This window comes from Leisingera sp. JC1 (assembly GCF_001679925.1).
GTDB lineage: Bacteria > Pseudomonadota > Alphaproteobacteria > Rhodobacterales > Rhodobacteraceae > Leisingera.
The window spans coordinates 1-53,986 of sequence record NZ_LYUZ01000147.1; the positions used below are offsets into that span (position 1 = coordinate 1).

At 62.5% G+C, this 53,986-nt stretch carries 58 protein-coding genes, 1 tRNA gene and 1 pseudogene (1 of these 60 cut by a window edge); 42 read left to right on the plus strand and 18 right to left on the minus strand.

The features are described 5' to 3' along the window. The 10 genes and pseudogenes from A9D60_RS23295 to A9D60_RS27300 form a co-directional block, all read left to right on the plus strand. On the plus strand, positions 1-211 hold a 211-nt coding region (locus A9D60_RS23295; protein WP_141117855.1), incomplete at its 5' end, for a transposase. A 36-nt stretch (positions 212-247) separates the two neighbouring features. Further along, positions 248-703: pseudogene (locus tag A9D60_RS23300) on the plus strand (ABC transporter permease); the annotation flags it as partial. A gap of 20 nt (positions 704-723) precedes the next feature. After that, positions 724-1,761 carry an extracellular solute-binding protein gene (locus A9D60_RS23305; RefSeq protein ID WP_065269795.1) on the plus strand — a complete coding sequence of 346 codons (1,038 nt, stop codon included), beginning with the start codon at positions 724-726 and terminating at the stop codon, positions 1,759-1,761. 210 nt (positions 1,762-1,971) lie between these two features. Next, positions 1,972-2,391, plus strand: coding sequence for a group III truncated hemoglobin (locus tag A9D60_RS23310; protein WP_065269796.1), 420 nt, complete (start codon positions 1,972-1,974; stop codon positions 2,389-2,391). Between the two features lie 73 nt (positions 2,392-2,464). Next, positions 2,465-3,211 (plus strand): DUF2189 domain-containing protein, encoded by a 747-nt coding sequence (locus tag A9D60_RS23315; RefSeq protein ID WP_065269797.1) that lies wholly within the window; start codon positions 2,465-2,467, stop codon positions 3,209-3,211. A gap of 53 nt (positions 3,212-3,264) precedes the next feature. Beyond that, positions 3,265-4,887, plus strand: a complete 1,623-nt coding sequence (gene ccoN, locus A9D60_RS23320) for a cytochrome-c oxidase, cbb3-type subunit I (protein ID WP_065269798.1) — start codon at positions 3,265-3,267, stop codon at positions 4,885-4,887. A 6-nt stretch (positions 4,888-4,893) separates the two neighbouring features. Further along, positions 4,894-5,625: a cytochrome-c oxidase, cbb3-type subunit II gene (gene ccoO, locus A9D60_RS23325; protein ID WP_065269799.1), complete on the plus strand. Its 732-nt coding sequence runs from the start codon at positions 4,894-4,896 to the stop codon at positions 5,623-5,625. Continuing rightward, entirely contained in the window at positions 5,622-5,789 is a 168-nt protein-coding gene (locus A9D60_RS23330; protein ID WP_039174659.1) for a cbb3-type cytochrome c oxidase subunit 3, read from the plus strand. Before ccoO ends, A9D60_RS23330 begins: the two co-directional genes overlap by 4 nt. Further along, a complete protein-coding gene (gene ccoP, locus A9D60_RS23335) occupies positions 5,780-6,652 on the plus strand; it encodes a cytochrome-c oxidase, cbb3-type subunit III (RefSeq protein WP_065269800.1) in 873 nt (290 codons plus the stop codon). The genes A9D60_RS23330 and ccoP overlap by 10 nt, the downstream gene beginning before the upstream one ends. Before the next feature lie 40 nt (positions 6,653-6,692). Then, entirely contained in the window at positions 6,693-6,818 is a 126-nt protein-coding gene (locus tag A9D60_RS27300; protein ID WP_302621863.1) for a hypothetical protein, read from the plus strand. Between the two features lie 41 nt (positions 6,819-6,859). Here the strand turns inward: A9D60_RS27300 and A9D60_RS23340 are convergent, their stop codons facing one another. After that, positions 6,860-7,315 (minus strand): RrF2 family transcriptional regulator, encoded by a 456-nt coding sequence (locus A9D60_RS23340; protein ID WP_065269801.1) that lies wholly within the window; start codon positions 7,313-7,315, stop codon positions 6,860-6,862. Between the two features lie 108 nt (positions 7,316-7,423). On the opposite strand from A9D60_RS23340, the gene A9D60_RS23345 reads away from it, so the two are divergent. Genes A9D60_RS23345 through A9D60_RS23365 form a run of 5 tightly spaced genes read left to right on the plus strand, consistent with a single transcriptional unit; the run spans position 7,424 to position 11,372 of the window. Continuing rightward, positions 7,424-7,933: a cytochrome C oxidase subunit I gene (locus A9D60_RS23345; RefSeq protein ID WP_065269802.1), complete on the plus strand. Its 510-nt coding sequence runs from the start codon at positions 7,424-7,426 to the stop codon at positions 7,931-7,933. After that, positions 7,934-9,394, plus strand: a complete 1,461-nt coding sequence (locus tag A9D60_RS23350; RefSeq protein WP_065269803.1) for a cbb3-type cytochrome c oxidase subunit I — start codon at positions 7,934-7,936, stop codon at positions 9,392-9,394. Then, positions 9,394-9,993, plus strand: coding sequence for an SCO family protein (locus tag A9D60_RS23355; protein ID WP_065269804.1), 600 nt, complete (start codon positions 9,394-9,396; stop codon positions 9,991-9,993). The genes A9D60_RS23350 and A9D60_RS23355 overlap by 1 nt, the downstream gene beginning before the upstream one ends. Beyond that, the gene (locus A9D60_RS23360) at positions 9,990-10,550 is read left to right on the plus strand and encodes a hypothetical protein (RefSeq protein ID WP_065269805.1); all 561 of its coding nucleotides are present in this window, start codon (positions 9,990-9,992) and stop codon (positions 10,548-10,550) included. The genes A9D60_RS23355 and A9D60_RS23360 overlap by 4 nt, the downstream gene beginning before the upstream one ends. A 6-nt stretch (positions 10,551-10,556) precedes the next feature. After that, positions 10,557-11,372, plus strand: coding sequence for a formate/nitrite transporter family protein (locus tag A9D60_RS23365; protein WP_065269806.1), 816 nt, complete (start codon positions 10,557-10,559; stop codon positions 11,370-11,372). Positions 11,373-11,538: 166 nt separating this feature from the next. Here A9D60_RS23365 and A9D60_RS23370 read toward each other — a convergent pair. From A9D60_RS23370 to A9D60_RS23390, 5 genes are all read right to left on the minus strand, one after another. After that, positions 11,539-11,613: transfer RNA gene (locus A9D60_RS23370), tRNA-Glu, on the minus strand. A 104-nt stretch (positions 11,614-11,717) separates the two neighbouring features. Then, positions 11,718-13,457, minus strand: coding sequence for a single-stranded-DNA-specific exonuclease RecJ (recJ, locus tag A9D60_RS23375; RefSeq protein WP_065269807.1), 1,740 nt, complete (start codon positions 13,455-13,457; stop codon positions 11,718-11,720). A 113-nt stretch (positions 13,458-13,570) separates the two neighbouring features. Further along, the gene (gene glpX / locus A9D60_RS23380) at positions 13,571-14,557 is read right to left on the minus strand and encodes a class II fructose-bisphosphatase (protein ID WP_065269808.1); all 987 of its coding nucleotides are present in this window, start codon (positions 14,555-14,557) and stop codon (positions 13,571-13,573) included. Between the two features lie 156 nt (positions 14,558-14,713). Further along, positions 14,714-16,000: a homoserine dehydrogenase gene (locus A9D60_RS23385; RefSeq protein ID WP_065269809.1), complete on the minus strand. Its 1,287-nt coding sequence runs from the start codon at positions 15,998-16,000 to the stop codon at positions 14,714-14,716. 115 nt (positions 16,001-16,115) lie between these two features. Further along, on the minus strand, positions 16,116-16,370 hold the full coding sequence (locus tag A9D60_RS23390; RefSeq protein ID WP_083194344.1) for a hypothetical protein: 255 nt from the start codon (positions 16,368-16,370) through the stop codon (positions 16,116-16,118). A 167-nt stretch (positions 16,371-16,537) separates the two neighbouring features. Between A9D60_RS23390 and A9D60_RS23395 the strand changes: the two genes are divergently transcribed. Then, the gene (locus A9D60_RS23395; RefSeq protein WP_065269810.1) at positions 16,538-17,125 is read left to right on the plus strand and encodes a TetR/AcrR family transcriptional regulator; all 588 of its coding nucleotides are present in this window, start codon (positions 16,538-16,540) and stop codon (positions 17,123-17,125) included. Further along, a complete protein-coding gene (locus A9D60_RS23400) occupies positions 17,122-17,601 on the plus strand; it encodes a GNAT family N-acetyltransferase (RefSeq protein ID WP_065269811.1) in 480 nt (159 codons plus the stop codon). The genes A9D60_RS23395 and A9D60_RS23400 overlap by 4 nt, the downstream gene beginning before the upstream one ends. Before the next feature lie 8 nt (positions 17,602-17,609). On the opposite strand, the gene A9D60_RS23405 is transcribed toward A9D60_RS23400, so the two are convergent. From A9D60_RS23405 to A9D60_RS23420, 4 genes are all read right to left on the minus strand, one after another. Beyond that, positions 17,610-17,912 carry an antibiotic biosynthesis monooxygenase family protein gene (locus tag A9D60_RS23405; RefSeq protein ID WP_065269916.1) on the minus strand — a complete coding sequence of 101 codons (303 nt, stop codon included), beginning with the start codon at positions 17,910-17,912 and terminating at the stop codon, positions 17,610-17,612. Positions 17,913-17,982: 70 nt separating this feature from the next. Then, complete coding sequence (locus A9D60_RS23410; RefSeq protein ID WP_065269812.1) at positions 17,983-18,894, minus strand: pirin family protein; 912 nt, start codon at positions 18,892-18,894, stop codon at positions 17,983-17,985. 183 nt (positions 18,895-19,077) lie between these two features. Next, a complete protein-coding gene (locus tag A9D60_RS23415) occupies positions 19,078-20,265 on the minus strand; it encodes a reductive dehalogenase (protein WP_065269813.1) in 1,188 nt (395 codons plus the stop codon). A 53-nt stretch (positions 20,266-20,318) separates the two neighbouring features. Next, on the minus strand, positions 20,319-21,194 hold the full coding sequence (locus A9D60_RS23420) for a LysR family transcriptional regulator (RefSeq protein ID WP_065269814.1): 876 nt from the start codon (positions 21,192-21,194) through the stop codon (positions 20,319-20,321). A gap of 120 nt (positions 21,195-21,314) precedes the next feature. Here A9D60_RS23420 and A9D60_RS23425 point away from each other — a divergent pair, with 120 nt between their 5' ends. Beyond that, positions 21,315-22,271 carry an NAD(P)-dependent oxidoreductase gene (locus tag A9D60_RS23425; RefSeq protein WP_065269917.1) on the plus strand — a complete coding sequence of 319 codons (957 nt, stop codon included), beginning with the start codon at positions 21,315-21,317 and terminating at the stop codon, positions 22,269-22,271. Between the two features lie 104 nt (positions 22,272-22,375). Next, on the plus strand, positions 22,376-22,849 hold the full coding sequence (locus tag A9D60_RS23430; RefSeq protein WP_065269918.1) for a hypothetical protein: 474 nt from the start codon (positions 22,376-22,378) through the stop codon (positions 22,847-22,849). A 29-nt stretch (positions 22,850-22,878) separates the two neighbouring features. Here the strand turns inward: A9D60_RS23430 and A9D60_RS23435 are convergent, their stop codons facing one another. The 3 genes from A9D60_RS23435 to A9D60_RS23445 are packed head-to-tail and all read right to left on the minus strand — an operon-like array spanning position 22,879 to position 25,656. Further along, entirely contained in the window at positions 22,879-23,499 is a 621-nt protein-coding gene (locus A9D60_RS23435) for a TadE/TadG family type IV pilus assembly protein (protein ID WP_065269815.1), read from the minus strand. A gap of 4 nt (positions 23,500-23,503) precedes the next feature. Beyond that, positions 23,504-24,040 carry a TadE/TadG family type IV pilus assembly protein gene (locus A9D60_RS23440; RefSeq protein WP_065269816.1) on the minus strand — a complete coding sequence of 179 codons (537 nt, stop codon included), beginning with the start codon at positions 24,038-24,040 and terminating at the stop codon, positions 23,504-23,506. After that, complete coding sequence (locus A9D60_RS23445) at positions 24,037-25,656, minus strand: TadE/TadG family type IV pilus assembly protein (protein WP_065269817.1); 1,620 nt, start codon at positions 25,654-25,656, stop codon at positions 24,037-24,039. Before A9D60_RS23445 ends, A9D60_RS23440 begins: the two co-directional genes overlap by 4 nt. 336 nt (positions 25,657-25,992) lie before the next feature. Here A9D60_RS23445 and A9D60_RS23450 point away from each other — a divergent pair, with 336 nt between their 5' ends. From A9D60_RS23450 to ribD, 17 genes are all read left to right on the plus strand, one after another. Next, the gene (locus A9D60_RS23450; RefSeq protein WP_039184146.1) at positions 25,993-27,423 is read left to right on the plus strand and encodes a Glu/Leu/Phe/Val family dehydrogenase; all 1,431 of its coding nucleotides are present in this window, start codon (positions 25,993-25,995) and stop codon (positions 27,421-27,423) included. A 267-nt stretch (positions 27,424-27,690) separates the two neighbouring features. After that, positions 27,691-28,944, plus strand: a complete 1,254-nt coding sequence (locus A9D60_RS23455; protein ID WP_065269818.1) for a sarcosine oxidase subunit beta family protein — start codon at positions 27,691-27,693, stop codon at positions 28,942-28,944. A 66-nt stretch (positions 28,945-29,010) separates the two neighbouring features. Further along, a complete protein-coding gene (locus tag A9D60_RS23460; RefSeq protein WP_019294741.1) occupies positions 29,011-29,280 on the plus strand; it encodes a sarcosine oxidase subunit delta in 270 nt (89 codons plus the stop codon). Further along, on the plus strand, positions 29,277-32,222 hold the full coding sequence (locus A9D60_RS23465) for a sarcosine oxidase subunit alpha family protein (protein WP_065269819.1): 2,946 nt from the start codon (positions 29,277-29,279) through the stop codon (positions 32,220-32,222). The genes A9D60_RS23460 and A9D60_RS23465 overlap by 4 nt, the downstream gene beginning before the upstream one ends. After that, positions 32,215-32,760 (plus strand): sarcosine oxidase subunit gamma, encoded by a 546-nt coding sequence (locus A9D60_RS23470; RefSeq protein ID WP_065269820.1) that lies wholly within the window; start codon positions 32,215-32,217, stop codon positions 32,758-32,760. Before A9D60_RS23465 ends, A9D60_RS23470 begins: the two co-directional genes overlap by 8 nt. A 37-nt stretch (positions 32,761-32,797) precedes the next feature. Continuing rightward, positions 32,798-33,136: a hypothetical protein gene (locus A9D60_RS23475; RefSeq protein WP_065269821.1), complete on the plus strand. Its 339-nt coding sequence runs from the start codon at positions 32,798-32,800 to the stop codon at positions 33,134-33,136. A 1-nt stretch (position 33,137) separates the two neighbouring features. Continuing rightward, positions 33,138-35,129: a DNA primase gene (dnaG, locus tag A9D60_RS23480; RefSeq protein ID WP_065269822.1), complete on the plus strand. Its 1,992-nt coding sequence runs from the start codon at positions 33,138-33,140 to the stop codon at positions 35,127-35,129. A 131-nt stretch (positions 35,130-35,260) separates the two neighbouring features. Continuing rightward, entirely contained in the window at positions 35,261-37,246 is a 1,986-nt protein-coding gene (gene rpoD, locus A9D60_RS23485) for an RNA polymerase sigma factor RpoD (RefSeq protein WP_065269823.1), read from the plus strand. A 48-nt stretch (positions 37,247-37,294) separates the two neighbouring features. Then, complete coding sequence (locus A9D60_RS23490) at positions 37,295-37,780, plus strand: hypothetical protein (protein ID WP_083194346.1); 486 nt, start codon at positions 37,295-37,297, stop codon at positions 37,778-37,780. Continuing rightward, positions 37,781-38,224 carry a thiol-disulfide oxidoreductase DCC family protein gene (locus tag A9D60_RS23495; RefSeq protein WP_254656788.1) on the plus strand — a complete coding sequence of 148 codons (444 nt, stop codon included), beginning with the start codon at positions 37,781-37,783 and terminating at the stop codon, positions 38,222-38,224. Beyond that, entirely contained in the window at positions 38,221-38,766 is a 546-nt protein-coding gene (locus A9D60_RS23500) for a DUF4166 domain-containing protein (protein ID WP_065269824.1), read from the plus strand. Before A9D60_RS23495 ends, A9D60_RS23500 begins: the two co-directional genes overlap by 4 nt. 83 nt (positions 38,767-38,849) lie before the next feature. Beyond that, positions 38,850-39,146: a hypothetical protein gene (locus tag A9D60_RS23505; protein WP_065269825.1), complete on the plus strand. Its 297-nt coding sequence runs from the start codon at positions 38,850-38,852 to the stop codon at positions 39,144-39,146. 106 nt (positions 39,147-39,252) lie between these two features. Then, on the plus strand, positions 39,253-39,654 hold the full coding sequence (locus A9D60_RS23510) for a hypothetical protein (RefSeq protein ID WP_065269826.1): 402 nt from the start codon (positions 39,253-39,255) through the stop codon (positions 39,652-39,654). Between the two features lie 777 nt (positions 39,655-40,431). Beyond that, a complete protein-coding gene (locus tag A9D60_RS23515; protein ID WP_065269827.1) occupies positions 40,432-40,857 on the plus strand; it encodes a hypothetical protein in 426 nt (141 codons plus the stop codon). 58 nt (positions 40,858-40,915) lie between these two features. Then, a complete protein-coding gene (locus A9D60_RS23520; protein WP_065269828.1) occupies positions 40,916-41,332 on the plus strand; it encodes a secondary thiamine-phosphate synthase enzyme YjbQ in 417 nt (138 codons plus the stop codon). 122 nt (positions 41,333-41,454) lie between these two features. Then, the gene (gene nrdR, locus A9D60_RS23525; RefSeq protein WP_019294728.1) at positions 41,455-41,922 is read left to right on the plus strand and encodes a transcriptional regulator NrdR; all 468 of its coding nucleotides are present in this window, start codon (positions 41,455-41,457) and stop codon (positions 41,920-41,922) included. Next, positions 41,922-43,019: a bifunctional diaminohydroxyphosphoribosylaminopyrimidine deaminase/5-amino-6-(5-phosphoribosylamino)uracil reductase RibD gene (gene ribD / locus A9D60_RS23530; RefSeq protein WP_083194347.1), complete on the plus strand. Its 1,098-nt coding sequence runs from the start codon at positions 41,922-41,924 to the stop codon at positions 43,017-43,019. Before nrdR ends, ribD begins: the two co-directional genes overlap by 1 nt. A gap of 73 nt (positions 43,020-43,092) precedes the next feature. On the opposite strand, the gene A9D60_RS23535 is transcribed toward ribD, so the two are convergent. From A9D60_RS23535 to A9D60_RS23545, 3 genes are all read right to left on the minus strand, one after another. Then, on the minus strand, positions 43,093-45,105 hold the full coding sequence (locus tag A9D60_RS23535; protein WP_065269829.1) for a capsular polysaccharide biosynthesis protein: 2,013 nt from the start codon (positions 45,103-45,105) through the stop codon (positions 43,093-43,095). A gap of 6 nt (positions 45,106-45,111) precedes the next feature. Beyond that, the gene (locus A9D60_RS23540) at positions 45,112-46,245 is read right to left on the minus strand and encodes a polysaccharide biosynthesis/export family protein (protein ID WP_065269830.1); all 1,134 of its coding nucleotides are present in this window, start codon (positions 46,243-46,245) and stop codon (positions 45,112-45,114) included. Positions 46,246-46,340: 95 nt separating this feature from the next. Next, on the minus strand, positions 46,341-47,633 hold the full coding sequence (locus A9D60_RS23545) for a capsule biosynthesis protein (RefSeq protein WP_065269831.1): 1,293 nt from the start codon (positions 47,631-47,633) through the stop codon (positions 46,341-46,343). A gap of 163 nt (positions 47,634-47,796) precedes the next feature. Here A9D60_RS23545 and A9D60_RS23550 point away from each other — a divergent pair, with 163 nt between their 5' ends. The 6 genes from A9D60_RS23550 to A9D60_RS23575 all read left to right on the plus strand — a co-directional run bounded on the left by A9D60_RS23550 (position 47,797) and on the right by A9D60_RS23575 (position 52,091). After that, positions 47,797-48,384 carry a riboflavin synthase gene (locus tag A9D60_RS23550; protein ID WP_065269832.1) on the plus strand — a complete coding sequence of 196 codons (588 nt, stop codon included), beginning with the start codon at positions 47,797-47,799 and terminating at the stop codon, positions 48,382-48,384. 215 nt (positions 48,385-48,599) lie between these two features. Next, positions 48,600-49,727 carry a 3,4-dihydroxy-2-butanone-4-phosphate synthase gene (ribB, locus tag A9D60_RS23555; RefSeq protein ID WP_065269833.1) on the plus strand — a complete coding sequence of 376 codons (1,128 nt, stop codon included), beginning with the start codon at positions 48,600-48,602 and terminating at the stop codon, positions 49,725-49,727. Position 49,728: 1 nt separating this feature from the next. Then, the gene (locus tag A9D60_RS23560; protein WP_065269834.1) at positions 49,729-50,280 is read left to right on the plus strand and encodes a 6,7-dimethyl-8-ribityllumazine synthase; all 552 of its coding nucleotides are present in this window, start codon (positions 49,729-49,731) and stop codon (positions 50,278-50,280) included. Further along, complete coding sequence (nusB, locus tag A9D60_RS23565; RefSeq protein ID WP_065269835.1) at positions 50,277-50,759, plus strand: transcription antitermination factor NusB; 483 nt, start codon at positions 50,277-50,279, stop codon at positions 50,757-50,759. Before A9D60_RS23560 ends, nusB begins: the two co-directional genes overlap by 4 nt. A 171-nt stretch (positions 50,760-50,930) precedes the next feature. Beyond that, the gene (locus A9D60_RS23570; protein WP_065269836.1) at positions 50,931-51,257 is read left to right on the plus strand and encodes a hypothetical protein; all 327 of its coding nucleotides are present in this window, start codon (positions 50,931-50,933) and stop codon (positions 51,255-51,257) included. A gap of 351 nt (positions 51,258-51,608) precedes the next feature. Beyond that, positions 51,609-52,091, plus strand: coding sequence for an MmcB family DNA repair protein (locus A9D60_RS23575; protein ID WP_065269922.1), 483 nt, complete (start codon positions 51,609-51,611; stop codon positions 52,089-52,091). Positions 52,092-52,197: 106 nt separating this feature from the next. Here A9D60_RS23575 and A9D60_RS23580 read toward each other — a convergent pair whose 3' ends face one another. Together A9D60_RS23580 and A9D60_RS23585 are read right to left on the minus strand one after the other, a co-directional pair. Next, positions 52,198-53,733 carry a hypothetical protein gene (locus A9D60_RS23580; protein WP_065269837.1) on the minus strand — a complete coding sequence of 512 codons (1,536 nt, stop codon included), beginning with the start codon at positions 53,731-53,733 and terminating at the stop codon, positions 52,198-52,200. Between the two features lie 125 nt (positions 53,734-53,858). Next, positions 53,859-53,986: the 3' portion of a DUF6324 family protein gene (locus A9D60_RS23585; RefSeq protein WP_065269838.1), read on the minus strand. Its footprint extends 58 nt past the window's final position; 128 of the gene's 186 nt are visible here — the last part of the coding sequence; the start codon falls outside the window, past its right edge; the stop codon is at positions 53,859-53,861.

A 53,986-nucleotide genomic window follows, 5' to 3' on the forward strand; every position in this document is an offset into this window, starting at 1 on the left:
TTACACGACCAATGCCATTGAAGCGCTGAACTCGAAAATCCGCCGCGCGGTCCGAACCCGCGGCCATTTCCCCAGCGATGAGGCGGCGGCCAAGTTGATCTATCTGGCGCTGAATGCTACCTCAGCGGAGTGGAAGCGGTCAGTGCGCGAATGGCATGCGGTGAAAAGCCAGCTCGCCATCATGTTCGAGGAACGCTTCCCATTGGCGTAAGAAATGGCGCCGGGGCACAAAATTCCGCACAGTCTCGAGATTGTAACGGCGGTTGCCACGCTGATCTTCTTCAACGCGATCGGCTTCACCCGCGGCTACATGACCATTCTGGTCGCCCACATCGCCTTCTGTATACCCTTTGCCTATCTGCCAATCTCGGCCCGGATGCAGGGGATCGAAGACAGCTATGAACAGGCGGCGATGGATCTTTACGCAACCCGCAGGCAGGCCTTCACCAAGATCCTGATGCCGCTGATGGCACCGGGCATCATCTCCGGCTTCCTGCTGGCCTTCATCGTCTCGCTCGACGACTTCATCATCACCAACTTCGTCAAGGGCGCGGGGGTCGAGACACTGCCAACTGCGATCTTCGGCTCGGTCAAACAGGGCATCAAACCCAATATCATGGCGATCTCGACCATGCTGCTGAGCATCTCAATCGTGATGGTCACCATCAGCTACTTCGTCAGCAAATCCGACAACACAAAATGATCCAACCTGGAGGGAAACACATGAAAAACCTGCTGAAATCCAGCGCTGCGGCACTCGCGCTGAGCGTTGCAGCCAATGCAGCGGCCGCCGAGGGGAAACTGGTGCTGTACCACTGGTTCGAATACATGCCGCAGGAAGTGCTGGACAAGTTCACCGCCGAGACCGGCATCGAGGTGACTATGGACACCTACGATTCCAATGAATCGATGCTGGCAACGCTGAAGGCCGGCGGCATGGGCACCTATGACCTCGCAGTGCCGGGCGACTACATGGTCAGCATCATGGCGGGTGAGGGCCTATTGGACACCATTGCCGATGGCGAGCTGGCGAACAAAGGCAACATTTCCCCGGAGTGGGCCGACCCCAGTTTTGATCCGGGCCGCGCTTCCTCGATCCCCTATCAGTGGGGGTCCACGTCCTTCGCCGTGAACCGCGATGCCTACAGCGGCGACATCCAGACCACCGATATCCTGTTCAATCCGCCGGCGGAGCTGTCGGGCAAGATCAATATGCTGGACAGCCAGGGGGAAGTGATGGCGATGGCCTCGCTGCATATGGGTATCCCGCAATGCTCCACCGACCGGGAACAACTGAAGGCGCTGAATGCGATGCTGCAGGATGCCAAGCAGCATTGGGCCTCCTTCAATTCCGACACTGCCAAGGAAGTGCTGGTGTCGGGAGATGCGGCGGTCGGGCAGATTTATGACGGTTTCGCTGCCAAGGCGCGGGAGGAAGGCGCTAATGTGGAATACGCCTATCCGACCCAGGGCTATGTTGCCTGGATGGACAATGTCGTGCTGCTGAAGGGCGCGCCGAACCGGGAAAACGCGCTGAAGTTCATGGACTTCCTGCTTATGCCGGAAAACATCGCCGCAGTCACCAACTACGCGCAGTATAATGCTGGGGTTACCGGCGTCGCAGAGCACCTTGATCCGGCACTGGCCGCGCAGCCGGAAAAGAACCCCCATGCAAATGCGGGTGAGGGCGTGTTCATCGAGGTTTGCAACCAGGAAACCCAAGCGGTTTATGACCAGATCTGGACCAACCTGAAGAAGTAGTGCCTCTGTTTCCTGGCAAAACTGACTGCCCCGGGCGAATTGCCCGGGGCATGAGCCGAAATTTCTGCCTTGAACAACCACTGTGAAAGAGTTTCCCAGACGCTTGGAAAGAGGCCGGAGCAATGTGCGGTCCTGTTTGCGATTTAAATACGACTTTACAATACCTATTTTTTAATACATGAATGCGGCGTGCATGTATGGAGGGTTGCCATGAAGGATTCGCCGCACAAGCAGCCTTGGATATTCGAGGTGTCAGCCGATGAGATTGCCTTGCTTGTAGCCCGTTTTTATTCCCGGGTTCGCGCGGATGCTGTGCTGGGGCCGGTGTTCAATGCCGCGGTCACCGACTGGCCGGAGCATGAGGCGCGCATTGCTGCCTTCTGGCGCGGGGCGATCCTGCGCGAACCGGGGTATGCAGGCAATCCGATGCAGGTTCATCTGGCCAATCCGGAGATCCGGCCGGAGCATTTCCCGGTCTGGCTGGCCTTGTTCCGCGACACCGCGGAGCGGGAGCTGAGTCCGGAGACGGCCCAGGCCTTTGCCGCCTTGGCCGACCGGATCGGCAAGGGGCTGTCCTACGGGCTGGAAAATTTCCAGCGCGAAGCGGATGTGCCGCCGGTGCTTTCGTGACTTGGATGGCAGAGGCGGTGTGTGGAGTGTGCTATGCTGGCGGCACAGGCCGCAAGTGCGGGGGATAGCAGACATGCCTGATCCACTTTACTCCAAGGCCCGGATCATTGCAGAGCCGCCCGTCCGTGTTGTGCGGCGCTGGCTGGCGGCGGGCTGGGCCGACCTGCGCCGCAATCCCGGATATTCACTGAGTTACGGCGGCGCGCTGGTGCTGTTGGGCTGGTTGGCGGTCTGGCTGCTGTCCGCCACAGGCACCGGCTGGATGCTCTTGCCGCTGCTGGCGGGTGGGGTGCTGGTGGGGCCGGTGGCCACGGTTGGCCTTTATGCGGTGGCCCGCGGGCGGCGCGAGGTGGCCTCGAAAGGTCAGATCGCACTGGTGGGCGCGATCCTGATGGTGTTTGCCCTGACCTGGATCCGGGCCGCGACGGTGCTGTTCGCCATCGTCTATGGCCTCAGGCCATTTGCCGGTTTCGTAGAGACGCTGGTGCTGATGATCAGCACCCCGGCGGGCTGGATGCTGCTGATTTCCGGGTCCTTGACCGGCGGGCTTTTTGCGGCACTGGGGTTTGCGGTCTCGGCCTTCTCCTTGCCGATGCTGGTGGAGCGGCGGATCGACGGATTCTCTGCCATGGGGCTGAGCTTCAACGCCGCCACGCATAATTTCCGGCTGTCGGTCTGGTGGGGGGCGGCGATCACCCTGCTGACCGGGCTGGGAGTGCTGACCGGGCTGCTGGGGCTTGCGGTGATCTTTCCGCTGCTGGGCTATGCGACCTGGCATGCTTATGCGGATCTGTTTCATGGAGGCGGTGATGAAAGTTGACGGCTGGCGCCGGGGAAGCCCGGAGAGATGCCCCATGCTGATGGAGGCCTGTGATGCAGCGTAGAGTTCCGCTCGAAGAAACCGCTATCCTGTGCGCCCTTTGCCTGGTGCTGCTGGGCGGGCTGGCGATCCTGGGCTGGGGTGTGCCGGTGGCCTATGTTCTGCATGGCTGGCTGATTGCACTGGCGGCGGGATGGGGCCTTATGTGGATGCTGAACCGGCTGGGCGAAACCCCGGCAAAGGTGCCGCTTGCCTATAACGACCGGGTGATCCGCTTTGGCGTGGTTGCGGCGCTGATCTGGGCCATCATCGGCTTTGCGGTGGGCGACATCCTGGCCTGGCAACTGGCCTTCCCGGCGCTGAACGGCGATATGGCCTGGACCAACTTCGGGCGCCTGCGGCCGGTGCATACCTCCGGCGTGATCTTCGGCTTTGGCGGCAACGCGCTGATTGCCACCTCGTTTTATGTGGTGCAGCGGACCTCAAGGGCACGGCTGGCGAGCGAGACCCTGCCGTGGCTGGTGTTCTGGGGCTATAACCTGTTCCTGGTGCTGGCGGCCTCGGGCTATCCGCTGGGCATCACCCAGTCCAAGGAATACGCGGAGCCGGAATGGTATGCGGATCTGCTGCTGCTGGTGGTCTGGGTCGGCTATCTGGCGCTGTACCTGAAAACGCTGGCCCGGCGGGCGGAGCCGCATATCTATGTCGCCAACTGGTATTACCTGGCCTTTATTGTGGTGATTGCGATGCTGCACACGGTGAACAACCTGTCGGTGCCGGTCTCGATCGCCTACCCCAAGAGCTATTCGCTGTTTGCGGGCACCCAGGATGCGATGACGCAGTGGTGGTACGGGCATAATGCGGTGGGCTTCCTGCTGACCGCCGGCTTCCTCGGGATGCTCTATTACTTCCTGCCCAAGGCGGTGAACCGGCCGGTCTATTCCTACCGGATGTCGATAGTCGGCTTCTGGGGGATCACCTTCCTGTACCTGTGGGCCGGCTCGCACCATCTGCATTACACGGCGCTGCCGGACTGGGTGCAGTACCTGGGCATGACCATGTCGATCATCCTGCTGGTGCCGAGCTGGGCCTCGGTCTTCAACGGCATCCTGACCATCAACGGCGCCTGGGACAAGGTGCGCACCGACCCGGCAGTGCGGTTCATGATGGTGGCGGTGCTGTTCTACGGGCTGGCGACGTTTGAGGGGTCCTTCATGGCGATCCGCCCGGTGAATTCGCTGAGCCATTACACTGACTGGACGGTGGGCCATGTGCATGCAGGCGCGTTGGGCTGGGTTGCCTTCATCACCTTCGGGGCGATGTACAAGATGGTGCCGTGGGTGTGGAAGCGCGAGGGCGTCTATTCCTTGAAGCTGGAGGCCTGGCACTTCTGGCTCGCCCTGTCCGGCACGCTGATTTACGTCGGCGCAATGTGGAACAGCGGCATTACTCAGTCGCTGATGTGGCAGACCTATGATGCCGATGGCGCTTTCCTCTACTCCTTCCTCGACAGCGTAGTGGAGATGCACCCCTATTACGCCGCGCGCGCGGTTGGCGGGCTGCTATATCTGATCGGCGGCTGTATCGGTGCCTACAACATCTGGATGACGGTGAGCGGGCCGAAGAAGGCCCAAACCCGGCAAGCGGGGCCAATCCCCCGGCAGCCTGCGGAGTGATCAGCCATGAGCACACAGCATCAGAAGCTTGAACGGAATTCTATCGGCTTTGCCCTGGCAATCCTGATGGTGGCCTCGATCGGCGGCCTTGTCGAGATCGCGCCGCTGTTCACCATCGAGAACATGGTGGAGAAGGTGGAGGGGATGCGCCCCTATACGCCGCTGGAGCTGGCCGGGCGTGACATCTATGTGCGCGAGGGCTGTTATGCCTGCCACAGCCAGATGATCCGCACCTTGCGGTCCGATGTGGAGCGCTACGGGCACTACAGCCTGGCGGCCGAAAGTATGTATGACCATCCGTTCCAATGGGGTTCGAAACGCACCGGGCCGGATCTGGCGCGGATCGGCGGCAAGTATTCGGATGCCTGGCACGTTGCGCATCTGGAGGCCCCGCGGGAGTTTGTGGAAGGCTCGGTGATGCCGGGCTATGCCTTCCTGTCGGACACGCGGCTGGCAACCGGCCATTTGCCCGCGGCACTGAAGGCGCCGAGCCGGGCAGGGGTGCCCTATAGCAGAGCGCAGATCGAAAACGCAGAGAAGGACGCGGTCTGGCAGGCGGATTTCGAGCAGAACTACGAAAGCGAGCTGCAGGAGAGCTATGGCGCAAAGGTGCAGGTGCGCGATTTCGACGGTCAGCCCGGGCGGCTGACGGAAATGGATGCGCTGGTCGCCTATCTGCAGATGCTGGGTACGCTTGCCGACCTGGACACGCTGGACCCGGAGGAGGTGAACCGATGACCCATGACGCCGTTCTTGTGTTCTCCAAGACCTGGGGGGCGGTTTACCTGCTGGTGGTGTTCCTGGCGGCGGTGCTTTGGACCTACTGGCCGTCGCGGCGTCGGATCTACGACGATGCCGCGCAATCCCCGCTGGACGGGCGGGAGGACCAGCCATGGCAGTGAAGGAAAAGGACCCGGTTTCGGGCACTGAGCTGACCGGCCACGAGTGGGACGGGATCAAGGAAATGGACACGCCTGTGCCCTGGGCCTCCCGCTGGGCGCTGTGGATCAGTATTGCGGTATCGGTGCTGTTCTGGCTGCTGTACCCGTCGTTTCCGCTGGTCACCGGCTATGCCAAGGGGCTACTGGGCTATTCCACGCGGGCGGAGGTGGCGGCTGCGGTGGATCAGGCGGAGGCGGAACGGGCGCAGGCCTTTGCACCGTTCCAGTCCGCGGATATTGCAGCACTTGCGGCGGACCCGGCGCTTGAGGCGCGCTATGGCCAGGCGATTGGCAAACTTTATGCCGACAACTGCGCCGCCTGCCACACGGCGGAGCTGACGGGTCAGACCGGATTCCCCGATTTGACAGACGGGCATTGGCTGTGGTCCGGCAGCCCGGAGGAGATTGAGTACAGCATCCGTTTTGGCATCAACGCGGCCCATGACGACACCCGCAGCGCCCAGATGCTGGCCTTTGGCGCCGACGGGATGCTGGACAAGGCGCAGGTCAAGGAGGCAGTGGAATTTGTTCTGTCGCTTTCGGGGCAGGCGCATGACGCGGATTTGGCTGAAGCGGGCAGGATGGTGTTTGAGGACAACTGCGCTGCCTGCCACGGCGATGATGGGCGCGGCGGGCTGGAGAACGGCGCGCCGGATCTTGGGGATGGCCAGTGGATCTATGGCGGCAGCCGTGACGACGTCTACCGCAGTGTCTACTATGGCCGAATGGGCGTCATGCCCGCATGGGAGGGCAGGTTGAGCGATGCCCAAATCCGTATGCTGACACTTTATGTGCTGTGGAATGGCAATGATGCCGCCGACTGAGAATAAAACGCCAGAGGAAAACCCGCGTTTCCGCAGGTCAATGTACCTGCTGATACTGGCGCTGCTGACAGGCTACGCCGGGTTCAAGGCCTGGCATCTGTCGGTGGCGTTTGAAGCCTGGAACGGGCAGGTGCTGGAGGGTACGGTTTCCGGCGCTGCCAAGTGAGGAGCGGCTGAAGCGGCCGAGGCCGGGCATGCGGTCGAAGCCTATTTCAAGGCTTGTTCCGCCTCCAACGCCCGGATCAGGTTCCTCATGCCGCGGTTGCCCACCAGCACGTCCTGCAAGGTCTTGCTGTCGAGCGCGGCAAAGAACGCCTCCTGGGCCTCGTTGAGAATCGGCAGCAAGCCGCAGGCTGGGGTCATGACGCAGCAGCCTCCGTCCTCTTTCATGCACTCCACCAGCGGCGTGCCGTGTTCGGATTTCCGCAGCAGCCCGCCGATGGAGATCGCCTCTGGCGACACGGCCAGGCGCATGCCGCCGTTACGGCCGCGGACTGATTCCACATAACCCTCGTGGGTCAGCCACTGGGAAATCTTGGCCAGGTGGTTGAAAGGCAACTGCTGCATCCCGGCAATTTCGCGAGTGGTCATCAGCCCGTCCTCGTGGGTGGCGAGGTGGATCAGGATGCGCAGGGCGTAATCGGAAAACTTGGTGATCTGCATAAGCGTTCATCCCATAATTAATATGCATTGAAAAGACGTATTTTGTTGACACGCATTTGCGGTGTCCAATAATAGGCATTCAAAATACTTATTAAATGGAGGCAGCGCATGCAGCCAGTTGTTCTATTAATCTCGCTGATCCTGATGGCGGCGCTGTCAGCGGTCTTTGTTCTGGCGGTGAGGGCTGCGCGCGACCCGGCGCCGGGTCCGGGCGCCAACGCAAAACGCACCGGGCTGATCTGGGCGATGACAATTGCGGGTGTGATTGTCTCCGTTGCCTCGCTGCGGGAGTGGCCGCACGCGCTGGCCAGCACCGGTGATGCGCTGGAGGTGAATGTCAGCGGCGGCCAGTGGTGGTGGGACATCGACACCACGGAAATCCCGGCTGGCAAGCCGGTCAATTTCAACGTCACCACCGAGGACGTGACCCACGGGATGGGCATCTATGACAGCAGCCTTACGCTGCTGACCCAGGTGCAGGCGATCCCCGGCTACACCACGCAGATCACCTATACGTTCGAGGAACCGGGCAGCTACCAGGTCCTGTGCATGGAGTTCTGCGGGGTGGCGCATCATGACATGGTCAATGAATTCGAAGTTGTAGCGGCGGAGGAGTAAATGAGCACTGCATCCGAAAATTATATCCCCGGGCACGCGGCGGCTGCGCCGCAAGCGGGGGCGGTCAAACTGACAATGATCCTGTCCGGTGCAGTGTTTGCGCTGATGATGGTCTTCGGCCTGATCATGCGCGCGGCGCAGGGCCAGTGGATTGAGCTGGACGCGGCGCTGTTCTACCAGTTGCTGACCGCACATGGCGCGGGCATGGTGGGTACTGCGGCGCTGTCGGGGGCGGCCATCATGTGGTACTTCGGCGGCCGCCATCTGGTGCTGACAGGAGGCATCTTCTGGGCCTTCCTGGGGCTGTTTCTGCTGGGTGTGGTGCTGATTCTCGGTGCCATCTTCATCGGCGGCTACGGCGGTGCCTGGACTTTCCTTTTTCCGCTGCCGGCTCTGTCCGGCGGTGCTTGGGAGGCAGGCGCGGCGGCGGCCTTTATGCTGGGCTATACCGCCATCGGCGTCGGCTTCCTGCTCTATTACCTGGAGTTGGGTCGCCGGATCCATACCCGTTACGGCAGTCTGGCGCGGGCGCTGGGCTGGAACCTGATCCTTGGGCGTGAGGACAATGATCCGCCGCCGCCCGCCATCGTGGCGGCCGCGGCAGTGACCATCTTCAACTCGATCGGCATCATCCTGGGCGCGGCGGTGCTGGCGGCAAGCCTGGTGCATCTGCTGGTGCCGGGGTTCGAGGTCGATGCACTCCTTGCAAAGAACCTGATCTATTTCTTCGGTCATGTGTTCATCAACGCGTCGATCTACATGGCGGTGACGGCGGTCTATGAGATCCTGCCGGAATACACCGGCAAACCCTGGAAATCGAACCGGCTGTTTGCGATCGCCTGGAATGCGGTGCTGATCTTTGTGATGGCGGTTTACTGGCACCATCTGTTGCAAGACGTGGTGATGCCGCCCTGGATGCTGGTGGTGGGGCAGCTGGTCTCCTACTTCAGCGGCATCCCTCTGATTGCGGTCACCGCCTTTTCAACCTTCCTTTATGTGCGCGGCTCCAACATGACCTGGGACCTGGCGTCGGCGTTGCTGGTGCTGTCGGTTGCGGGCTGGTCGGTGGGATCGATCCCGGCCTCCATCGACGGGATGATCAGCGTTAACAAGGTGATGCACAACACCATGTGGGTGCCGGGGCATTTCCACACCTACCTGCTGCTGGGTGAGGTGGCGATGGCTTTTGGTTTCATGGCCTGGCTGGTGCGCGGCAAGACGATTGCCAGGATGAACGGTCTGGACCGGGCGGGCTTTGCCGTCTACCTGGCGGGGGCTGCCGGTTTTGTGACGGTGTTCCTGTTCTCCGGCGCCGCCTCAATCCCGCGCCGCTGGGCGGTGCATTACGAGGAGTGGCTGACCCATGACCGCATCGGCACCTTGTTCAGCGTGCTGGTGGTGCTGGGGACGCTGATCTTTGTCCTGCGCTTTGTAGCGCGGCTGGGGCGGAGCGAAGGCTGATGCTGGCCCGCGCTCTCCCCTCGGTTCTCGCCGCCGTGGCCGGCGGCGGGATCCTGTGGCAGGTGACTGACGGGGCGCAGGCCTTCACCAGCGAAGCGGCGCGGCGGCTGGATGTGGTGCAGTCGCCCCGCCAAGTGCCCGAGGTGCTGCTGGAGGATATGGTCGGCCGCCAGGTGCCATTGCTGCCGCAAGCGGGCGAGGTTGTGCTGGTCGAGTTCATCTACACGGTCTGCGGCGATATCTGCCAGATTTCTGCCGCGGACTTTGCCGAAATCCGCGACCGACTGCGGGCGCAAGGGGCGCGGGTCCGGCTGCTGTCGGTGAGTTTCGATCCTGAGCGCGACACGCCGGAGCAGATGGCCATCTACGGTGATGCCCATGAGGCCGACGGTGTGATGTGGACCGTCGCGCGGCCCAGGCAGAAGGATCTCCCGGGCCTGCTGAAGCTGTTTGATGTGACGGTTATCCCGGATGAATGGGGCGGTTTTCAGCACAATGCAGCGATCCATGTGATCTCGGGCGACGGAAGTTTCTCTGCCGTCTATGACACCGACGCGGTGGAGGCAGTGCTGGCCCATCTCGACGGAGGGCAGCCATGAGGATGATCTGCCTGGGCCTGCTGGCCATGGCGGAAGCTGTGGCCCTGCGCGAGGCGGCGGCGGCCAGCCCGGTTCAGCATGTGCTGGTGCAGATGCCGCTGCTGGTGCTGGCAGGCGTGCTTCTGGGTTGGAACCTGCGCGTGCGGCGCGATTGGGCGGTTCCGCTGTTGCTGACGGCGCTGACGGCATTTCTCTTCTGGATGCTGCCGCGCAGTGTGGACTGGGCGCTGACACCTGCAGGAGAGGCCGCCAAAAACCTGAGTCTGCCGTTGCTGCTTGGCGTGCCGCTGCGCTTGAGCTGGCCCTGGCTGGGTCCGGTCCTGCGCGGCTTTCTCAAGGCCAATGCGCTGTCGATGCTGGGCGTTCTGGGATTCCTCTATACCCATGCCCCGGTGCGGATCTGCAATTCCTACCTGGTGTCTGCTCAACAGGAGCTGGGGTTTGCCTTTCTCTATCTTGCCGCGGCGCTGGCCTGTCTTTGGGCTATCCCGGTTTTGTTCGGGCATCCGAAGTGCGGGTCGTTTGGCACCGCAGGATGTTCCAGATGCGGAGTGTGACGTGACATGACCCATGCTGAAACAGTTCTGAGTTTCGCGCAGCTGGCGCAGAAGAAAAGCCGTCACTTGCGCGCTGATCCGCTGGCCTTTCTGATCCTGGCACTGAAGGCCGGGGCGTTTGTCGGGGCCGGAATCCTGCTGATCTTCTCGGTGGGGCAGGGCATCGAAGGGGCGTTCCGCCCGATCGTCATGGGGGCAAGTTTCGGTATCGCGCTGACGCTGGTGGTATTTGCCGGTGCCGAGCTGTTCACCGGCCACACCATGTACATGACGCAGGGGCTTCTGACCGGGCAAACCGGCTTCTATGACCTGCTGCGCTGCTGGGCGGCCAGCTGGGGCGGCAACCTGGCCGGGGCGCTGCTGCTGGCGGCCTTGTTCACTGCGGGCGGCGGCGGCCTCATTCTGGGCGCAGGCGAGGACGCATTGCTGCACAAGGTGGCTGCCAAGAAGATGCATGGTCCTGCGCTGCAGCTGTTTGCCAAGGCGGTGCTGTGCAACTGGCTGGTGTGCCTGGCCTTGTGGTGCTCGGCACGGGCCAAGGACGACGTGAGCAAGTGCATCATCATCTTTTGGTGCCTTTATGCCTTTATCGCGGCCGGTTTCGAGCACAGCATCGCCAATATGACGGTGTTTTCGGTGGCACTGATGTCGGACCACCCGGACAGCATCTCGATCACGGGGGCGGCCTATAACCTGATCTTTGTCACCCTGGGCAATACCTTTGCCGGGGCTGTGATCATGGGCTGGGGTTACTGGCGCGCAGCCTCCCGTCCGGAGGTCGAAGCCGCTGTTAGGTGCGGCTCTGCTTCAAGCCCAGGCTGAATGGGTGAAAGGTAATAACTCTAAGCGTGTACCGGCGTGAATACGGGAGCCTCTCAGGCCTTTTCCAGTGGTGGAAAGCGGCGGAGAACGGGCTGGAACTGTGAGGTAATGCAATTTCAAAAAGCGCCCTGAATGACGCTCGTTGGTGCGGATCTTTTGGGGAAAGTGGCAGCCCGTAGGGGAATCGAACCCCTCTTTCCAGGTTGAAAACCTGGCGTCCTAACCGATAGACGAACGGGCCACTCTGTGCGTGAGCGGGTATTTAGTTGTAACCGCCGGAACCCGCAAGAGAAAAAATACGCCTTTGTGAAATTTCTTATCCACAGGCGGCAAGCCATTGATAACTCAGGTTTCTGCGGCGTCCTCCAGGCGCAGCTGCGGGCTTTGGCGGCCGCCCCATGTGTTGATTTCCAGCCGTCCGGCAAAATGGAAGCGCGCGCCGCCATGCTCCAGCAGCCGCGGGCCCAGAGCCGTGTCGAAGGCGCCAAAGCAGATTGCGTCAACACCGCCGCCCATGCCGTCGCTGAGGGAGAGCTTCAGGTGGCTTTCGCCCACCTTCTTGGCGAACCTCACCTGCAGATCCGGCAGCGCATAGCGCGGTGCAGGGGCGCCGGCGCCAAACGGGCCAGCCTGTTCGATCTGTTCAATCAGATTCACGCTGGCAGCCCCCGGCATCAGGGCGCCGTCCAGTTTCAGGTCGGCGGGGCCGCCTTCGCCCGCACCTTGTTTGGCCAATAATTCCGTCAGCCGCGCCATCGCAGGTTCCAGCTTATCGCGCATCACGGTGAGGCCCGCCGCCATCTTGTGGCCGCCGCCCTTGACCAGCAGGCCCTCGGCGGCCAGCCGCTGGATTGAGGCGCCGAGGTCGACACCCGAGACCGACCGGCCAGAGCCCTTGCCCTCTTCGCCGTCGAAGCCGATCACGATGGCCGGGCGGTTGGCGCTTTCTTTCAGGCGGGAGGCAACGATGCCAACCACGCCCGGGTGCCAGCCCTCGCCCGCGGCCCAGACCAGCGGGGCCTCCAGGCCGCGTTCCTCCGCCTGTTCCAGCGCGGCGGCGCGCACGGCGTTTTCGATGTCGCGGCGTTCTGTGTTCAGCTCATCCAGCCGTTCCGCCAGGGCAGCGGCTTCATGCGGATTGTCTGTCGACAGCAAACGCGCGCCAAGGTCGGCCTTGCCGATCCGCCCGCCGGCATTGACCCGCGGGCCCAGCAGGAATCCGAGGTGATAGGTGGAAGGTGCCGAATCCATGCGGGAGACGTCGGAGAGCGCCACCAGTCCGGGACGCCTGCGGGCGCTCATCACTTTCAGACCCTGGCGCACCAGCGCCCGGTTGGCGCCGATCAGAGGCGCCACATCCGCCACTGTGGCCAGCGCCACCAGGTCCAGCAGGGCCATCAGATCCGGCCCCTTAGCAGCAGCTTCGCGCAGCTGGCGGCCGGCCTCGACCAGCATCAGGAACACCACGCCCGCTGCACAGAAATAGCCGAGGTCGCCGCTTTCGTCCTGACGGTTCGGGTTCACCACCGCCACGCAGTCCGGCAGCGTTTCGCTGCCCAAGTGGTGGTCCAGCACGATCACGTCGGCGCCTTTCGCAGCGGCAATCGGTTCGTGGCTCAGCGTGCCGCAATCGACACAGATGATCAGGTCATGGGCGGCGGCAAGCTCCTGCATGGCCGGAACATTGGGGCCATAGCCCTCGTCGATGCGGTCGGGAATATAAAGCGTTGCCTCCAATCCCATTTGCCGCAGCCAGACAATCAGCAGCGCGGCCGAGCTGCCGCCATCAACGTCATAGTCGGCAAAGACCGCAATCCGCTGTTTGCGCCGCACCGCTTCAAGGAAGCGGGCAGCGGCAGCCTCCATGTCCTTCATCTCGCGCGGGTCGGGCAGCAGCTCTTTCAGCTTTGGCTCAAGAAACCCCTTGGCCTCCATCGCCGGCACGCCGCGCCGGGCCAGAACCTGGCAGACAGAGCGGGGCAGGCCGGTCTGCTGCGCCATCATCTCGGACGCGCGGTCCACCTCGACCCCGGGGCCGACCCAGCGGCGGCCGGTCAGGGACTGCTCAACACCCAAAAAGCTCATGCGTCTGCCCTCATGTGCAAAGGCCGGACCCAAGCGGATCCGGCCCTTTCATCTTTCCTGAAATACTCCCGCCGGAGGCAGCGGCGCAAGCCGCTCCCCGGCCGCTGGCCAGTTTACTTTTGGTGCGGTTCCAGCGGCGTGCGGTAGGACATGCGGCGCACGGAACCGGTTTTCGAACGCATCAGCAGGGTGGTGGTTTCGACCCAGCCCGGAGTGCGCTTGATCGACGGCAGCAGCGAGCCGCCGGTCACGCCGGTGGCGGCAAAGATCACGTCCTGGGTGACCATTTCGTCGCGGGCATAGATCCGGTCCAGGTCGGTGATGCCGGCCTTGGCGGCGCGGGCTTTCTCGTCATCATTGCGGAACAGCAGGCGGCCGAAGATCTGGCCGCCCATGCACTTCAGTGCCGCCGCTGCCAGCACACCCTCAGGTGCACCGCCCTGGCCCATATACATGTCGATGCCGGTCACATCGCTTTCGGCGCAATGCATGACCCCTGCCACGTCGCCGTCGGTGATCAGGCGGATGGCCGCGCCGGTTTCACGCACTTCGGCAATCATCGCTTCGTGGCGCGGGCGCTCCAGGATGCAGACGGTGATGTCGGACGGGGCGCAGCCTTTGGCCTTGGCCAGCGCCTCGACACGCTCGCGCGGCGACATGTCCAGCGAGACGACGCCTTCGGCGTAACCCGGGCCGATTGCCAGCTTGTCCATATAGGTGTCCGGCGCGTGCAGCATGGAGCCGCGCGGGCCCATGGCGATCACGGTCAGCGCATTCGGCATGTCCTTGGCGGTCAGGGTGGTGCCTTCCAGCGGGTCCAGCGCGATGTCGACGCCGGGGCCGTTGCCGGTGCCGACTTCCTCACCGATATACAGCATCGGGGCCTCGTCGCGCTCGCCTTCGCCGATCACCACCACGCCGGCGATGTCCAGCAGGTTCAGCTGCTCGCGCATGGCGTTGACGGCGGCCTGGTCGGCGGCTTTCTCGTCACCGCGGCCGATCAGCGAGGCAGAGGCCAGCGCGGCCTGTTCGGCAACGCGGGCGAGGCCCAGCGACAGCATACGGTCATGAAAGGGCGCGTCAGAGGTGTTCGATGTCATACCGGAAATCCTGTCTCAACGGGTCAGATGTGAATGGGCGTTCCAAGCCGAATAGCGCGGGGCGGGGCAGGCTCGCAAGAGGCGATAGGGGGCACGGCGGCAGGAAATCCCAGCCGCAGCGCGTAAATAGGCTCAAAATTGCCCCTTTGGCGCAGATCAGACCTCTTCGATGCGCAGGGCAACGGGGGTGCCGTCGACCACATCGGTGGCAGAGAGGCCCTCAAGCGCGATGTCCAGGGTGGCGCGGGTGCATTTGTGGGTCACGAACAGCACTGGCGCCACCGGCGCCTTATGGCTGTACTGGCGCATCCGGTCGATCGACACGCCGGCCTCGCCCAGAATGGCTGCAACTTTGGCGAGCGCGCCGGGTTTGTCCAGCAGTCCCATGCGCAGATAGAACGGCGCAGGCAGGCCGGTCTGGGCGGCGGGCACTTCCTGCAGGGTGCTGGCGGGCTGGCCGAAGGTGGCAATGCGCAACCCGCGGGCCAGGTCGAGGATATCGCCCATCACGGCGCTGGCGGTGGGGCCTTCGCCGGCGCCGGGGCCGCGCAGCACGACCTGCTCGATGGAGTCGCCTTCGATCACCACCATATTGGTGCCGCCTTCCAGCTGGCCCAGCGGCGAGTCGGCCGGCACCAGGCAGGGCGACATGCGCTGTTCCAGTCCGCGGGCGGTGCGTTGCGCCACACCCAGCAGCTTGATGCGGTAGCCCATGTCGGCGGCGTCGCGGATATCTTCCAGCTGGATGCGCTGGATGCCTTCCAGTTCAACCTTCTCAAACGCTGGTTTGGTGCCAAAGGCGATGGAGGCCAGCAGTGCCAGCTTGTGGCCCGCGTCGATGCCGCCAACGTCCAGGTTCGGGTCGGCTTCCAGATAGCCCAGGCGGCCGCATTCTTCGAACAACGCGTTGTAGCCCTGGCCGGTGGCCTCCATCTGGGTCAGGATGTAGTTGCAGGTGCCGTTCATCACCCCCATGACGCGGGTGATTTCATTGCCGGCCAGGCCTTCGGTCAGGGATTTGATCACCGGGATGCCGCCGGCGACGGCAGCCTCGAAGCGGATCACCCGGCCCGAAGCCTCGGCCTGTTCTGCCAGTTCCTGGCCGTGAATGGCCAGCAGCGCCTTGTTGGCGGTGACCACATCCTTGCCCGCGGCCAGGGCGGCCTCTGTTGCGGCCTTTGCAGCGCCTTCGTGGCCGCCCATCAGTTCGACAAAGACGTCAACGTCGCCGCGTACGGCCAGCGCCACCGGATCGGTCTCCCAGGCGTAATCCTTGAGCGGCACGCCTCGGTCCTTGTTCGGATCCCGGGCCGACACGGCGGAGATTACTATAGGGCGTCCGGTCCGAGCCTCCAGCAGCGCCGCGTGACGGCGGATGATTTTCACCACGCCGATGCCGACGGTGCCCAAGCCTGCAATCCCTAGGCGTAGCGGTTCTGTCATGGCTGGAGGTCCTTTGTCCGAAACTTGTCCGCCCCGCCTTAGCGGGTTCGGCGCAGGCGTGCAACGCCGCCGCGAAACAAGGCCCTTCAGGGCAGGCAGGAATGCCGCGGAGAGGTCAGAGTTCGGCGTTTTTGACGGCTTCTGCGCGGCGCTTCAGGCGGTTGCTGCGGGCGTCGAGCTCCTCCTGCAGGTCCTGGCTGGCCTGCTGCGGCGGATCCAGCGGTTCCAACGCGTCATCCAGCGGCAGGAGGTCGGGATATTCCGCGCCGCGCAGGTCCGGGGTCAGCCGGTCCTCCAGTTCAGGCACCCGGGTGCAGGCGGCGGCTGCCGTCACGGCCAGAAAAATTGCGATCTGTGTCCAAAGCTGCATTGCCCAAACCCCATGCTCTGCTGGGCCGGTTGTAGGAGGTCCGGCGGGCTGGCACAATTGAATTCCCGCAGCGTTTGCGGCATGTTCCTGCAGCCGCGGGCTGATAGAGGCAAGGGGCGGCGGCATTCGCTCTTTTTTCTGAACATCTGTTCAGTTATTGTCGGCCCATGGCACGCACCCAAGGTTCCCACTCCGATATCACCGGCCCCCGCATCCGCGAGGCGGCCCTGCGGCTGTTTGCGCAGCATGGTTATGCCGCGGTTTCGATGCGCCAGATCGCCAAGGAGGTCGGGGTGCAGGCGGGGGCGCTGTACAATTACACGCCCGACAAGCAGAGCCTGCTGTTCAATCTGATGGCAGGCCACATGGAAGAGCTGCAGGCAGCCTGGGATGCAGTGCCGCAGTCGGACAGCGCGCTGGAACGGCTGCGTGCCTTCACCGGCTTTCACATCCGTTTTCACCTGGAGCGCCCGGATGCAGTGTTCATCGCCTATATGGAGCTGCGCAATCTGACGGAGGAGAATTTCACCGTCATCGAATCGCTGCGCCGGGACTACGAGAACGGCGTAGAAGGGATCCTGAAAAAAGGGGTCGAGCAGGGCGTGTTCGCCATTCCCGACACCAAGATCGCGACGCTGGCGGTGATTGCGATGCTGAACGGGGTCAACACCTGGTACCGCTCAGAAGGGCGGCTGTCGCTGGACGAGGTGGAGCGGGTCTATTGGGGAATGGTGCAGAAGGCGGTCAGCACATGAGCCTGCTGGATCTGAAAACCGGCCGTCTGCGGGCCGCCCCCTGGCAGGATTTGACGGCGGCGGAGCTGGCGGGCCTGTTTGCGCCGAAGGTGGTGCAATGGCTGCCGGACGGGTTTCAGGCACAGGGCAGCGATCAGAGCCGCCGCGAATTCCTCGCGGCGGTGTCGCAGCAGGCCGAAGTGGCGGCCCTCTGCAATGCGGCGGGCGAAGGTGTCGGGCTGATCATCTTGTCCTTTCCGGAAGAGGGCAGCAGCATCCGGAACCTGGGTTATCTCTTTGCCGAATCCGCCTGGGGGCAGGGGCTGGCCAGCGAACTGATTGGCGGATTGCAGGCACATTTCCGCGGCAGCGGCGTCACGCTGTCCGGTGGGGTCATGCAGGAAAACGCGGCCTCGGCCCGGGTGCTGCAGAAATCTGGTTTCACGCCGGAGCCTGCGGGGGCGGAGACCGTGTACAGCTGGTTTTCCGGCGTCTGACGGCCTGATCAGCTCAGCAGTCCCAGCATGTCGTAGTGGTCGATCTGACGGCTCAGCACCATCGGGTCCTCTTCGGGCAGAACATGCGGCTGTTCCCAATCCTCGCCGGCAAAGGCTTGCAGCGCTTCGATGCTTTCCCAGACCATCACTACACAGAATGTGGCGGGGGATTCGGGTCGCGGAAGCCCTGCGGTGACAGAGACAAGCCCTGGTTGGCGGCGCACATGCGGCACAGCGGTATCGGTCAGAAAATTCTTGAATTCTTGGACCTTGTCGTCGCGAACGGTGGCACGGAACACCCGTATGATCATCACTCCCCCCATCGGTCATTGGACAGGGGGAGTATAGCACATCAAGCGTGCGTTTGGCGGGCCGATGCAGTCAGTGCGCAGGCTTGATGAATGTGCCGTTGCGCAGGTCGCGGAAGGCCTGTTGCAGTTCGGCCTGCGTGTTCATCACGATCGGCCCGTGCCATGCCACTGGCTCGTTGATCGGCGCGCCGGAGATCAGCAGGAAGCGCACGCCCTCCGGCCCGGCCTGCACGGTGATCCCGTCGCCGGTGCCAAAGCGGATCAGGGTGCGGTCGCCGGATAGGTCGCGGATGTTGACCTCCTGGCCTGCGACTTCCTTCTCCAGCAGCACGCCTTGCGGAGCGGAGGCATCGGCAAAGGCCGCTTTGCCTTCGAACACATAGGCAAAAGCCCGGCGGTAGGTGTCGATCGGCAGAGTCTTTTTCACCCCTGCCGGGATGAAGACGTCCAGATACTGCGGGTCGGCGGCGATGCCGTCGACCAGGCCGCGCTTGCCCCAGAAATCGCCGGCGATCACTTTTACCCGGGTTCCGTCGTCATCGATAGTCTCGGGTATTTCGGTGCCTTTGATGTCCTGGTAGCGCGGCGCGGTCATCTTCTGGCTGGCGGGCAGGTTGCCCCACAGCTGGAAGCCGTGCATCTGGCCCTTGGCGTTGCCCGCGGGCATCTCCTGATGCAGGATGCCCGATCCCGCGGTCATCCATTGCACGTCGCCTGCGCCCAGGGTGCCCTCGTTGCCCAGCGAGTCTCCGTGCTCCACCGTGCCTGCCAGCACATAGGTGATGGTCTCGATGCCGCGGTGTGGATGCCAGGGGAAGCCGCGCAGGTAGTCCTCCGGGTTTTCGTTGCGGAAATCGTCGAACAGCAGGAACGGGTCCAGTTCCGACGGATCCTGAAAGCCGAAGGCGCGGTGCAGTTTGACGCCCGCGCCCTCCGTATGGGGCTGGGCGGCGCGGGTTTCGAGGATGGGTCTGAGGGACATATCAATGCCTCCTGTAAACATTGATTGCGGCTAAGATAGGGTGTGCAGAGCCGCGAGGGAACCGGGGCGATCTCACGCGCCCTGTGCGCGGGTGAACAGAAAGCCGGGCAGCCCGAAGGGCTAACCGGCCCAACGGGGCGCGGTGCCGGAGGCGCCAAGGACGGGCGGGCGCCCTCGCGCTTGTCAGTCCTGAGCGGGAGAGGATGCCGCCCACCAGTCAGCGGGTTTGCGCCGGCCGCCATGCCTTGCGGCCAGCCGCAGGGCCAGCTTGCGCAGCGGGCCAAGCGACAGTTTCAGCCACAGCCGGTTGCGGAGCCTGGAATAATCCCGGTTGAACGGGCAGACCCGCATGCAAATGGCGCAGTCCGAGGACATCTTGGCCCAGAAAGAAAAACACTTCTCGGCGTCAGAGGTCCATTTCTTCACACCCTTGATCGCTGAGACATTGGCAGTTTCAGTGGAGGGCGGCCCGTAGGGCAAAGCCTTCACCGGGCAGGCGTCGGCGCACTTGGTGCAGATGTTGCAAAACTCTTTCACACCAAGAGGTTGCGGCACATCATGTACCAGCGGCAGATTGGTGAAGATCTTGGAGAAACGAAGGCGCGGTCCGAACTCAGGCGTAATCACCATCTGGTTGCGGGCGTATTCGCCGAGGCCTGCCTTCACCGCGTAGGGGATCACTAGGCCGGTATCGTTCATAGACGGAACCGCCTCGTAGCCCAGATTGCGGATATAGGCAGCAAGCTGCATCACGATGGAGGCTTCGTGGCTGTATTCCCGTCCCGTTGCGGCGCCGGCCAGGGCGGAAGGGTAGGTGGCCACCAGGTCCTTGTCCATCTCATGGCCCAGCACGATCACGCTGGTCAGCCCTTCGGGCAGGTCATGCGGCGCCTCGGACATATCGCGGGCATCGACGCGGGAAGTGTAGATCCAGCGGTCATCCATGTCAGTGATGCCGCACAGGTTGGCGCCGAAGAACATGGCAATGCGCTTCACCTCGGCGGACATCTTTGCCGGATCGTCGATCTCCACCGCCTCCTTTGCCACCGGGGTGTCAGGGCGGATGGCGGCCTGGAACCCTTCGCGGATGCCATCCTGCGCCCGGCGGGAGGAGACCACGTCGGAAATCAGCCAGGCCGCGTTGCGCAGGGCAAAATCGCGCTGAGTGAACCCGTCGCCGCGCCGGGGGGCGGCTTCCATCCGGTAGGACGAGAAGAATTTTGCTGTGTGCTTGGACTTCACCCGGTCATCCCAGAACGCACGGGTGAAGATGTCGTTGCGTTGCGTGAACCGCTCAAAATCATCGGTGACTTCGATTCCTGCGGCTGCATCGCCGTCGCGCTGGGGCGGGTTGTTCTGGGGCCAGGGCATGGGCGGACGCTAGCGGGCAGTCCGCGTTCCGGCAAGGGGCGCAGCGCAGGCAATCAACAGAACAAGGAGACGACCCAGTCCCGCACCATGGCAACCTCAGCGCTGTTGGGGGCTTCGCCGGCGGCTGGCATCAGATAGTGGCCCTGGCCCATCGGGATCTCTGCGCCCGCCACAGGCGCCAGACGGCCCAGCGACAGCGGCAGTTCGGCATAGCGGCGCATCAGCATGGCAACACCGGCGCCGGAGGCTGCCATTTCAATCGCGGCCAATGAAGTATCGACATAGAGCGGTGCGGAGCGGTCCTTGAGCGGAACGCCCGTCTGTTCGGACAGGCGCAGCCAGTGATCCTGGTAGCCGTGGATGTGAATAAGCGTCTGGCCAAATAGCTGGTCCACCGATTTCAGCTGCTCTGCCAGTTGCGGTTGTGCCACGGGAATCACGCTTTCGGTTGCCAGCAGATGCGCGCGGCGGTCGAACCAGCCAGACGGGCCCAGCCGCAGGTCTATTTCAACGTCCTCGTCCTGGGTGCTGTCGGCCCAGACGGCGGAGATCAGCCGGATGCGGATATGCGGATGAGCGCTGTGAAAGGCGCCCAGCCGCGGCGCTAGCCACAGGACCGCGGTGGAGACCGGCGCCCGCAGGGTCACGGTCCGGGTCTGGGCATGGCCCAGCAGACCGCGGGTGGAATAGGCGATGTCGGTCAGCGCCTGCGCTACCGAGGGGTAGTAGGCGTGGCCCAGTTGCGTCAGCTCCAGGTGCCGGGCGCGGCGGATGAACAGGGTGATGCCAAAGCTTTTCTCCAGGCTGCGGACCTGGTGGCTGACCGCGGCCTGTGTCAGGCCCAGTTCCTCCGCCGCGGCAGTGAAGCTTTGCAGGCGGGCGGCGGCCTCAAAGGCGCGCAGCCAGACGAGGTTGGGCAGATCGGACATTGTGTTGCAAAAAATCTTTGGGTCAGGACGCGTTATTATTCGTTTTTGTTTTGGCTTTGGTCAAGCTAGCCATTTCCCAAGCGATTACCCCGGAAGGAGAAACGGGATATGAAAACGGATATGAAGATCGGCTTTATCGGCCTCGGCAATGTTGGCGGCAAGCTGGCGGGCAGCCTGGTGCGCAACGGGCTGGATGTGGCGGTGCATGACCTGGACGCGGCGCTGGTGGAAAAGTTTGTGGCGCGCGGGGCCAAGGCAGGCGGCAGTCCGGCGCAGATGATGCAAGACTGCGATGCGGTGATCACCTGCCTGCCCAGTCCGGCGGCCTCTGATGCGGTGGTCACCGAAATGCTGCCGCATGTGCAGCCCGGCAAGATCTGGATGGAAATGTCCACCACCGACGTGGCGGAGGTGAAGCGCCTCGGAGCCCTGATCGCCGAGCGCGGCGGCGAGGCTGTTGATTGCCCGGTCTCCGGTGGCTGCCACCGCGCTGATACCGGTAATATCTCGATCTATGCGGGCTGCGAGCGGGCTACCTTCGACCGCATCCTGCCGATCCTGACCACCATGGGTCGCCGCATTCTGCATGTGGGCGAGATCGGCAACTCTTCCACCCTCAAGGTAATGACCAACTACCTGGCCAACCTCAACCTGCTTGCCGTCATGGAAGCGCTGACGGTGATGAAGGCCTGTGGCATGGATCTGGGCATGACATTCGAGGCGATCTCGATGTCGTCGGGCACCTCCTTTGCGCATGAGACCGAAAGCCAGCTGATCCTGTCGGGTTCGCGTGATGTGAACTTCACCATGGATCTGGTGATGAAGGACATTGGCCTGTTCCAGACCCTGGCCGACCGCCACAACGTCCCGCTGGAACTGTCGCCCCTGATGATCGAGATGATGAAGGACGGCCAGCGCCGCTATGGCGAGCGGGCGCAGTCCGACCGGATGATTGAGCGTCTGGAGGAAGCTACCGGCTTGTCGATCACCGCGCCAGGCTTCCCTCAGGAATTGATCGACGACGAGCCGGAAGAGCCGGGCTATGAGGTGGTCGTGCGCCGCGCTGCTGCGGAATAAGTTTCCCCGAACAGCACGGCTGCATTCAGCCCCCGGTGTGCCGGGGGCTGTTTTCTTTTGCCGATCCGGTCTATGCCCGGCGGGGCAACAACGGGGAGCAGCATATGAGCAACGAAGTTCTGGCGACGATTGAGGCCTCAGCCAGCCGGCGTGTGATGGGCACGGCGATGCTGGGGTTGACGGGCTGCCTGCTGGTCTATGTGGCCTTTGCTGCACCGCCCTCGCCAGCCTGGCTGGTGTTCCTGGTGGCGGTTGGCGCAGGTGCCCTTTGGCTGGCCCTTCGGATGTGGCAGGCGACTGTACACCGGATTGAACTGACGGCTGAGGAACTGCGCTGCTCGGACGGGCAGGTTATCGCGCGGGTGGCGGATATCGAGGCCATCGACCGCGGCTTCTTTGCCTTCAAGCCGTCAAACGGTTTTCTGGTCCGCACCGGCACTCCCGGCAGCCGGACCTGGATGCCGGGGCTGTGGTGGCGGTCCGGCCGCCGGATCGGCATTGGCGGCGTGACGCCGGGATCGCAGGGCAAGGCCATGTCAGAAATTTTGGCCGCGATGCTGGTGCAGCGCGGCCAATAAGGTGCGGTTATGCTGTCTGGTGGACGGGCTTAGTCCGTGCCGCCAGTGTCGTCGTTGTGATCGCCACCGCCGCTGACGCTCCCTTCGAAAACAACCTGAGGCGCAAAGCGCGGGCGGGTGAAGACGAAGTTCTGGATGTCCAGAAGCGGAAGGCCGATATTGAAGACGGGATGGACTTCGTTCGAGGTTTCCACGACGATGACGCGTTCCTGATCCTGCATGGACGGCAGTTTTTCTTGGACGGTGCTGATGGAACCGTCGTTCCATTCGGTGAAGGAAGTGCCGCGGACTTTGGACCAGTCCACATAGTAACGCTGATCGTCTTCGTCCCAGCGCACGACGGAAATACGTGTAGACAGGGAAGAGTCACCGCGCACGAGCTCGATAGCGAGCGAATGCATGCTGTCGATGTAGGTCTCGTTCACGTAGTTGGTTTCGCGCGAGATCAGGTCAGAGACCGTGTAGGCCGCTTTCAGATTGACGTTCTCCTGACGGAAGGCATCAAAGAAAGTGTAGATCGCAGCGAATGTGAACATCAGCAAAGGCGCGTAGATGGCGAACTCCATCGAGACGTTGCCCTTGGTGCTTTCTACGAAGCCGCGCAGCGGCCGCGGGGTCCGGTTGGACAGGCGGGAAAATAGCGTCAGCATGGCGTTACCTCGGTTCCTGGACAAATGCGGAGGATGCAATCAGCTGAATGCGTCCATCCTCATCTTGTGCAATGTGAGAGGCCAGACCCCAGGTCGGGAAGATCGGGTTGAACTTCATGCAGGCCCGGATGAACATCAGCTCATTGGACTGGCCGTTTTCAAAGCGGCGCACGGGCTGGACGTCGTCAATGACGTCGATGCAATCCGGTGTCGGATCGATTTCTGCCATGTCGAATGGGTCCAGGCGAAGCAATTCCAAGCGGAGTGAATCCGAGCAATCGCTGATGAAACCTGAGCGGGCGCAGATTGTATCGCGCAGCTGATCGTGCTGCATGTTGGCGCCCGTGTTCAGGCGGATGTCGCGGACAGTCTGATCCACGGCGCGTTCCAGCTGCGAATGGCGCAGGTTGATGATGCCCAATTCGACCGAAGCCAGCAGGATCATCAGGAAAGCGGGGATGATGATGGCAAACTCCATTGTAGCATTGCCATCCTCACGGTGCCGGAACCGGCGCAGGGCGGTTTGGATGCGGTGTGTCATTGGGTGAGCCTCAGCTGACGGATGGAAGTCGCAATGGATGAGAAGGCATCTGCAATTTCCAGTCCTTCCACATCAAAGAAGTGAGCCGGGGAACTGGCGCAGTCTTGCAGCACCGATACCCCGTCGCTGGGCGCTTCGAACCCGATGGTGTAGACGATGATGCCCTGGTCTTTGGCGGCCTGGCAGATGCTGCGGGTACGCGCGTTCTTCGTCGAGTTGGAGTAGTAGTCGTAGACGCCGTAGTACCAAGCGTTGCGAGCGGAGCTGGTGCCCATCCAGTCGCGGTAAAGATTGTAGTAAAGGTATTTCAGCGACGTAAAGGCGAACAGGTCCGAATAGCTCAGCCGTTGCGGGTTGTCTCCGTAAGGCTCGTCCTTCCAATAGGAGGATACGTCGTGCCAATAGTACTTTCCGTTGGACGGATTGTAGGTAGAGTAGCGTTTGGTTGATGCGTCATACCAAACTTCGGAGTCGCCTTCGCGGTGATCGCTTTCGACGTAGTACTGCGATGTGTTCTGACCGTCGGTCATCAGCACGATAACCTTCACGGTGTCGGTGTCGGTGTAATCGGATGGCCGGGCAGAAAAGTCGCTGGGCACTGATGCATCCGAGCCTGTGGCCAGCGCATTGATGGCGGGCCGTGCAGACGGGTCAAGCAGGGTTGTGCCCCATTTCATGCCAATGTCGATTGAAGTGTTGCCGCCGCCCCAGAAACTGTCGATGTAGTTTTTGAGAACTGTAGCATCCTTTTGGTACGGCAGGATCTCGCGGGTCGGGTCGTCCTCGCAGACCGGTGTGCTCACCAGCCGGGGACTGGAATACCGGGTCCGGTTGTCATAGCTGGTGCTGTCCCAAGGTGTGAAGTGCATGGTGCCTTCCAGTTCCTCGGTCTGCGACAAGGATGCCGACTGAAAATCCGCAGCTGAGAAATTCACGCAACGGGAATACGTCGTGCTGCCCGGGGTGGATATGTTGTACTGGTTGTACAGATCTTCCGGCACAGAAACCTGGGTGGCGTACGGCACGATGGAAATCGACATCTTGCCGTCGGTTGTGTTGGCCTCCATCGTGTCGATGAATTCTTTCGCCGCGATTTTCAGGTTGGTCAGCCGGCTGTTGGACCTCATCGATCCGGAAACGTCCAGAACCATAGAAATTTCCACACCGTCGATGCTCTCTTCGGCGCGGGAGTGAGCGTAGATCGGCAGGTCGCCGAGGCCGGCGAATTGCGCAAGATGAACCGGGAACGTCGCATTCACCGTTGTTTCGACGCTTTTGTAACCCAGCGTCTCTTGCACTTCGGGGTCGCTGTAGTACTCGCCCAGACCTGCCTTGGCGAGGTAGTCTAGAACGACGGCTTCCGGCTCTTGCAATTGGTCCATATCTGCGGCGGCAAGCACTGCACGGTCCAGCGTGTACTGCAGGGTAGTGCGGTCCCGCTCCATGCGCATCAGGTCGACACCGAGGCCGCCTGCCGCAAGCATGATGAGCAGAGTGATAATCATCGGTTTTGCCAGAACGCCATCCTCTTCCCGAAGGAAGCCTTTGGCCTTGTTCAGGCAGCGCAACATGAGCGGATTGCTCAGCGCAGTTGAATTCTTGTGGTGCTTACTCATTTAAATACCCCCTTCCGGCTGGGGAACGGGCCAGCTCGGCTTCTGCAGCGGAATTCCATTAATTAATGCTTGGTAAAGTAGGCGGAAATGGGGCGGAATTTGGCCGAAAACCCTCCCATTGTTGCGGTCTTTGACGCTAATCCTGCGTGATTTCCGAGGGTTGTGGTGCGGGGTTGGACAATCGCTGTTTGGATAACGGCGAATCATACGCCGCATGCCGGGAAATGATTCTTTTTGGCCGCAAATGGTCAAAAAGGTCGCACTCCTTAAGTAACTCTGCATAGAGTGAATCCATCATCGGCAGCGAGTCGATGTTTGAGCACGGAGAAATTTTTGATGAGCAGCCGCACAGAGCCGAGCTTCCGCGAGAGCGTGGACCTGATGTTTAACCGGGCAGTGAAACTGATGGACCTGCCGCCGGGGCTGGAGGAGAAAATCAGGGTTTGCAACGCCACCTACACGGTGCGCTTCGGCGTGCGCCTGCGCGGCGCAATGCACACGTTTACCGGCTACCGTTCGGTGCATTCAGAGCATATGGAGCCTGTGAAGGGCGGCATCCGTTATGCCACGGGGGTGAACCAGGATGAGGTCGAGGCGCTGGCGGCGCTGATGACCTATAAATGCGCGCTGGTGGAGGCGCCGTTTGGAGGTTCCAAGGGCGGCTTGTGCATTGATCCGCGCGAATATGAAGAGCATGAGCTGGAGCTGATCACCCGCCGTTTTGCCTATGAGCTAGCCAAGCGCGATCTGATCCATCCGTCGCAGAACGTGCCCGCGCCTGACATGGGCACAGGCGAGCGTGAAATGGCCTGGATTGCCGACCAGTACGCACGCATGAACACGACCGATATTAACGCCAAGGCCTGTGTGACCGGCAAACCGCTGAATGCCGGCGGCATTTCGGGCCGGGTCGAGGCAACCGGCCGCGGCGTGCAGTACGCATTGCAGGAGTTCTTCCGCCACGAGGAAGACAAAGCAGCTGCAGGCCTTTCGGGCAAGTTGGATGGCAAGCGGGTGATTGTTCAGGGCCTCGGTAATGTGGGCTACCACGCTGCCAAATTCCTGTCAGAGGAGGATGGTTCGCGCATCATTGGCATCATCGAACGCGATGGCGGTCTGTTCAATGCTGAAGGCTTGGATGTCGAGGCGGTGCGCAATTGGATTGTCAAACACGACGGTGTTTCTGGCTATCCTGATGCCCAGTTCCTTGAAAACGGTGCCGCACTTCTGGAAGAAGAGTGCGACATCCTGATCCCGGCGGCCCTGGAAGGGGTGATCAATCTTTCCAATGCCGAGCGTGTCAAGGCGCCGCTGATCATTGAGGCTGCAAACGGCCCGGTGACTGCCGGCGCGGATGAGATCCTGCGCAAGAAGGGCTGCGTGATCATTCCGGACATGTACGCCAACGCTGGCGGTGTGACCGTGTCCTATTTCGAGTGGGTGAAGAACCTCAGCCACATCCGTTTTGGCCGCATGCAGCGGCGTCAGGAAGAGGCGCGCCACCAGTTGGTGATTGACGAGCTGCAGCGTCTGGACGACGTAATGGGCAATACCTGGTCGATGTCGCCGGACTTCAAGGACAAGTACCTGAAGGGTGCAGGCGAGCTGGAGCTGGTGCGCTCCGGCCTGGATGACACCATGCGGGCGGCCTACCAGTCGATGCGCGAAGTCTGGCACAGCCGCGACGACGTGACTGACCTGCGCACCGCCGCCTATCTGGTGTCGATCGACAAGGTCGCGAAAAGCTATCACGCCAAGGGTCTCTGAGGGGCGCAAGGCTTGGCAAGGGAAAGCGGGGCGGAGAGGAAACTCTCTGCCCCGTTTTCTTGTGCCTGACCTCTATTACGGCATTCACCGTCGCAAATAGAACTAGACACAAGTGAATAGTTCGTGTGTTTTGCGGCAAAGCCATGCTGAAGTGCCGCATACTGAGCCTTGGGGCTAGGAGCAGCACGCGAAAGCGGGTAGCAATGCCGCCAAGGTCCGGACCAGATTTTTCCGGGCGGCGGAAGTGATTTGACGGGGAGGGACGACATGCGGTTTTCGGGCTGGCGTGTGCTTCGCGAGGGGCTCACCGGGAACAAGGGGTGGAAGCCCCACTGGCGGGATCCTGAACCCAAATCCGAATATGACGTGGTAATCATCGGCGGCGGCGGCCACGGGCTGGCAACGGCTTATTACCTGGCGCAGGAGCATGGCATCACCAATGTTGCGGTGCTGGAGAAGGGGTATCTGGGCGGCGGCAATGTCGGTCGTAATACTACTATCGTGCGTGCCAACTACTACCTGCCGGGCAACTCCGAATTCTATTCCCACTCCCTGAAGCTGTGGGAAACCATGGAGCAGGATCTGAACTACAACGCGATGATGTCCCAGCGCGGCATCATCAACCTGTTCCACAACGACGGTCAGCGCGATGCAGCCGTGCGCCGGGGCAACTCCATCGTCAATCAGGGCGATGATGCCGAGATCCTCAGCCGGGAGCGGGTGCGCGAGCTGGCACCTTTCCTGAACTTTGAAAACAACCGCTTCCCGATCATGGGCGGGTTGATGCAGCGCCGGGCGGGCACCGCACGCCATGATGCGGTCGCCTGGGGCTATGCCCGCGGCGCCGACATGCGCGGGGTGGATCTGATCCAGAATTGCGAAGTCACCGGCATCGACGTCGAGAACGGCAAGGTGGTGGGTGTGCAGACTGCCCGCGGCCCGATCCGCGCCAAGAAGGTGGCTCTGGCGGCCGCTGGCCGATCCGGCCAGGTGGCCGCAATGGCGGGCCTGACGCTTCCGATCGAAAGCCATGTGCTGCAGGCCTTTGTCTCGGAAGGGCTGAAGCCCATCGTGGATCACGTGATCACCTTTGCCGAGGGGCATCTGTATATCAGCCAGTCGGACAAGGGCGGCATGGTGTTCGGCAGCTATCTGGATTTCTACAGCTCCTATGCGGCGCGGGGGAACCTGCCGATGGTGGAGCACACGATGGAGAGTTTCGTGGCGATGGTTCCCGCGCTCAGCAAGGCGCGGCTGTTGCGCAGCTGGGGCGGCATCATGGACATGACACCGGATGGCTCGCCGATCATTGACCGTTCGCCGATAGACGGCCTCTATCTGAACTGCGGCTGGTGCTATGGCGGCTTCAAGGCAACGCCAGGATCAGGCAGCGTATATGCGCATCTGATTGCCACGGACCGCCCGCACGGGGCTGCCACGAAACTGAAGCTGGATCGCTTCCGCAGCGGCGTTGGCCTGATGGATGAGGAGGGGACCGGTGCGCAGCATAATCTGCACTAAGCGTTTGGGGCACGCCGGGCATGCCTCCGGCGGGAGTATTTCTGTAAAGAAGAAGGAGCCCCGGTCATGAGAATTACCTGTCCGCTCTGCGGCGAAAGAGACCGCCGCGAATTCTATTACAAAGGTGCGGCGCTGGTGCGCCCGGCGGAGGGCGCGGATCTGGACGCCTGGCATGAGTATGTGAACCTGCGGGAAAACCCGGCGGGGCCGCTGGATGAGCTGTGGTATCACGAGATGGGCTGCAATGCCTGGCTGAAAGTGACCCGCAATACCGCGACCCATGAGATTCTGGACGTGCAATTGGCCTCCGAGGCCGGGCTGGGAGGGGAAAAATGAGACTTCCCGGGAAAGGCCTGAACCAGGGTGCCAAGCCCATCACTTTTGCCTTCAACGGGCGCCACATGATGGGGCTGGAGGGCGACACGCTGGCGGCAGCGCTGTTGGCCAACGATGTGCACCTGGTGGCGCGGTCGTTCAAATACCACCGTCCGCGCGGGGTGCTGACCGCGGGCAGCGAGGAGCCGAACGCGCTGGTGACCATCGGCACCGGCGGCCAGCAGGACCCGAACGTGCGCGCCACTCAGCAGGAGCTGTTCGAGGGGCTGGAAGCGCGCAGCCAGAACTGCTGGCCCACGGTCGAGCGCGACGTGATGGCGTTGAACGATCTTGCCGCGCCGTTCTTTGGTGCGGGGTTCTACTACAAGACCTTTATGTGGCCGGCGGCGTTCTGGGAGAAGATTTATGAGCCGATGATCCGCAACGCGGCAGGCCTTGGCGCGCTGTCAGGCGAGGCGGATCAGGACCGCTATGAGAAGGCCTTCGCCTTTTGCGACGTGCTGGTGGTCGGCTCCGGCCCTGCAGGCCTGATGGCGGCGCTGACGGCTGGCCGGGCCGGGGCGGATGTGATCCTGGCAGAGGAAGACAGCCGCATGGGCGGCCGCCTGCTGGCGGAGCGCGAGGAGATCGGCGGCAAGCCTGGCCATGTTTGGGCCGCTGAGGTGCTGGCTGAGCTGGAAACAATGGACAACGTGCGGCTTATGACCCGCACCGCAGTTGCCGGCGCTTATGATCAGGGCACCTATGGCGCGCTGGAGCGGGTTTCGCACCACTTGCCGCGGCAGCATTCTCTGAAGGGCAGCCACCTGCCGCGCGAATGCTTCTGGCGGATTGCGGCCAAGCACGCGGTGCTGGCGGCCGGCGCGATCGAGCGCCCGGTGGCTTTTCGCAACAACGACCGGCCTGGCATCATGATGGCAGGTGCCGTGCGCGCCTATCTGAACCGCTGGGGCGTGGCGCCGGGCGAGCGGGTCACCGTTTTTGCCAACAACGACCAGGCGCACCGCACTGCACGCGATCTGCATGACGCGGGCGTGCATATCGCGGCGGTGATCGACAGCCGCCATGAGGCGCCGGATGGCGGCCCCTATCAGGTGATCAAGGGGGCGCAGGTCTGTGACAGTGCCGGCCGCCAGCGGCTGGAAAGCATCACTGTGCGTTCGGTCAAGGGCGAGGAGAAAATTCAGACCGATTGCCTGGCGATGTCCGGCGGCTGGAATCCTTCCGTGCATCTGACCTGCCACCTGAACGGCCGCCCGGTGTGGAACCGCGAAGCGCTGGCATTTGTGCCAAGTGAGGGCGCGGTGCCAGGCATGGTCACAGCGGGTGCCTGCAATGGCACCTTCTCCACCGCAGGCGCATTGCGCGAAGGCGCGCAGGCCGCGGCCAAGGTGCTGGAGGCGCTGGGCCTGAAACCTGCTGCCGCCGACCTGCCGCAAGCGGAGGACGATCCTTACCGCATCGCCGCGCTGTGGGCGGTGCCGGGCAAGGGCCGCGCCTGGCTCGACTTCCAGAACGACGTCACCGTCAAGGATGTGAAGCAGGCGGCCACCGAAAACTTCCGCTCTGTCGAGCATATGAAGCGCTACACCACCCAGGGCATGGCAACCGATCAGGGCAAGAACTCCAACGTCGCTGCATTGGCGGTGCTGGCAGATGCGACCGGACGGACAATCCCGGAGACCGGCACCACCACCTTCCGCCCGCCGTTTGTGCCGGTGTCTCTGGGCGCGATCGGGGCAGGGGCCACGGATGAGGGCTTTAAGCCGCAGCGCTTCCTGACCTCGCATGGGGAGAGCGAAACCCGCGGGGCGCATCAGCTGGAGGTGGGCCTGTGGTACCGCGCTGCCTATTTCCCGAAGCCGGGCGAGACCAGCTGGCGCCAGTCCTGCGACCGCGAGGTGAATCTGGTGCGCAAGGCTGTGGGCATCTGCGATGTCTCCACCCTTGGCAAGATTGACATCCAGGGGCCGGACGCGGGCAAATTCCTGGACTTCCTTTACACCAACACCTTCAGCACGCTGAAGGTGGGCAAGGTCCGTTATGGGCTGATGCTGCGCGAGGACGGTTTTGTCATGGATGACGGCACCACCGCACGGCTGGGCGAAGACCATTTCGTTATGACCACTACCACCGCCGCTGCAGGTCAGGTGATGGCGCATATGGAGTTCGTGTCGCAGGCGTTTTACCCGGAATGGGATGTGCGCTTCACCTCAGTAACGGAACAATGGGCGCAGTTTGCTGTAGCCGGACCGAAGTCGCAGGAATTACTGAACGGGCTGATCGACGAGGAGGTGAACGGCGAGACCTGGCCCTTCATGGCCTGCGGCGCGGCGACCGTGCTGGGCGTGAAGGGGCGGCTGTTCCGGATTTCCTTCTCGGGTGAGCACGCCTATGAGGTCGCAGTGCCTGCGCGTTATGGTGAGGCCCTGTTCCGCGAGTTGCTGAAGCGGGCGGAGGCGATGGGCGGCGGTGCCTATGGCATGGAGGCGCTCAATGTGCTTCGGATTGAGAAGGGGTTGATCACCCACGCAGAGATCAACGGTACCGTGACCGCCTTTGACCTGGGACTGCAGGGCATGATGTCCAAGAAGAAGGACTTCCTGGGCAAGGCCATGTCCGCCCGCGAAGGCCTGATAGCTGAGGACCGGATGCGCATGGTGGGGCTGAAACCCGTGGGGGCTGCCAAGGAGATCACCGCCGGTGCGCATCTGTTCACGCCGGGCGACCCGGTGGAGCGGATCTATGACCAGGGCTATGTCACCTCGGCCGGCTATTCGCCGACACTGGGGCACCCGATCGGGCTGGCTTTCCTCAAGGAAGGCCCGGACCGCATCGGCGAAACCGTGCGCCTGGTCGACCATATGCGCGGTGTGGATACGTTGTGCGAGGTTGTCTCGCCTGTGTTCTTTGACCCAGAGGGAGGGCGTGCCCGTGGCTGAACTGATAGCAAAAAGCCCCTGTGACAGGCTGCTGCCGGTAACCCTCGGCGGCATGAGCCTGACTGAAGAGCAGCCCGGCAGCATGTGGGTCCTGGCACCGTTCAAAGGGCAGGATAAAGCGTTGAGCAAAGCCTTGGAAGCGGCCCACGGAATGGCCTTCCCGGCGGCGAACCGCGCAACCGGCAAGGCGGGCAGCCGGGCTGTCTGGTTCGGCCGGGACATGGCGCTGCTAATGGGGGTGGAACCCGACACCAAGCTGGCCAAACATGCCGCCCTGACGGATCAGAGCGACGCCTGGGCTGTTGTCCGGCTTGACGGGGCAGGGGCCGAGGATGTGCTGGCACGGCTGGTGCCGGTGGATTTGCGCCCCCAGGTTTTCAAACGCGGCCATACCGCGCGGACGGAGTTGAAGCACATGATGGCCTCGGTCACCCGCATTGGGCCGCAGGCGTTTCAGGTCATGGTATTCCGCTCGATGGCGAAAACGCTTGTGCATGATTTGAAAACAGCCATGGAAGCTGTCACGGCGCGGGGGTAACCTGCGGGGATCACCAACTGATTCCCGGAGCGCATCTATGATCCGCATCGCCCTTGCAGCCGCCTTGCTGGCGGCTCCGGCCTATGCTTCTGAAAGCAAAGAACAAAGCTGCAAATACCAGGGTCAGGTCATGGCCGCAGTGCAGCAGGCGCGGCTGGACCGGGTGAAGCAGGAAGAGGTGGAGCAGGTGATTCTGGACAGCAATCCGGAGTGGCCTGAAGCCTATTCCAATGCCATCCCGCAGCTCGCCAACCACGTCTATGCGATGAAGCGGCGCGACCTGAAGGAAGCGGACCTCGGCGCGCTGTTCGAGCAGCAGTGCCTGCAGAACTGGGATCAGATCCAGGCGATGCAGAAACAGCTGAAGTCGAACTGATATGTCCTTGCCGCCCGGCTTTCTGGATGAATTGCGCACCCGCATCAGCATTTCTGATGTTGTCGGGCGCAAGGTCATGTGGGACCAGCGCAAATCGCAGCCGGGCAAGGGCGACTTCTGGGGGCCGTGCCCGTTCCACCACGAAAAGACCGCCTCGTTTCACGTGGAGGACCGCAAGGGGTTCTATTACTGCTTCGGCTGCCACGCCAAGGGCGACGCGCTGAAGTTTGTCCAGGAGACCGAGAATGTCGGTTTCATGGAGGCGGTGGAAATTCTGGCAGGGGAAGCGGGCATGGAAATGCCCAAGCGCGATCCGCGTGCGCAGGAGAAACAGGACCGCCGGACGCTGCTGGCAGATGTGATGGAGCGGGCGGTGCAGTTCTTCCGCCTGCAGCTGAAAACCAATTCCGCCCAAGACGCCCGCGCCTATCTGCAGCGGCGGGGCCTGACGGCGCAGGCGCTGGACCGCTGGGAGATCGGCTTTGCCCCTGACGGCTGGCAGAACCTGTGGGACGCTTTGCGCGGCAAGAATGTGCCAGAGGATCTGATCATCGGCGCGGGGCTGGCCAAACCGTCGAACAAAGGCGGCAAGCCTTATGACACCTTCCGCAACCGGATCATGTTCCCGATCCGCGATGCGCGCGGCCGGGCGATCGCCTTTGGCGGCAGGGCGATGGACCCGAACGACAACGCCAAATACCTGAACTCGCCTGAGACCGAGCTGTTCGACAAGGGCCGCAGCCTTTACAATCACGGGCCGGCGCGGGCGGCCTCCGGGCGCGGCTCCACGCTGGTTGTCGCCGAAGGCTACATGGATGTGATTGCGCTGTCGGAGGGCGGTTTCCAGTCCTCCGTGGCGCCGCTCGGCACCGCGATCACTGAAAACCAGCTGCAGATGCTGTGGCGGATGTCGGACGAGCCGATCATCGCGCTGGATGGCGATACTGCAGGTCTGCGTGCGGCCATGCGGCTGATCGATCTGGCGCTGCCCCTGCTGGAGGCCGGCAAATCCTTGCGCTTTGCCATCATGCCGGAGGGCAAGGATCCGGACGACATGATCCGCAGCGAAGGGCCTGAGGCGGTGCAGGCGGTGCTGGATCAGGCGATGCCGATGGTCAAGCTGCTGTGGCAGCGCGAGACCGAGGGCAAGGTGTTTGACAGCCCGGAGCGCAAGGCGGCGCTGGACAAGAGTTTGCGCGAGAAGATCAAGCTGATCCGCGACCCCTCGATCCGCAAGCACTATGGCGAAGACGTCAAGGAAATGCGCTGGCAGCTGTTCCGCGGCAACCGTGACAGCGGCGGCTACCAGCAGCGCAGCGGCAAGGGCGGCGGGTTCCGCGATGGCGCCCGGGCATCATGGAAGCCGGGCAAGGGCTTTGGCCCGATCCCGCAGCCGCGGGCAACCACCCGGGCCTCGCTGGTGGCGGGAGCTGATGATGAATCCTTTGCCGCGATGCGCGAGGCGGTGATCCTGGCAACCGCTATCACCACACCGGAAGTGATTCCGGAATTCGAGACCAGCCTGGAGCGGCTGCAATGCGCCGACCCGGATCTGGCGGCGCTGCGGGACATGGTGCTGCGCCACGGCATCAGCGCGCCGGAGCGGCTGCGCGAGGAAATCGACTGGTCTTTGGGCCCTCATGCCCTTGAAAACCTCTTTGCCCTTCGCCACGTTGCAATCATCCCCTGCCTGCGCAAACCCGGTGACACCGAACTGGCCAGCATGACCTTGGCCGAAGAACTCGCAAAACTCGAAACACTGCGCGGGCTGGATGCGGAACTGGCAGAAGCCGAAGAGGATTTGCATGGCCTTGCGGATGAGGCGCTGACCTGGCGGCTGCGGCAGGCGGCGGAGGCCAAGAACAAGGCCGTGCGCAGCGAAAACGAGGACAAAGCAACGTATGACGTGGGCAAGAATGGCGCGCGGCTCAACCGGGATGAGCGTGATGCCTTCGGCGCCCTTTTGGACCGGATCGGCTTCTCCGAGAAGTAACACGCGGGGGTGATTCTGCGTTTTGCTAAGGAAGAGCACAGGAAAATTGGGTAAACGGGGTGACGAATCAGATGATCGCGCTAATGATTCGCTCAGCGAATCGCCCCGCAGCCCCTGAGTAGGAGCATTTAATGGCCGCCAAAGACACCGACGACCGCAAACCTGACGATCAGGACGCCGAAATCTCCCTCGACATGAGCCAGGCTCAGGTCAAGAAGATGATCGCGGAGGCCCGCGAGAAAGGCTACATCACCTACGATCAGCTCAATCAGGTTCTGCCGCCGGATCAGGTCAGCTCGGAACAGATCGAAGACGTGATGTCGATGCTCAGCGAAATGGGCATCAACATCATCGAGGACGAAGAGGCCGAGGAAGAAGAGAACAAGGGCACGACCGACCTTGTGACCACTGAAGGCCCGCGCGAGGTTGCGCTGGCGGGCGCCCAGACCGAAAAGCTGGATCGGACAGATGATCCGGTGCGCATGTACCTGCGCGAGATGGGATCGGTTGAGCTGCTGTCCCGCGAAGGCGAGATTGCAATTGCGAAACGCATCGAGGCAGGCCGCAATACGATGATCCTTGGGCTGTGCGAAAGCCCGCTGACCTTCCAGGCGATCACAATCTGGCACGACGAGCTCTTGTCCGAGGACATTCTTCTGCGCGACGTCATCGATCTGGAGGCCACTTTTGGCAATCAGATGGATGAGGATGGCGAAGAAGAGCCCGTTGTCGACACGTCTGCAGTGGCATCCGCCAAACCGGCCAAGGATGAAGGCCCGGAACTGGATGCGGACGGCAATCCGATCTCCCAGGATGACGACGATGACGACGACGATGATCAGGCCAACATGTCGCTGGCTGCTATGGAGGCTGCGCTCAAGGACCGGGTGCTGGTCACGCTGGAGCGGATCTCTACCGATTTCGCCGAACTGAGCGAAATGCAGGACAGCCGGATTTCGGCAACCCTGAACGAGGACGGCTCCTTCAGCAGCGAAGACGAGGCACGCTATCAGTCGCTGCGCTCTGAAATCGTTGAGCTGGTGAACGGCCTTCACCTGCACAACAACCGTATCGAGGCGCTGATCGACCAGTTGTATGGCATCAACCGCCGCGTCATGCAGATCGACAGCTCGATGGTGAAGCTGGCCGACCAGGCCCGCATCAACCGCCGCGAGTTCGTGGACGCCTACCGCGGCCGCGAGCTGGACCCGAACTGGCTGGCCGACATGGGCGAAAAGCCGGGCCGCGGCTGGCAGATGTTCATCGAACGCTCCACTGACAAGGTTGAGGAACTGCGCGCTGATATGGCCCAGGTGGGCCAGTATGTCGGCCTGGATATCTCCGAATTCCGCCGCATCGTGCAGCAGGTCCAGAAGGGCGAGAAAGAAGCCCGCCAGGCCAAGAAGGAAATGGTCGAGGCCAACCTGCGGCTGGTGATCTCGATCGCCAAGAAATACACTAACCGCGGCTTGCAGTTCCTGGACCTGATCCAGGAAGGCAACATCGGCCTGATGAAGGCGGTGGACAAGTTCGAATACCGCCGCGGCTACAAGTTCTCGACCTATGCGACCTGGTGGATCCGACAAGCGATCACCCGCTCCATCGCGGATCAGGCCCGCACCATCCGGATCCCGGTCCACATGATCGAGACCATCAACAAGCTGGTCCGCACCGGCCGCCAGATGCTGCACGAGATCGGCCGCGAGCCGACCCCGGAAGAGCTGGCCGACAAGCTGCAGATGCCGCTGGAGAAGGTCCGCAAGGTGATGAAGATCGCCAAGGAGCCGATCTCTCTCGAAACCCCGATCGGGGACGAGGAAGACAGCCAGCTGGGCGATTTCATCGAGGATAAGAATGCCGTGCTGCCCTTGGACAGCGCCATTCAGGAAAACCTCAAGGAAACCACCACCCGGGTTCTGGCTTCGCTTACCCCGCGTGAGGAGCGGGTTCTGCGGATGCGGTTCGGCATCGGTATGAACACCGACCATACCCTGGAGGAAGTCGGTCAGCAGTTCAGCGTGACCCGCGAACGGATCCGCCAGATCGAGGCAAAGGCGCTCAGGAAACTGAAGCACCCCAGCCGTTCGCGCAAACTGCGCAGTTTCCTGGACCAGTAAGTCAGAAGGCGCCCCACGGGGCGCCTTTGCATTTCATGGAGATGTATTTTGAGGATTTTCCTGTCCGTCCTCTTTCTATTGGCCAATATTGCGGCAGTTTTGGCATGTCCTGAGGGCGCCGAGACGCTGGTTTCCTGTACATTCAAGGACGGAGTAAAAACGCTGACGACCTGTTTGCAGGAGGAAAAGGCGACTTATGTTTTTGGGACACCTGGGCGGCAGCCGGAACTCGAAATGAAACGAGATGTGCGGGACGTGGACATGACACCTTGGCCGGGCATCGGCGGGTCAATCTGGGAAGAAGCCATTTTCGTCAACGGCGATGTCCGCTACATCGTTTACTACAGTATTTCGAAGGATCCAGGAGCGCAGAACCCTATGGAAGGGGGCGTCGTCGTCGAACAGTATGGTGTGGAACTGGCGCACCTGCGGTGTGATGCGGGCAGTGTGCTCAGCGGCTACCCTATGCCGCTGTTTGACGCAAAAGTTGCGGCGGGTCAGGCATACTCTATGGAAACGGGGGAGTGGGAGTAAGTGACAGGCAAGGCGGCAAGCCTGGTTCAGGTGCCCCGGAACCTCATCGTTTTCGACGGCGAATGCGTGCTGTGTTCCGGCTTCTTCCGTTTCATGCTGCGCCATGACCGGGCCGGGCGGTTTTCTTTTGCCACCGCGCAATCGCCGCTGGGGCAGCGGCTGTACAATGAACTGGGCCTGCCTGCGGATGACTTCGAGACCAACCTTGTGATCTTTGACGGCCGCCCCCATCAGCGCCTTGATGCCTTTGCCGCGGCGATGCGGGCGCTGCCGTGGCCATGGCCGGCCTTGTCAGTATGCCGGTTTCTGCCGCAGCGCTTGAAGGATGCGCTCTATTTCAGTATCGCCCGCAACCGCTACCGCCTGTTCGGGCGGCGTGACACTTGCATGATCCCCAGTCCCGAAGTCCGCGATCGCTTTGCTTTGGGGGGCTATGGCGGATGAGGGACGCCTTTGGCGAAATCATCGCTGCGAAATCTCTGCAGGTGCCGCCGGCGCTGATGCGGTTTCATGCCGAGCCGCCTGAACGCAGTTTTGGCGTTGTTCGTGTCGAGGGCGGAAACCGCTGGGCGCAGCTGCTGGCCCGGCTGGCAGGCTTCCCGCCGCCGATGCCGCAGACCCGGTTCCGGCTGGACGTCACTCCACAGGGAAATGGTCACATCTGGCGGCGTGTTTTCGGCAAGCATCAGACCCGGTCGGTCCTCCGCTATGACGCGCGCAGGGGCCGCGCGCTGGAGCGCATTGGACCGGTCGAATTGGAGCTTTCAGTCCGGATGCAGCAGGGCGCGCTGAAGGTTTCGGTAGAAAAAGCCCGCCTGTTCGGGTTTCCGCTGCCCAAGGTTCTGTGTCCGGAAAGCGCGTCCATGGAGTATGAAACACAGCAGGGGCATTTGGGGTTCGACATCGCCGCCAGCCTGCCAAGGGTCGGCTTGCTGGTGCGCTACACCGGCCACATTGCGCTGCCGGAATTGAACCTTCGGCGTTAACCATTTGCTAACCGTGGCGTTGCCCGTTTGCGGCCAGGGTCATAAACTCGCGGCATTCGCATTTACCTTCCGGGGGGAAGAAGATGTCTGCACATGCCGATTTGAACGGAGCGCTGGATGCGCTGCAGAGAAAGCTCCAGTCGCTGAATGACTTGGTGCGCGCCAACCAGTTCATGGTGGAGGCGATGGCCAGCCAGGGCGACGCTCTGAAACAGATGAGCAGCGAACACACCCGGAACATGCTGCGCCATCAGGCCCGGACTCGGTTTCATCCCGAAACCGGAACTGCACCTGATGCAGCGGTTCTGGCCATTCTCGAAGAAGTGCTGGCTCCTCAACAGGAGAGCGCAGAGATCATTCCTTTTCCTGTCCGGGCTTGACGCCTGCAGGCACACATCTGCGAGAGGTTGCGGTCAGGACGGTGATCGCCCCTTGGAGGCACTGCGGCTAGTCCTTATGTTGAGGCGAACAAAGGGACATTTCCGGATGAAGAACCTCATCACTGCTGCTTTGCTGGCCTGTGCCTCAGGCGCCCCCGCTGCTGCCGATACATTTGTTGCCAACCGCGGAGTGCGTGTTCTGCCTGTCAACGACTACGTTTACGAGGTGGTGCCGGGACGCTCTGGCGGAACTTGGGACTATTGGTGTGCTGGCGCTCAATATGCCCGCCGGGTGCTCGGCGCGAACTGGACTGACCGGTATTATGTCGTTCGCGGGCGCGATGTCAGCGTCACCACAGGGCGCCGGTCCTCGGTTCAATTTTCCCTTCACCCGGAACAGGCTGGCGTGCAGCCCAAGACGGGCTGGCTGTCGCTGGGGTTCCGTCCGGGTGAAAGCCTGTCAGTGCAGCAGGGCTATGGGTATTGCGTGCAGGCACCTGCGCTGTAGTTGCTCCCCGAAAGCTGAGCGGGTTCACAGGCGGCCACAGATTTTTGCGGCCGCAGCGAGGAGCGCGCAGGATGAGCTGGCAACAACCGTTTGGCAGGCTGCCCGCGGCAGGCGGCAGAGCGATGCCAGCTGAACCGCTTAAGAATTTGCGATTATTCGGAGTTTCCAAAGCCTGTGCCGTGGCACCTTGCTGTGTCTTGGCTTGAAGCCTGAGAGCGGATCTGCCCGCACAGCAGTGTGTATGGTCTGTGTTTCAGAATTCCTTACCCTGAAAGCTGGGCCAGTGCATTGTGACTTGTTGAATGAAAGGGTGCCGCTATGAAACCTGTTTCCGCTGTTGTTATCACCGCCACGGTCCTGACATTGGGGCTTTCCGGCAGCTCTGAAGCCAACGCCAGCCGCCACAGCATACGCGTCAATGAAATGCAGGACGGCATTTTTGAAGTGATACCAAGAACTGGAAACGGTTACTTGTTCTGGTGCGGTGCCGCTGACTATGCCCACCGTGTTATCGGGGCTCCCTGGAGTGCCGCCTTGCAAATATCGCGTGGTCTGGGGCCCAGTGAAAACACGGGGCGCAGGTCCGCAGTTCAGTTCACACTGGATCCAAATTTGGCCCAAACGCCTCCATCTGGCGGATACAGGTCTGTTAACAGCTTGCAAGCTGGTGATAGAATGAGTGTCCAGAGAGCTTTCGATTATTGTTTTGTGCCGTTCGGGCGGCCGTGAAGGTATTGTAATCCACGGTCATTCCGGATGGCGGAGTAGGAGGTTGAGATGACCTGCAAGAGACTTTGGCTGTCAGGAATTCTGGCATTGGTTTTGTCCGTACCGGTGCCTGCATCCGCATGGAGGGCGATCAACCGAAATGAAGTGCTGCCGGTCTCCGAAGGCGTTTGGGAAGTAGTAGCCCGGAGCCGCTCCGGCGCGCAGGATTACTGGTGCAGCATCGCCGATTTTGCCATCCGCCAGTTGCGGGCACCGGTGAACCAGCGGATTTATGTCTGGCGCGGAGAGGGGCCGTCGGTGAACCGGCCTGGCCGCAAAGCAGTCCAATTTGCCTTCGGCTTGCCGCCGGGTGTGCCTGACCGCTCCGGCAGCCTGTCGCTGAATGTGCGCGAAGCAGGGGACAGCCTGCGGGTAACCTCGGCGCAGAACTATTGCTATGACAGGCTGCCCGGGCGTGATCGCTGGCTGCCATAACAACAGCGGGCTCTGTTGCAGGGTTGCCTGAGCGGCCTGCACCGTCCAGAAAGGGCTTATGCAGCATGATTTCAGCATTCCGACGCGAGGGCAGGGGCTCTATGAATTTACCCGCGAAGTGAAGGCCTGGGTGTCTGTCACCGGTTTTCAGGACGGGCTGCTGACGATGTTTGTCCGCCATACGTCCTGCTCCCTGCTGATTCAGGAAAATGCCGACCCGGAGGTGCAGGGAGATTTGAGTGCGTTTTTTGCCCGTCTCGTGCCACCGTCGTCCGACCCGTCCATGAGCTATCTGCGCCACACCTATGAAGGGCCTGATGACATGCCGGCCCATATCAAGGCCGCGATGATGCCTGTCAGCCTGTCGATTCCAGTCCGAAGCGGCACTCCAGCGCTTGGCACCTGGCAAGGTATCTACCTTTTTGAACACCGCGATGCGCCGCACCAGCGGCAGGTTGCAGCGCATCTATCCTGAACCTCTTTATGTAGCGGCGGCAAATGCCCCCTACCCAAATTCTGGAGGGTCGCCTATAGTTGTGGATAACCGGGACAACGCCGGCACTATAAACAGGCTGACAGGATTGAGGGAGCAGGCGGATGCGCTGCCCATTTTGCGGAAATATCGACACTCAGGTCAAGGATTCACGCCCCGCCGAAGATCACGTTTCGATCCGGCGGCGCCGGTTCTGCCCGGCGTGCGGCGGCCGTTTCACCACATATGAGCGGGTGCAGCTGCGTGATCTGGTGGTGATCAAGACCAACGGCAAGCGCGAGGATTTCGACCGCGACAAGCTGGAGCGTTCAATCCGTATTTCGATGCAGAAGCGCCCGATAGAGCCGGAGCGCATCGACCAGATGATCTCTGGCATCGTGCGGCGGCTGGAAAGCATGGGAGAGACCGATATTCCTTCCAAGAAAATCGGTGAGATCGTGATGGAGGCGCTGGCCCGCATCGACACCGTCGCCTACGTGCGCTTTGCCAGCGTTTACAAGAACTTTCAGGCTGCAGACGACTTCGAGGATTTCGTCCACGAGCTGCGCCCGCCGGTGGCGCCGGAAGAATAATGGATACAGATCACCGCTACATGGCGCTGGCGCTGTCTCTGGGGCGGCGCGGGCAGGGCAACTGCTGGCCGAACCCGGCTGTGGGCTGTGTCATCGTGCAAGGAAGCCGTGTTGTGGGGCGCGGCTGGACCAAGCCGGGCGGGCGGCCGCATGCGGAAACCGAAGCTCTGGCACAGGCGGGGCAAGCTGCGCGTGGTGCCACCGCATATGTGACCTTGGAACCTTGTGCCCATCATGGCGAAACACCGCCCTGCGCGCAGGCGCTGATTGATGCCGGTGTGACCAGGGTTGTTGCTGCAATCGAGGATAGCGACCCCCGGGTTTCGGGTCATGGGTTCAAGATGCTGCGCGATGCGGGCATCGAAGTGACAACCGGTATCTGGGGTGCCCAGGCGGCGCGGGATCATGCCGGGTTTTTCTTAAAGACTGAGCAGGGCCGTCCGCTGGTGACGCTGAAGCTGGCCAGCAGTTTTGACGGGCGTATTGCAACCGGATCGGGCCAAAGCAAATGGATCACCGGGCCGGAAGCGCGCCGTGCCGTGCATGCGATGCGCGCCCGCCATGACGCGGTTATGGTGGGCGGTGGAACCGCACGGGCGGATGACCCCTCGCTGACTGTGCGCGATCTGGGGGCCGGGCATCAGCCGGTGCGGGTTGTGATCTCGCGCCACCTGGACCTGCCGCTGATGGGCCAGCTGGCCCGCACCGCCAAGGACGTCCCTGTTTGGCTGTGCCACGGCCATGGAGCTGATCAAGAGCGCCTCCGCGCCTGGGAGGGGTTGGGTGCCAGGCTGATTCCCTGTGCGTCGCATGGGGTGCAGCTTGATGCCGGGGATGTTTTGCAGCAGCTTGGGGCGGCTGGGCTCACCCGGGTGTTCTGCGAGGGCGGCAGTGCATTGGCGGCGTCGCTGCTGGCATTTGATTTAGTGGATGAGCTGATCGGCTTCACCGCAGGCCTGGGCATCGGTGCCGAGGGGCTGCCGTCGATCGGCGCGCTGGGGATCGGAAGGCTGGAGGAAGCGCCGCGGTTTGAGCTGGTTGAGGCGCGCCCTGTCGGCAAAGATATCCTGCATCGCTGGACACGGGCTCTGCGGTAATCCTTCTAATTTGCTCCGCGCTGGCTGGGCGCAGGCTGTGCATCCTGCGGGCGCGGGAGCGCCGCTGCTTCGGTCAGCGCCACAGATGGGAGTAAGTTGCGAATAGTCCTTGCAGCTTTGATAGCAGCCGGTTGCTGAGGCCCGGATGCGGCAGATGACCCTGGCGTAAGCGCATCACCGCCACTTCCGGCGGGCAGGGCTGGCCGGTCACCGGGTCGAAATAGCGCGGATAGTCGATCAAAGCTGCGTGGGCGAGCCCCAGCAGCGGCACCTGCGCCCGCCGCCAGGGCGGAACCGGCGCCAGGTCGGTTGTCAGCCCCCAACCGGCATAGAAGGGGGTGCCAAGCGCAGTGACCTTAACCCCTCGCAGCAGCGCCTCGAAGCCCAGAAGCGAGGTTATTGTCCAGACCTCCTCAACGGCGGCCAGCAGCGCCATCGGGTCTGCCTGACAGGCGACAAGGTCCGCCAATTCCTCTGCTTTAATCTGCCCCTGCCGCAATCCCGCCTCCACATCCGGGTGCGGCTTGTAGATGATAACTGCATCCGGATTGGCTGCCCGCACAGCGCGTAGCAGATCCTGGTTGGTCCGGATCTCTCCGGCACCGCAGAGGATCGAGGCGTCGTCCTCAACCTGGCCTGGCACCAGGATGCGGCGGCCTTCGGGCAGGGCGGTGGCCGCGCCGCCTAGGTTGTACTTTGAAACACCGTCCCTGATCAGGGATTGCACAAGACGCTCCGCTCGCCGTTCCTCAGCCTGGGTCATCTCAACTCGCCGGGAAATCAGCGCATCAAGGTCCGATGGCTGGCGCGGATCGTAGTAGATCCCTTTCCGATCGGTCACCAGCGACAGTGGCGGCACCAGTTCCGCCCCCAGCCCGCGGGAGCGCAGAAACCCGTCCTCTACCCGCGCCGCGTCTGCGTGGGTCTCTGCGGCCTTGCTAGCCCAGACCATCCGCCTGCGTCCGCTGGCCTGTGCCTTGCCCTGATCTTCAGTGAACAGAACCCGCCTTTCCGCACCAAAGAATTTTTGCAGTGGCTTGCGCTTCCAAAGCCGCATGCCCGAGGCTGCCCAGCCGCGGCAGTCTTCACGCCAGGCCCGTGCCCTGGCCTCAAGGTTGTCCAGAACCGTTTCAAGCTCGCACAATTCGTCCCGGAACGGATCGTGCCATTTGGGATAAAGGATCATCGCCGCAGCAAACAGCTGCGCGCGGGTCAGCTGCCGCTGGCGCCGGGGCGGAGCATCTTCGTCGATGCTCAGCCCCCAGCCGGCATAAAAAGGCTGCCCGAAAACCCGTGGCTTGTGGCCCGCCAGGATCGCCTCGAAACCCAGTTGCGAGGAGACTGTGTAAACCCCGACCGCCCCCTCCAGCAGCGCCCATGGGGAGACGCTGCCTGTGAACAGTTCCACACGCCCATGCGCATCATCGGTGCCATAGTATCCCGCACGGTATCCGCGCAGCGTCTCGGGATGGGCCTTGATCAGCACCCGCGCGCCGGGATGTTCCTCCTGTGCAAACGCCAGCATTTCCAGAAACCGTGCCCGATTCGCGCGGGAGGCTCTAACGGAGGCATCGTCGCGCGCTTGATCTGCAACCAGCACATAGCCTGGCGCGGGAACTGTTTCGCCGGGATGAAACGCGCTGTACTTGCTGAGATGTGCTGACTTGAGGCGGGCAATGGCGTCGCGCGCCCGTTGCATCAGATGCGCGTCATCCAGAGGGTGGGCCGCCAGCATCTGTTCCAGGTCCGACGGCTCAGCCGCATCGAAATGCAGGCCTGAGCGGTCCAGCATCAGGCCCGCAGGCGGCTCTCCGGCGCGGCCTGGGTGAAGCGACCGCAGAAACGCGTCCTCTACCCGCAGCAGTCCGCAGCCGCGTTTTGCGGCGACGGCCTGCCCGCGATGCGCGGTGGGCGAGGCGCCCCAGATGCCGACGTGGTCCTCCGCCTGAGGCAGGCCCAAGCGGATGGAATAGCCGGACAGCTCAAGGATACGCCGCACCCGGGGTTGAGTCAGAAAGCCGCCGTTGTAGACAAAAAGCCGGGACGCTGCGCTCCCGGCTTCCTGGCGGCCTGCAGTCAGGCGCATCTTCCCTTAGCCGCTAACCGCTGAGGAGGTGCTGGCCAGCGATCCCACCGGGGCCAGCAGCAGGGAGATCGTCTTGGTCCACTGAGCGTAGGGCGCTTCTGTGACATATAGCGTGTCGTCGTCGCGGATCACAAAGTCGCGGGCCATGAACAGCCCGTTCGGCTGGGTCAGGTTCAGCACATAGACCATCCGCTGTGCACCGATGAGATCATCGCGGCCCAGCACCTGGTTGGCAATCTCGGCCGGTTCGTTGCGCAGTACAAAGACGCCGGTTGGGTCTGCTGCGGTGGAGATCAGGCCGCCGACCTGGGCAATGGCTTCAAGCGCCGACAGATCTTGGCTTTCAAACGGTACCCGTGCCTGTGCGGATGTCGCGCCAAGTGCGGTGAATGAGCGTGTGTCTTCCTCGACCAGGATCCGGTCGCCGCCGCGCAGGGCCACGTCCAGCTCCGGGTGGTCAAACAGGTCCTGGAACCAGATCTTGCCCTTTTGCTGGCCCCGGATAACGGTGACTTGCGCAATTTCAGGTTGTATCGTCACGCCGCCGGCCTGGGCCAGCATCGCCGACAATGTGCGGGTCGGGCGCTCGATCGGATAGACACCTTGTGCGCCCACAGAACCTGTCAGGCTGACCGTGGCACCGTCTCCTGCCAGCCGGCGCACCTGCACTTGCGGGTCGGGGGTCTGGTCCTCAAGCTTTCGGGTGATGGTTTCGCGCAACTGATCAGGGGTATTGCCAGAGGCGCGCAGGCGGCCTGCATAGGGCACGAAGATGTAGCCGGCGCTGTCGACCTGCACCTCCTCCAGAACAGTGGAATTGGTGGCTTCCGCTGCCAGCAGCCCGTCGTCGACGTTCTCCCAGACTGTCAGCCCGAGGACGTCGCCAGGGCGGATTGTGTCTGAAGTAAGTGTACCCGCCGAGGTGAACCCCGAGGAAAAGCCGAGTGCCGGGACCACAGCTGTGGCGCGGGCGACCCGGTCATTGACCGAAACGATAAAGGCATCGCCTTCGCGCTGTACCGAACCGGCGAAAATCTGGCGCTTGTTAGGGCCGACTTTCGGCAGCCCGCAGGACGCCGCAAGGACCAATGCCGCCAGCATTGCCACGGGGCGCGCCCAGCGAAGGGGAACGGATTTCACTGCTCGGTCTCCTCGACCAATTATTGTTTGCCTCAAGTTTTAGGGGCAACCTAACCGGATGGCAGGGAAAAATCCAGTCTTAGGGCAGGTCTGCTTCAGGTCACCAGCCGCAACTGTTGCCGTGGTGCCGCTGTGCCCAGCCGCAGTGCGTCATACGGGTCTTCACTTGCCAGCATCATGTCGGCAACCTGGCGCAGCAGCTGGCGCCGGCCTTCGCGGGAATAGTACCCGCCCGGCACCTGCGAGGTTTCCAGCAGGAAGCGCCGGTAATCCTTGTAGGCGCGGCTGTCAGGGCGCGCAGGGGCTGCAAAGAACTGGGCCAGCGGCTGTTCCGACACAAACTCCGGCTTGCCATAGACCGCACGGCCGAACACCCGCAGTGGGATGCCGCGCCACAGCACTTGCTGGCCGGCGGTCGAGTTGACCGTCACCGCGCTGCGCGCCTCATTCAGCAGCTGTGCCAGCTTGCCGCCGCGCACATAATGCACCCGGCCTTCGACGCCATGCTCCCGCGCCAGCCGCCGCAGGGTGCGGCGCACCTGGGCGCGGCCATCCTCCAGCGGATGCGCCTTGATGACCAAATGGTGATGACGCGGCGCGCCTTCCGCAAAACCTGTAATCACTTCCGCCAGGAAATCGCCCATGCTGGTGAACGGGGAATGCATCTGGAAGGAGCTGTCATGCTCAAGCTGGAGCAGCGCCAGATGATAGGGAAACCCGCCATTGCGGATACGCCGCTCTGCCAGCCGCCGCTCCAGTGCTTGTACGGGCATCAGCAGCAGGCGCTTGAGGTAGAGCTGAAATTCCTTGGTCACTGGCAGCGCCCGGTGCGGCCGGAAATTGCGGTACTTGCGGTTCCGGAACATCACGAACCAATGGTACAGCGCGCCATAGAACACGTGCTGGCGCATGTCGCCCCAGTGGGCAGGTGGCAGCGGTGCCTCCATATCAGACATCGCCAGCGCTTCCTGCATCCCGGATACGGTCATTTCCATAAGCCGCGAATGGCCATTGGCTCCGCCGCGTTCATAGGTGACCCAATAGGGGCGCAGATAACCTTCTTCAAAGACATGCACGGTGATGCCACGCTGCCGCGCCGCCTCAACGGCGGCTGCGTGTATGGGGCGGGTATCCCCGTAAAGGACAATGTCCGTCACCTCGCGGCTTTCCAGCAGTCCCGCCAGATAATCAGGCCAATCCTGCGGGTTGTCGTTATAGGGAAGGTAGCTGGCCTTGGGGCGCCAGAATGCCTCATCGCCGGCATTGAACCCCACCCGCGCCACCTCGCATCCTGCGGCCATCAGCATCCGACCAAGCGCGGCAAAGAAAGGTCCATGAGGGCCTTGCAGGAACAGGAAGCTGCGGTGTTTCAAAGCGGCGTACGGCATCACGAAGAGTATTTTAATGGAGCGGTTTCAGGATTTGATTAACATTTGACTGGGGCGAAACTATGGCTGGGCAGGTTGCAAACACAAGCCAGGGCTTGTGAAGACCGCGCGGCTTGGCTACCTCTGCGGCAGGAATGACATATGACCTGCGGGGAGCGCACCCATGTTTACTGGCATCATCACCGATGTGGGCACCATTGCCGAACTGGAACAGCAGGGTGACCTGCGCGCCCGCATCCGCACCGCCTACGACACCGCCAGCATCGACCTCGGCGCCTCGATTGCCTCGGACGGCGTTTGCCTTACGGTGATCGCCCTCGGCGATGACTGGTATGACGTGCAGATCTCGGCAGAGACCGTGTCCAAGACCAACCTGGACAGCTGGGCCGTGGGCAAGCGGGTGAACCTCGAACGCGCCCTCAAAGTGGGGGATGAGCTGGGCGGCCATATCGTCTCCGGCCATGTGGACGGCGTCGCCGAAGTGGTGGAGATGAAAGACGAGGGCGACAGCACCCGTGTTACCCTGCGCGCGCCTCAGGCTCTGGCCCGCTTCATCGCGCCCAAGGGATCGGTCGCGCTGAATGGCACCTCGCTGACGGTGAATGATGTGGACGGCTGCGATTTCGGCATCAACTTCATCCCGCACACCAAGGAAGTCACCACCTGGGGCGATGTGAAGCTGGGCGACCGCATCAACCTGGAAATCGACACCCTGGCCCGCTACGTCGCCCGGCTGCAGGAAGCGGGCTGAACGGGCCCGTCCCTTCATCTTTCGAAAATACTCCGGGGTGAGGCCGGAGGCCGAGGGGCAGCGCCCCTCAGCAACCCGTGCGTACCTGCACAGGACGCGTCCGGACGTCCGGTTGCCGTTTGCAGGACTGGCAATTGCCGCCGGCCTGGGCTATCTGGCTGGGAAAGAACCCGCAGTGCCAGGCGTGCTGCCCATGCGCATTGAAAGGCTGCCACATGAGCTTTGAAACACCGGGGCCGGTTGAGGCGCAACTGCGCGATGCCATCAGCCCGATTGAAGAAATCATCGAAGAGGCCCGCCAGGGCCGCATGTTCATTCTTGTCGACCACGAGGACCGCGAGAACGAGGGTGACCTGGTGATCCCGGCGCAGCATGCCGATGCGGCGGCGATCAACTTCATGGCAACCCACGGCCGCGGCCTGATCTGCCTGACCATGCCGGCCGAGCGGATCGAGGAGCTGGGCCTGCCGATGATGGCGCTGCACAACTCCTCGCGCCACGAGACCGCCTTTACCGTTTCCATCGAGGCGCGTGAGGGCGTCTCCACCGGCATTTCCGCAGCCGACCGTGCACTGACCGTGGCCACCGCCATCGATCCGGAGAAAACCGCTGCCGACATCGCAACCCCGGGCCATGTCTTCCCGCTGCGCGCCCGCCGGGGCGGGGTGCTGGTCCGAGCGGGCCACACCGAGGCCGGCTGCGACGTCGCCCGTCTGGCGGGCCATTACCCGTCTTCGGTGATCTGCGAGATCATGAAGGAAGACGGCACCATGGCGCGTCTGCCCGACTTGGTCGAATATTCGCAAAAACACGGGCTGAAGATCGGCACCATTTCCGATCTGATCACTTACCGCGCCCGCAACGACAATCTGGTGGTGGAGACCTCCCGCGAGACCGTGACCTCCGAAATCGGCGGCGAGTGGGAAATGCGGCTGTTCACCGATCAGACCCATGGCATCGAGCATGTGGTGATGATCAAGGGCGATATCACCACGCCGGAGCCGGTGCTGGTGCGCACCCATGCGCTGCATGAGGCAACCGACATCCTGGGCCTCGGCCCCAAGTCCGCCCGCCAGCTGCCCCGCGCGATGGAGATCATTGCCGAAGAAGGCCGCGGTGTTGTGACCCTGTTCCGCCAGCCGCGCAATGCGCTTTACGCCAACGAGGACGAAGGCCCGCGCACCGTGACCATCAAGCAGACCGGCATCGGCGCCCAGATCCTGTCGAGCCTGGGACTGCATGAACTGGTCCTGCTGACCGACTCGCCCTCGACCAAATACGTCGGGCTGGACGCCTATGGCTTGGCCATCACCGGCAGCCGCCCCATTCTGAAGGACGCTTGATATGGCTGGACATGAAACCCACTACACCCTGGCGCGCGCGGAGTTCGACAAGCCGGTAAAGCTGCTGATTGTTGTCGCGCCTTACTACAAGGACATCGCTGACAACCTGGTCGCGGGCGCCGCTGCGGAGATCGAAGCCGCAGGCGGCACGTTTGAGATCGCCGAAGTGCCCGGCGCGCTGGAAGTGCCGACCGCCATCGCTATCGCTGACCGCACCTCCAACTTTGACGGCTACGTGGCGCTGGGCTGCGTGATCCGCGGCGAGACCACCCACTATGACACCGTCTGCAACGACAGCTCCCGCGCGATCCAGCTGATGGGGCTGCAGGGCCTGTGCATCGGCAACGGCATCCTGACCGTGGAAAACCGCAAGCAGGCCGAGGTGCGCGCCGATACCGCCGACCAGAACAAAGGCGGCGGCGCGGCGGCTGCGGCCTTGCATCTGATCGCACTCACGCGTAAGTGGGGCGCCCAGACCAAAGGCATCGGCTTCAAGGCGCCCGCAGGGGCGTATCAGGTTGCCGGTTCAGACAACGGATCCACCAGCGCATGAGCACCCAGGACAGCCGCCCCAAGGGCAACGGCAAGAATCAGATGAGATCGGCAGCGCGGCTTTACGCTGTGCAGGCGCTGTTCCAGATGGAACACAGCGGCCTCACCTTCGACAAGGTGATCGTCGAATTTGAGGACCACCGTTTTGGCGCTGTCTATGAGGGCGACGAGATGGCGGAAGGCGATACTGCCGTGTTCCGCAAGCTGGTGCGCGAAGCGGTGAACCATCAGGCGCGGATCGACCAGATGACCGACCGCGCGCTGGTGGCGAAATGGCCGATTGCCCGCATTGACCCGACCCTGCGGGCGCTGTTCCGCGCGGCCGGTGCCGAGCTGACCCAGTCCGACACCCCGCCCAAGGTGGTGATCAACGAGTTTGTCGACATCGCGCGCGCCTTCTTCCCCGAAGGCAAGGAGCCGAAGTTTGTCAACGCCGTGCTGGATCACATGGCGCGCGAGGCCCGGCCGGAAGCATTCTGAACCGGCGTTTGCTGCAGACGTAAATTCAAAAACGCGCGCCTTTGGGCGCGCTTTTTTATTTTACTGGCAGGGAGAACGGAAAGGTGCGGCATATTCCGCTCATCCCATCTGGAAGTGCTGGACGGCGCTGCAAAGACTGCTAACCTCGTGTTGCTTTTCTGGAGGACTCAGATGCCTGAACTGGTGAAAATGTACATCCGCAACGTGCTGATCGGCTTTGGGATCGCTGCGGCTTTTGTGGCAATGCTGCTGTGGTTCAATGTGATGAACCTTTGGGCTCTGGTCTCTACCTCTGACGTGGGGCTGCTGGCGGTGTTCCTGTTGTGGTTCATGAACGGCATCGTGTTTGCTGGCGTGCAGTTTGCCTGGGCAGTGATGGCAATGGCCGAAAAACACGATGGCCCCCGCGGCGGCACTCCGGTGGCGCATGAATTTCGGACGGTGCGCGTCCCGGCTGAGGAAACCTCGCGGCAGCAGCGCCAACTGCGCCGCCGCTGAACTGCGATACAACTGACCTTCTGCCGCGCTTTCCCCGGAGGGCGCGAATTTCGTTTGTACTAACGGGCGAAGAAGCGGCGGGACCACCAGTCAACCGTGCGGCTTTGATTCCCGAGGACCTGTATATACAGGTGGGCGCCAGGTAAACGGACCAGGATCCGGACAGAGCCAGCTCCCTCGGAATTGCTTAAGGCCACCGGAATGCTGCCTGTCACGAGAAGGGCAGAACCCGCCAAGCCCGTAAGTAAGCTGCCAGAGGCGCCGATACAAGGGGGCAAGGGCGTTGCGTGTGCGTTTCACAACGAAAGCGCTGCATTGCATTTTGTTCCCTGATTGTTCACATTCATCTGCATGATGGAAGATCTGCAACCAGGCCAGAAACTTGCCCGCGGGGTGTCGCGTTACTTGCGCTCGCTGGGGTTTGCGCCGCTTGAGGAATTCGTGCCGGCTCGCGGTTTGAGGGTGGACGTGATGGCACTGGGTCCCAAGGGCGAGCTTTGGGTGATCGAGTGCAAGTCCAGCCGCGCCGATTTTCAGTCCGACAGCAAGTGGGAGGGCTACCTGGAATGGTGCGACCGCTACTTCTGGGCGGTGGACATGGATTTCCCAACCGAACTGCTGCCGGATGGCACCGGGCTGATCATCGCCGACCCATATGATGCGGAAATCATCCGCATGGCACCTGAAGATAAGCTGGCGCCGGCCCGGCGCAAGAAGCTGGTGCAGAAGTTTGCCATGGATGCGGCCCGCCGCCTGCAGGCCTTGCGCGATCCGCGCCCGGGCAAGGATGGGCAGCTGCTAGGCGGAGCAGCTGAGGAACAGCCTGACTGGTGATCCGGCGGCGCTCCCGCGCCTGCAGAGGCCCCGGCTGGGCCGGCACCTCCTGGCAGCCTTGGACCGGGCAGCGCACCTGCGGTGCGCTGCTGATAGCTCTGCCGGCTCAGGCCGTTGCGTTCAGTGCTGCGGGCTGGTGCAGCAGCGCAATGGGAGCGTTGCGGCCGGTCGCTACGCCGATGGCGCCGCCTTGGGAAACGTTGGTGAAAGTGATGCTTCCGCCGGTGTCGAAGTTCAGCGTCAGCGTGTCGCCGTCGCGGGTGGAGCTGTAGGCGGAGGCACCCATTTCGCGCAGCTGCACGACGGCGTTTGCACCTTCTGTCAGTTCGACCGTGTCATGGCCGTCTCCTAGGCTGTACTGCAGTGCCACGGTGCCGCCCTGGAGGGTGAAGCGGTCGTCGCCGCTGCCGCCCCGAGCGGCCAGAGTCTCACCCACCTGCAGGGTGATCTGGTCATCCCCGCTGCCGCCGCTGACCTGGGCATAGCTGCTGAGCGCCTGGCGCATCTTCTCTGCCGCTGGGGCGTCGGCATTGTAAACTGGTGCGGCACCTTCGTTCGGGCCGCGCAGGGCGCGCTGAGCTGCGACCGAGATCACGTCGTTGCCGGCGCCGCCGCGGATCCGTGACACCAGGGTAGCGGCGACCGCAATACTGTCGTCGCCGCGTCCCGCCCGGACACCGCGCAGGGTGCCTGCCTGGATGGCGATGGCGTCATCACTGCCGCCAGTGCTGATATTGCGGGCATGTCGGGCGCGGATCGAGACCGAATCCGCATTGGAAAACTGTGCCTGCCTGCGCGCCTGGCCTGGCGCGTACTGGTGCCCGAGCGCAAGGCCTTGCATGCGGTTGAACCGGCGGCCATAGCCGAAGCCGGGGCCTTCGAAGGGGCGGGCGGAGGCGCGGTCGGTGTGAACGCCCTGCACGATGCGCCCTTCCAGCGCAACTGCATCGGCTCCGTCACCGGTGGCCACCCGGCGGATCACATCTGCACGCAGTTCAACCGTGTCGTCGCCTGCGGTGCCCGCCGTGTCCGTCACTATGGCTGGGATGTCCTGGGGAGGGGTTTGCGGCTGCTCTGCTGCAGGCTGCACAGGGGGTTCGCCCTGTTCTTCCGGCAGGCCGGTCAGCAGGATAAGAGCCACCGAATTGTCCGGCCAAGGCTGCGAGGCGAGAGTGTGCAGTGCTTTGGCCATTTCGAAAATGCGTTTCTCGTAATAGGAGGCTTCCGGGCTGGCGGCGCTGGCCTGGGTCACCTCCTGCGGCGGCAGAACTTCTACAGTTGGGCTCTCTGACAGAGTGGGCGCCGGCTGCAAGACGACGGTAGCTTCCGGGGCTGGCTGCTCAGCGGAGGGGGCGGACTGCGGCGCGGCGTCCGGTGCAGGGGCAGCGGGGGCGCCGCCCAGTTTCACGGCAGCAGTCTGGACCTGCGGCTTTTCCCATCCATGGGCGGCGGGCGGCAGGCTTTCCGCTCCGTGGCGGCCCTGGCCGCCAAACAGGGCATTGGCTTCCTGCTGCAATTCGTCGGCACTCATACCGAGGGCCGGGTTGATTCCGCCCAAGGTGGCGCGCGCGCCGCTGGTCGCAGCGGTCAATTGAGCCGAAAAGAAAAAGGGGTTGGCTGTGCTGCTCGTCAGGTTCACCATCTTACTCACTCCGATAACTGGCTGAGCACAAAGGTGAGCCCTGGGGCTTTAGATAGATATAATAGCTAAAAATGCAGTTTCGAAAATTCGTCTGAAAACAGAGGCGGATTTTCTGAAAGCTGGTCTTATTTGACGGTGCGTGCCGCTTGCGCTGCCGCCCGCAGTTCGTCAGCGATCTCTTCTGCTTCTTCCGGGTCAAAGTCCATCGGGATCTCGACACCATCCGCCTCGATGAAGATCCGCACCATGCCCT

Excerpts from the sequence above, each read along its gene's own strand:
- A9D60_RS23305 (WP_065269795.1), top strand. The coding sequence starts at position 724 with ATGAAAAACCTGCTGAAATCCAGCGCTGCGGCACTCGCGCTGAGCGTT.
- A9D60_RS23310 (WP_065269796.1), top strand. The coding sequence starts at position 1,972 with ATGAAGGATTCGCCGCACAAGCAGCCTTGGATATTCGAGGTGTCAGCC.
- A9D60_RS23315 (WP_065269797.1), top strand. The coding sequence starts at position 2,465 with ATGCCTGATCCACTTTACTCCAAGGCCCGGATCATTGCAGAGCCGCCC.
- ccoN (WP_065269798.1), top strand. The coding sequence starts at position 3,265 with ATGCAGCGTAGAGTTCCGCTCGAAGAAACCGCTATCCTGTGCGCCCTT.
- ccoO (WP_065269799.1), top strand. The coding sequence starts at position 4,894 with ATGAGCACACAGCATCAGAAGCTTGAACGGAATTCTATCGGCTTTGCC.
- A9D60_RS23330 (WP_039174659.1), top strand. The coding sequence starts at position 5,622 with ATGACCCATGACGCCGTTCTTGTGTTCTCCAAGACCTGGGGGGCGGTT.
- ccoP (WP_065269800.1), top strand. The coding sequence starts at position 5,780 with ATGGCAGTGAAGGAAAAGGACCCGGTTTCGGGCACTGAGCTGACCGGC.
- A9D60_RS27300 (WP_302621863.1), top strand. The coding sequence starts at position 6,693 with ATGTACCTGCTGATACTGGCGCTGCTGACAGGCTACGCCGGGTTCAAG.
- A9D60_RS23340 (WP_065269801.1), bottom strand. The coding sequence starts at position 7,315 with ATGCAGATCACCAAGTTTTCCGATTACGCCCTGCGCATCCTGATCCAC.
- A9D60_RS23345 (WP_065269802.1), top strand. The coding sequence starts at position 7,424 with ATGCAGCCAGTTGTTCTATTAATCTCGCTGATCCTGATGGCGGCGCTG.
- A9D60_RS23350 (WP_065269803.1), top strand. The coding sequence starts at position 7,934 with ATGAGCACTGCATCCGAAAATTATATCCCCGGGCACGCGGCGGCTGCG.
- A9D60_RS23355 (WP_065269804.1), top strand. The coding sequence starts at position 9,394 with ATGCTGGCCCGCGCTCTCCCCTCGGTTCTCGCCGCCGTGGCCGGCGGC.
- A9D60_RS23360 (WP_065269805.1), top strand. The coding sequence starts at position 9,990 with ATGAGGATGATCTGCCTGGGCCTGCTGGCCATGGCGGAAGCTGTGGCC.
- A9D60_RS23365 (WP_065269806.1), top strand. The coding sequence starts at position 10,557 with ATGACCCATGCTGAAACAGTTCTGAGTTTCGCGCAGCTGGCGCAGAAG.
- recJ (WP_065269807.1), bottom strand. The coding sequence starts at position 13,457 with ATGAGCTTTTTGGGTGTTGAGCAGTCCCTGACCGGCCGCCGCTGGGTC.
- glpX (WP_065269808.1), bottom strand. The coding sequence starts at position 14,557 with ATGACATCGAACACCTCTGACGCGCCCTTTCATGACCGTATGCTGTCG.
- A9D60_RS23385 (WP_065269809.1), bottom strand. The coding sequence starts at position 16,000 with ATGACAGAACCGCTACGCCTAGGGATTGCAGGCTTGGGCACCGTCGGC.
- A9D60_RS23390 (WP_083194344.1), bottom strand. The coding sequence starts at position 16,370 with ATGCAGCTTTGGACACAGATCGCAATTTTTCTGGCCGTGACGGCAGCC.
- A9D60_RS23395 (WP_065269810.1), top strand. The coding sequence starts at position 16,538 with ATGGCACGCACCCAAGGTTCCCACTCCGATATCACCGGCCCCCGCATC.
- A9D60_RS23400 (WP_065269811.1), top strand. The coding sequence starts at position 17,122 with ATGAGCCTGCTGGATCTGAAAACCGGCCGTCTGCGGGCCGCCCCCTGG.
- A9D60_RS23405 (WP_065269916.1), bottom strand. The coding sequence starts at position 17,912 with ATGATCATACGGGTGTTCCGTGCCACCGTTCGCGACGACAAGGTCCAA.
- A9D60_RS23410 (WP_065269812.1), bottom strand. The coding sequence starts at position 18,894 with ATGTCCCTCAGACCCATCCTCGAAACCCGCGCCGCCCAGCCCCATACG.
- A9D60_RS23415 (WP_065269813.1), bottom strand. The coding sequence starts at position 20,265 with ATGCCCTGGCCCCAGAACAACCCGCCCCAGCGCGACGGCGATGCAGCC.
- A9D60_RS23420 (WP_065269814.1), bottom strand. The coding sequence starts at position 21,194 with ATGTCCGATCTGCCCAACCTCGTCTGGCTGCGCGCCTTTGAGGCCGCC.
- A9D60_RS23425 (WP_065269917.1), top strand. The coding sequence starts at position 21,315 with ATGAAGATCGGCTTTATCGGCCTCGGCAATGTTGGCGGCAAGCTGGCG.
- A9D60_RS23430 (WP_065269918.1), top strand. The coding sequence starts at position 22,376 with ATGAGCAACGAAGTTCTGGCGACGATTGAGGCCTCAGCCAGCCGGCGT.
- A9D60_RS23435 (WP_065269815.1), bottom strand. The coding sequence starts at position 23,499 with ATGCTGACGCTATTTTCCCGCCTGTCCAACCGGACCCCGCGGCCGCTG.
- A9D60_RS23440 (WP_065269816.1), bottom strand. The coding sequence starts at position 24,040 with ATGACACACCGCATCCAAACCGCCCTGCGCCGGTTCCGGCACCGTGAG.
- A9D60_RS23445 (WP_065269817.1), bottom strand. The coding sequence starts at position 25,656 with ATGAGTAAGCACCACAAGAATTCAACTGCGCTGAGCAATCCGCTCATG.
- A9D60_RS23450 (WP_039184146.1), top strand. The coding sequence starts at position 25,993 with ATGAGCAGCCGCACAGAGCCGAGCTTCCGCGAGAGCGTGGACCTGATG.
- A9D60_RS23455 (WP_065269818.1), top strand. The coding sequence starts at position 27,691 with ATGCGGTTTTCGGGCTGGCGTGTGCTTCGCGAGGGGCTCACCGGGAAC.
- A9D60_RS23460 (WP_019294741.1), top strand. The coding sequence starts at position 29,011 with ATGAGAATTACCTGTCCGCTCTGCGGCGAAAGAGACCGCCGCGAATTC.
- A9D60_RS23465 (WP_065269819.1), top strand. The coding sequence starts at position 29,277 with ATGAGACTTCCCGGGAAAGGCCTGAACCAGGGTGCCAAGCCCATCACT.
- A9D60_RS23475 (WP_065269821.1), top strand. The coding sequence starts at position 32,798 with ATGATCCGCATCGCCCTTGCAGCCGCCTTGCTGGCGGCTCCGGCCTAT.
- dnaG (WP_065269822.1), top strand. The coding sequence starts at position 33,138 with ATGTCCTTGCCGCCCGGCTTTCTGGATGAATTGCGCACCCGCATCAGC.
- rpoD (WP_065269823.1), top strand. The coding sequence starts at position 35,261 with ATGGCCGCCAAAGACACCGACGACCGCAAACCTGACGATCAGGACGCC.
- A9D60_RS23500 (WP_065269824.1), top strand. The coding sequence starts at position 38,221 with ATGAGGGACGCCTTTGGCGAAATCATCGCTGCGAAATCTCTGCAGGTG.
- A9D60_RS23505 (WP_065269825.1), top strand. The coding sequence starts at position 38,850 with ATGTCTGCACATGCCGATTTGAACGGAGCGCTGGATGCGCTGCAGAGA.
- A9D60_RS23510 (WP_065269826.1), top strand. The coding sequence starts at position 39,253 with ATGAAGAACCTCATCACTGCTGCTTTGCTGGCCTGTGCCTCAGGCGCC.
- A9D60_RS23515 (WP_065269827.1), top strand. The coding sequence starts at position 40,432 with ATGACCTGCAAGAGACTTTGGCTGTCAGGAATTCTGGCATTGGTTTTG.
- A9D60_RS23520 (WP_065269828.1), top strand. The coding sequence starts at position 40,916 with ATGCAGCATGATTTCAGCATTCCGACGCGAGGGCAGGGGCTCTATGAA.
- nrdR (WP_019294728.1), top strand. The coding sequence starts at position 41,455 with ATGCGCTGCCCATTTTGCGGAAATATCGACACTCAGGTCAAGGATTCA.
- ribD (WP_083194347.1), top strand. The coding sequence starts at position 41,922 with ATGGATACAGATCACCGCTACATGGCGCTGGCGCTGTCTCTGGGGCGG.
- A9D60_RS23535 (WP_065269829.1), bottom strand. The coding sequence starts at position 45,105 with ATGCGCCTGACTGCAGGCCGCCAGGAAGCCGGGAGCGCAGCGTCCCGG.
- A9D60_RS23545 (WP_065269831.1), bottom strand. The coding sequence starts at position 47,633 with ATGCCGTACGCCGCTTTGAAACACCGCAGCTTCCTGTTCCTGCAAGGC.
- A9D60_RS23550 (WP_065269832.1), top strand. The coding sequence starts at position 47,797 with ATGTTTACTGGCATCATCACCGATGTGGGCACCATTGCCGAACTGGAA.
- ribB (WP_065269833.1), top strand. The coding sequence starts at position 48,600 with ATGAGCTTTGAAACACCGGGGCCGGTTGAGGCGCAACTGCGCGATGCC.
- A9D60_RS23560 (WP_065269834.1), top strand. The coding sequence starts at position 49,729 with ATGGCTGGACATGAAACCCACTACACCCTGGCGCGCGCGGAGTTCGAC.
- nusB (WP_065269835.1), top strand. The coding sequence starts at position 50,277 with ATGAGCACCCAGGACAGCCGCCCCAAGGGCAACGGCAAGAATCAGATG.
- A9D60_RS23570 (WP_065269836.1), top strand. The coding sequence starts at position 50,931 with ATGCCTGAACTGGTGAAAATGTACATCCGCAACGTGCTGATCGGCTTT.
- A9D60_RS23575 (WP_065269922.1), top strand. The coding sequence starts at position 51,609 with ATGATGGAAGATCTGCAACCAGGCCAGAAACTTGCCCGCGGGGTGTCG.
- A9D60_RS23580 (WP_065269837.1), bottom strand. The coding sequence starts at position 53,733 with ATGGTGAACCTGACGAGCAGCACAGCCAACCCCTTTTTCTTTTCGGCT.